Genomic DNA, 57671 nt, shown 5'->3' with positions numbered 1-57671 from the left:
GCTTCTTCTTATTGTATTTTATATTAGATTTTTTCTAATTTCGCTAAAGCGGCAATTAACCATTTTACCCCTTGATTTTGAAAGGCAATTTGTAAACGTGTGTTATTATCAGCCCCTTCTACATTAATAATCGTACCAAGACCAAATTTTTCATGTTTTACTTTCTGCCCCATTTTCCAAGGATTATCCTGATTTAAATCTGTAGAGCGAGCAATTTGATTTTCATTCACAGCATGAAAGGCTCGTGTAACTGTGCCACGCAAGCGAATTTCCTGAATACAATTTTGCGGTAATTCGCTAATAAAACGAGAAGGAATATGGCGTTCTTCCTGTCCATATTGACGGCGGCTTTCTGCATAACTAATGGTCAATTTTTGTTTCGCTCTGGTTATCCCCACATAGGCTAAACGGCGTTCTTCTTCCAAGCGTCCATTTTCCATTAAGGACATTTTGCTTGGAAAAATCCCCTCTTCAACACCGACCATAAACACACGAGGGAATTCTAATCCCTTGGCAGCGTGCAACGTCATCATTTCTACGCAAGACTGATAAGGATTGGCTTGCATTTCGCCTGCCTCTAAAGAAGCATGTGTTAAAAAGGCAGTAAGATCGGACATCTCTTCAGCCTCATCAGGTTTAATAAAACTTCTTGCTGCCGATACCAATTCTTGTAAATTTTCGATCCGCACTTCGCCTTTTTCGCCCTTTTCTTGTTGATACATATCATATAAACCAGAATGTTTAATAACAAAATCTGTTTGAGCAAATAACGGCATTTCTTCACTATCTTGTTGTAATGAATTAATTAATTCCACAAAACGTAATAATGCTGTCGCAGTGCGTGCAGGTAGTTTATTTTCTTGAATTGCTACTTGTGTTGCCTGCCAAAGCGTAATTTGGCGATCTCGTGTTAGATTACGCAAAATATCTAAGGTACGCTCGCCAATTCCACGAGCAGGCGTATTAATAATGCGTTCAAATGCCGCATCATCTTGACGATTGGCAATTAAACGTAAATAGGCAAGTGCGTCCTTAATTTCTTGCCGTTCAAAAAATCGCATTCCCCCATAGATTCGATAAGGAATATTGGCACGCAATAAGGCTTCTTCTAATACTCGAGATTGGCTATTACTACGGTACAAAATCGCACAATCCTCTAACTTTCCGCCGTCCTCTAGCCAAATTTTTATCTGTGAAGCCACAAATAATGCTTCATCAAGTTCATTAAATGCCGCATAAATCCCCACAGGATCGCCATCGCCTCCCTGCGTCCAAAGATTTTTACCTAAACGGTTTTGATTATTGGCGATTAATTGGTTAGCACTATTAAGAATATTATTGGTAGAACGATAATTTTGCTCTAAACGAATAGTGGTTACCTGAGGATAATCTCGCGAAAAACGTTGAATATTCTCAATTTTTGCCCCACGCCAGCCATAAATAGACTGATCATCATCACCAACAATCATTATCCGCCCGGTTTTACCCACTAATAAGCGAATCCAATCATACTGGATTTTGTTGGTATCTTGGAACTCATCGATTAAAATATGTTGAAAACGTTGCTGATAACGCTCAAGAATAAGCGGTTTTTTCTGCCATAATTCATAACTACGCAATAATAATTCGGCAAAATCAAGTAACCCTGCTCGATCACAAGCATCTTGATAAATCTGATAGATCCTCACCCATTCACGTTCTTTGGGATTTTCTTGCAAATTAATATGATGAGGACGCAATCCCTCATCTTTTTGGCTATTGATATACCACATCACTTGCTTAGGCGGAAACGCATTTTCATCAAGTTGATGAAGTTTAATTAAACGCTTGATCAAACGTAATTGATCTTCGCTATCCATAATTTGGAAATCCTGCGGTAACCCTACATCAAGATGATGAGAACGTAATAAACGATGAGCAATACTGTGAAAAGTCCCCACCCACATACCAAGTAAAGGCTGATCCGCAAGAGTAGCTTTAATACGATGCCTCATTTCATTGGCGGCTTTATTGGTAAAGGTTACCGCCATAATTTGGCTTTCAGGAATATTCTCAACCCCAATTAACCAAGCAATACGATGGGTCAACACCCTCGTTTTACCACTCCCCGCCCCCGCTAAGACCAAATAATTGCCTAACGGCGCTGCCACTGCTTCACGTTGTTTATCATTTAAACCATCAAGTAATTCTGCAAAATCCATACCATCTACCACTGTTTTTTTATACAGAGGAATTATAGCAAGATTTTCGCATTAGGGAATATTTTTCGACAAAATTGAGGAAAAGTGCGGTGCGTTTTTGTAAAATTTCCTTATGAATTATTAAGGTTTTAAAAATGATTAGAGATATTAATTATATTGAATTGAAACAAATTTAATGAGACTTTTATAGAAAGGATTGAATTTCATATTTTATCAAATTCAACCCTTCAATAAATATTTTACTTATTTTAAGTTCGTCTTGTATGTATTATAAATAAAACTTCTCAACAACTTTTAAGTTATCATCAAGTTTATAAACTAATGGTTGTCCTGTAGGAATTTCTAAATCCATAATATCTGCATCAGAAATACCTTCGATATGTTTTGCTAATGCACGCAATGAGTTACCATGTGCAGTAACTAATACACGTTTGCCAGATAATAATGCTGGTGCAATTTGATCTTCCCAGAATGGTAGTACACGTTCTAATGTTACTTTAAGATTTTCACCATCAGGGATAACATCTGCAGGTAAATGTGCATAACGGCGATCGTTATGGGCAGAATTAGGATCTTTTGGATCAAGTAATGGTGGTAATGTATCGTATGAACGACGCCAAATATGAACTTGTTCATCACCATATTTTTCTGCGGTGGCTTTTTTATCTAAACCTTGTAATTCGCCATAATGACGTTCATTTAAACGCCAGTTTTTCACTTGAGGAATCCAAAGTTGGTTAGATTCTTCCAATACGATATTACAAGTTTTAATCGCTCGTGTAAGCACTGAAGTAAAGGCGATATCAAATTCATAGCCTGCTTCTAATAATTTTTTACCTGCGGCTTTTGCTTCTTCAACACCACGTTCGGTTAAATTCACATCACGCCAGCCAGTAAATAGATTTTTAGCGTTCCATTCGCTAAAACCATGACGGATAAAAACTAATTCCATACTATTTCTCCTATGAGTTAAAAATAAAAAATCTGGGCTCTTTATAACAAAAATTATCGAATTTTAAAAGTAAAATATGGCATCTAAGGGAAGAGTATGAGGTTATTTAAGCTCATACTTCATTTATTATTTCCCTTATTTTAAATTGAGATGACTATACTTTACTCTTTGGTTTGGCGTAAATTGTTAATAACATTACGCAGATCATAACCACTTGGTGCTTGGTAAATATGTAAGCCAAATTGAGCAACCACAGCAAAAATATGATCAAATATATCCGCTTGAATTGCTTCATATTCTCCCCATAATACGGTATTGGTAAAACAATAAACTTCTAATGGGATGCCTTGTTCTTTAGGATCGAGCTGACGTACCATAAGGGTCATATCTTTACGGATATGAGGATTATTTTCTAAGTAACGTTGCAAATAGGCACGAAAGGTCCCTAAATTGGTTAAGTGGCGTCCGTTTAGTGGGCTATTGCCTTGAATGTTATGTTGGCGATTAAATTCTTGAATTTCATTTGAGCGGGTCGCCAAATAATCAGTTAATAATTGGCTTTCGCTGAGTTTTTGTACCTCTTCTGGACTTAAAAATTTGACACTACTTGAGTCAATATATACGGCACGTTTAATTCGGCGTCCGCCCGATTCACTCATAGCTCGCCAGTTTTTAAAGGAATCGGAAATCAAGGCATAAGTAGGAATGGTTGTAACGGTATTATCCCAGTTTTGTACTTTTACAGTGGTTAAACCAATATCAATCACAGAACCATCAGCATTGTATTTACTCATTTCTAACCAATCGCCTACATTTAACATTCGATTAGCGGATAATTGGATACCAGCCACTAAGCCAAGGATAGGATCTTTAAACACCAACATTAAAACCGCGGTCATTGCCCCTAAACCACTTAATAAAATCACAGGGGATTTACCCAGCAAGATCGAGACTAATAGAATACCTATACCAATAGAAGCAATCAGTTTGACGGTTTGCACCAAGCCTTTTACTGGGAAATGCTGGGCAAGGTTACGTCTAAATAAGTAATTATGAATGGTATCTAATAAGGCAAATAGGGTTAATAATGCAAAAATTAATGACCAAATTTCAGTCAATGTCACTAATAATTCTTGCCAGCTGGTTTCTGGTAGCCAAACACGCAGTTGTATCCCCAGTACGATACCTTGTATGGTATAACCGATATTGGTAAATAAACGTTGTTCCGCAAGTACATTGAACAAAATGCTTTTTGAGTTTTTAAATTGATTACCTAACCAACGGAACAGCACCATATGCAATACAACGTGTATGATCAGTGCGGTGACCAAAATAAAACCGATCATAATTAATGTTACTAACCAGTCTTGATTATGCAGACTATGCTCTTGTAACCACGTTTGTAAGGTTTGAAACATAATTGTTTTCCTTTTTTAATTGAATGAATAAAACATAAGTGATTTATGCCAAAGGCAAGTTGCTATACTAACATATTGACTTTAATAGTGAAAAAGTACCGAGGCAAAACGTTTAACAATTAAACAAATTTAATAGATTTTCTTATTTTGTTTGATAGAATATTTTTTATCTTAGTTATTTACTCGGTTATTTATTGAGGTATTGTTATGAAAATCGCACTATATAGCACCAAAAGCTATGATCGCAAATATTTTGAGCTTGCTAATCAAAAATTTAATGATGAATTAGAATTTTTTGATTTTCCGTTATGTGAACGCACTGCCAAAATGGCGGAAGGGCATGATGCCGTCTGTATTTTTGTTAATGATGATGGTAGCGAAAAAGTTTTGCAAAAACTGGCCGCACTTGGCATAAAAATCGTTGCTTTGCGTTGTGCTGGCTTTAATAATGTGGATTTAGTTGCGGCAAAAGAACTTGGCATTCAAGTAGTGAGGGTGCCTGCTTATTCACCAGAATCTGTGGCAGAACATACCGTGGGCTTAATGCTTACCTTAAACCGCCGTATTCATCGTGCTTATCAGCGTACACGAGAAGCCAATTTTTCTTTAGAAGGGTTAATCGGCTTTAATATGCACGGACGAACTGTGGGGGTTATTGGGACAGGCAAAATTGGTATTGCCACAATGCGCATCTTAAAAGGTTTTGGTATGAATATATTAGCCTATGATCCTTTTAAAAACCCGTTAGCGGAGGAATTAGGGGCTACTTATGTCGAGCTTGATGAGCTTTATCATCGTTCTAAAATTATCACGTTGCATTGCCCTGCCACCCCCGAAAATTATCATTTATTAAATAAAACCGCCTTTGACAAAATGCAAGATGGCGTGATGATCATCAACACCAGCCGCGGCACATTAATTGATACGCAAGCTGCCATTGAAGCCTTAAAACAAGGAAAAATTGGGGCTTTGGGAATGGACGTATATGAAAATGAACGTGAGTTATTCTTTGAAGATAAATCCAATGAAGTGATTCAAGATGATGTTTTCCGCCGTCTTTCTGCTTGTCATAATGTGTTATTAACAGGGCATCAAGCCTTTTTAACAGAAGAAGCTCTAACCAGTATTGCCAATGTTACCTTGGCGAATATTCAAGATATAAAAGAAAAAGGGGGGAGTGGTAATCAGGTAACAGTGTAATTATAGATGGTAATAATATAGTCGTTCAATTTACATAATAAGGTGTAGTAACAGCATCTTATTTTAAAGCAGAACGACTATATTCCCTCATTAGTCTGCCAAGCCTGCTTATCTAGCATTTTGCCAAAATAACTTTCCACTAAACGGTGGGTAATTTCTGTGCTTGGCTGGGTAAAAAGCTGTTGCGGTGTGCCAAGTTCTACCATTTTTCCCTCTTCCATTACCAAAACCTGATCAGAAATATGTTTAATTAAGCCGAGATTTTGTCCCACATAAATATAGGCAATGCCTAAGCGTTGTTGTAAGTCGAGCATTAAATTCACTAATTGGGTTTTTACTGAGGCATCTAAGGCACTGATTGAGTCATCAATAATAATAATTTCTGGCTCTAAAATGACCGCTCTTGCTAGGGCGATACGTTGTTTTTGGCTTAATGATGTGGCAGTAATAGGAATGTTTGCGTGGTCAGGATAAAGCCCTACCATACGCAAGGTTTGCCCAATTTTTTCATTACGCTGTTGTTCATCTAATGCAGTGGCGAGACGTAAAGGAGAATCTAAGATTTGTCCCACATTGGAACGGGGATTAAAGGAACTATTGGTATCTTGGAAAAGCATACGAATATGTTTAGCCCGAAATCCATAATCTCCATAAACAAGGGGCTTTCCTTTGAATAAGATGTTGCCTGAGGAGGGCGGAATAATCCCTGCAATCATTTTGACCAAGGTGGATTTTCCCGAGCCATTGCGTCCAATAATGGATAAGGTTTGTTTTGCCGATAAACGAAAATTAATGTCCGCAACCGCTTGGAAATAACGGGAACCTAATAATTTAAACTGTTCATCTCGGAAAGATTTACTTAAATTTTCTACTTGTAATAATACCGACATTCTGTGATTTCCTCGTTACACCTTTCTTGGTACAACCTTTATAAGGGAAGATTATCATTATTCTCTAGCTTGCCTTGGTTTTCGCGTAAATTTAGTGGGAAATGGCAAGCAAATTCGTGTTGCTTTATTCGTCTTAATATGGGTTTATGAATACATTGCCGTTGTGCAAAAGGGCAACGAGGTCCTAAACGACAGCCTATGGGCATTTGAGCAAGCATAGGAACGGTGCCTGCAAGGGTATTTAATTGGCTTTTTAATACCAAAGGTTGGCTAAAATCTGGGATTGCGTGTAATAATGCCATAGTATAAGGGTGATATGGATTGGCTAAAATGCTTTCTGTGGGACCTGATTCGGCATTTTGTCCGCAATATAATACGCTAAAACTGTGACACCATTCGCTCACACTGATAATATCGTTGCTTGCCAATAATATGCTCATACCATGGTTTTGGTTCATACTGGACAATAAACGAAAAATTTGTTGTTGAGTAATGGATTCGACCGAGTTTGTGGGTTCATCCGCGATTAATAAACGTGGCTGATTTGCGATGGCAATGGCTATCATCACTTTTTGCCCTTCGCCTTCGGTAATTTCATTAGGGTAACTTTGCATTATATCCTGATGATCACGAATACCTACACGATGTAATAATTCAATGGCACGCCGTTTTTTCCAACCAAACCATTGCCACCATTTTCCTTTAAAGGTGCTAAAGGGAATGTTGTCAATAATTTGTTTACCTATTTTTTTACTCGGATCAAGGCAGGTTAGGGGATCTTGGAAGATCATTGAGATTTCTTTGCCCACGAGTTTACGCCGTTTATGGGGAGGTAGCTTAAGTAACTCAATATCATTAAAACGAAACCGATCCGCACGAATAAGCCAGTTGTCTTTTATGGAATTACAAATCACTTTAGCAATTAAACTTTTACCCGAACCGCTTTCACCGACTAATCCATAAATATCCGCTTCATTTAGGGTTAAATTCACATTATCCACCACACGCACATTGCCTGTTGCGGTTTTAATATCAATACAAAGATTACGAATATCTAATAAAGCCATAGCCTTTCCTATTCATCATACCGATTAATGGCTTTGCATAATCCATTACCTAGCATAATAACCACTAAGATACTGATAATAATAGCCACGCCCGGGAAAATCATTGTCCAAGGGGCGAGGTAGATTAATTCTAGGGCATCACGTGTCATAACGCCCCATTCTGGGGTTGGGCGTTGTGCCCCAAGGGCGATAAAGCTCAAGGCACTAATATCAAAAATGGCAATGGTAAAGGATCGAGAGGTTTCACGAATATAAGGAATGGCAATATTGGGTAAAATCGCCTCTTTGAGTAATACCCATTTGGAAGCACCGTCTAAACGCAAGGCAATCACATATTCTTTTTTCAGTTCTTTTTGGATAGCTTGGGCAATTTCGTGTACAAAGTGCGGTAGCAATGCGAAAAATATTGCTAACATTGCGTTAATGAGGCTCGCTTCCATTAAGGTGGCAATAATAATGGCAATAAGTAAAATTGGCACCGATAAAAACGCATCTAAAAAATGCCCGAGAATTCTTGATTTTAATCCACTGCTCATTCCTGCAAGAATGCCTAATATTCCCCCTAAAATGGCGGTGGCAATAATAACCAAAAATGCGGCACCAAAAGTATAGCTTGTGCCTGTAATAATACGGCTAAGTAAATCTCGCCCTAAATCATCAGTGCCAAGAAAATACGCCACTTTACCATTATCATGCCAAGAGGGCGGTAGTAATTCCTGTCCTACAAATTGCCAATCCGCAGAATAGGGGGCAATCCATTGCCCAAATAAGGCAAAGATAACTAACCCGATAAACAGGTAAAAGCTAAACACCGCCATGATATCTTGGCGAAATAAACGCCAGATGGCTCGCAAGGTCTCTCGTTCGCGAAATTCTTCAGGTTCTTTATCTTGCATACCAACCTTTCCTATGCAATGGATCCAGTAAAAATACCAAAAAATCAGTGAATTGGTTAATGATAATCACAATAAGCCCAATGGCGATAATGCCAGCGGAAATGGCATTATAATCCTGTTGTGCGACTGCACTGATAAGCCAACTTCCCACGCCCGGCCAGCCAAACACATTTTCCACTAACATACATTGTGCCAATACTAAGGTAAAAATACGGGTAAATTGTGGCATAATGAGGGGTAAGGTATTACGTAAAATTAATTTGCGTAGGATTTTCCATGTGGACCAGCCTTTAGTACTACTCACTTTCACATAATTTTGTTGAAATAAATATTCGGCACGTTGTTGTACTAAGCGTGTTACTTCCATGGTTGGCGAAATAGCCAAGACAATGGCGGGTAGTACAAGATGTTGAAACACATTTTGGATCACTTTTAAACGATAAGGGGCTTGTACAAACCACACATCAATCGCATTAAAACCAGTTATAGTTTTAATTTGATAAAGTAAATTATACTGCCCCATTGAAGCAATATCCCAATGATGAATAGCGGAAAGATATAACAATAAGGGGGCGATCCAGAATACTGGCACAGATAATCCCAGCGAAGATAAAGCACGAATACTTTTGCCACATAAATTATGGCGATTAAATGCGGCAACCAATCCAAAGGGAACGCCAAATAATAATGCCAATAACATCGCAAAGAAACATAATTCAATGGTGGGAGGAATAACCGCAAACAGTAATTGTAATAAGGATTCGCCGCCATTGTAACTAATGCCTAAATCGCCACGCAATAAACCTTGGAGATAATGAATATAACCTGAGTAGAAATAAGGTTCCGCTAATGCTGCATTGAGGGGATCACGCATTAAAATATGGTAGCTGACCAATGATAAGCAACAAAGGGTAATAAAAATTAGAAAAAGACGGCGTGCAAATGAAGCGATCATTATTGTTGCTCCTTGTGGCTTGGTTGTAACCAAAGTTCAGCAAAATTGATATTTGCAAAATGCCATTTTTCTATGCCTTGTATGCGTTTATTAAACACAAACACTTGTTTCACATTGGCTAAAGGAATAATGGGTAATTGATCGGCAACAATTTGCTCTGCTTGTTGATAATCTTGAATACGCTGTTGTTGATCCGAACGGGTTAAAGCCTGATTAATGACCTGATCAAAGGAGGGATAACACCAATTTGCCAGATTGGTAACATCCTCTTTACTGGCACAACTTAAAATCGGGCGTAAAAAGGTATCGGGATCAGAAGGGCTTGCTAACCAGCCTGTTAAAATCAAATCATAATCTGCCTGTTGATGTTTTAATTGTTGTACCAAATAATTACGGCTCACTTGTTGAATATGCACGTTAACCCCAGCTTGTGCCAAATCAAATTTAATCATCTCTGCCATTTTCATTGGGGCTGGATTATAAACTTGATCCTCGTTAATAACCCATAAATTTAACCGAATTTGCCGTTCAGCGAGCCAAGTGCGGTGGATTTTTGGCGAATATTTAAGGGTAAAATCCGTAAAGGCTGGGGCATTTGCCCAAGAGATATGTGGAATAATATTTTCCGCTAGTGTGGCTGTACCATAATAAATATGATCAATAATCCGTTGTCGATCAATACTTTGAGCAATGGCTCGGCGTAATGTAATATCATTCATCTGCGGTTTATTAAAATTAAAGGCTAAAAACGCCAAATTCATACCTTCATTTTCTTTAAGGCTAAATTGATGACTTTGGTCAATTTCTTTAAACAGCCCTAATTGACTCACTTCAGGAAACGCTACGATCTGACATTCCCCATTGAGCAATTTGGTTAAACGCCCAGTGCGATAAGTGGAAATATCCACCACAATGTTGTCAATTTTCGCCGCCTGTTGCCAATAATCTTGATGACGTTGTAAACGAATATATTGATTGCGAGCATATTCTTTTACCTTATAAGCCCCTGTGCCAATGGGCAATAAATCTAATTGAGCAAGGTTATTGTCAGCATTAAGTTGTAAAGCATATTCCCGTGAAAAAATCACCGCATATTGGCTTGCCAAATGAGAAAGAATAGAGGCATCAGGCTCAAATAAACGAATTTGCACTTGATAAGGGGCAGTAGCACGAACCTCCGCAATTTTGGCTTTTAAATTAATGCTATCAAAATAAGGAAAATGGGCTTTTTTTGCCAATTCATTAAAGATTTGATATTGGCGGTTATCAAATACCGCCACATTATCTAACGTTGGTAAATCATCATTTTTACCCAATACACGATTGAGGGAAAATACCACGTCTTCCGCATTAAAATCTCGTGTTGGCGTAAACCATTCCGTTTGGTGAAACTTTATCCCTTTACGCAAATTAATGGTGATTAACTTACCATCTGGCGAAATATGATAAGATTGTGCTAATTCTGGCGAAATTTGTGAGTGATTTTTTTGGCTAAATAACTTGTTATAGATTTGTTCTGTCACCACATTCATACTGACACCCGCATCAGCGGTCTGTGGATTAAAGGAAAAAACTGAGGCATAAGTACAATAAATTAAGCCATTATCCATCACTTGGGCAGGAATACGCGGTGCAGAATAAAGGCGAGTTCCATAGCATACTCCGAGCAGAGCAATGATAAAAAGGGTTTTAAATGTGGATTTAATTGATAACATAACAAGCTATTTTCCTGATTTTGTCCGAGAATTGTAAAATATATTGGCAAAATATGCTATTTTCTCTGCGGATAAATCACATTTTTTGCTTATGTTTCATTATTTTTCTTTTCTATGAAAAGGATAAGGGATATATGTTTCATCGATTACAAACAGAAATCAAAGAGATCGTCAATCGTGGGCTTGATCGCTCATTACGTTTAGCCGTAACGGGCTTAAGCCGTAGCGGTAAGACCGCTTTTATTACCAGTTTAATTAACCAATTATTACATATTAATCGGGAAGATAATGCCCATTTGCCATTATTTGAACCTGCTCGGCGTAAACAAATTATTGGCGTAAAACGGGTTTCACAGCTTGATATGCGTATTCCACGCTTTGATTATGAACAAAATCTCAGGGATCTAAGCCAAACACCGCCTATTTGGCCGCAATCAACACGTGGAGTAAGTGAAACAAGACTTGCAATCCGTTATTTACATCAAGATAGCCTTGTTCGTCATATTAAGCATACTGGCACATTATATTTAGATATTTTTGATTACCCCGGCGAATGGTTATTGGATTTGCCCTTGCTCAGTTTAAGTTTTGAGCAATGGTCGCAACAACTGGCACAACATCATCAAGGTAAACGCATAGAACTGGCTAAATCTTGGTGGCAACAATTACAAAAACTGGATCTTATGGAAAATGCCAATGATGATGTTTTAGCCCAAATCGCAAACCAATACACCGATTATCTTCATCAATGTAAAGCACAGGGATTACATTTTATCCAACCCGGGCGTTTTGTCTTACCTGGAGAGCTAGCAGGCGCCCCAGCTTTACAATTTTTCCCTTTACTGCATCTCAATGAAACACAATGGCAAACCTTAAAAAGCCAAAGTCATAGTAAAAGCTATTTTGCCGTATTGCAAAAAAGATATGATTATTATCGTCAACATATTGTGAAACATTTTTATCAACATTATTTCTCGCAATTTGATCGCCAAATTATTTTGGCGGATTGTTTAACACCGCTTAATCATAGTTATCAAGCCTTTCAAGATATGCGAGAAGGCTTACAGCAATTATTTAGCAATTTTCATTATGGTAAACGCACCTTATTGCACCGCTTATTTTCGCCCCAAATTGATAAATTAATGTTTGTTGCCAGTAAAGCGGATCATATTACCACCGATCAATTACCCAATTTAATTAGCCTAATGCGGCAATTAGTGCAAGAGGGCGGACGGCACGCCGAATTTGAGGGGATAAGCACCGAATATTCTGCTATCGCCGCTATTCGTGCGACTCAACAAGTGCTTGTCAATCAACAAGGGCAACAGTTCAAAGCCCTGCAAGGCATACGCTCACAGGATAAACAACCCGTTACCCTTTATCCAGGCACAGTGCCAAATAAACTGCCACAAGCGGATTTTTGGCAACAACAGGGCTTTGAATTTGATCAATTTGAGCCACAACCTTTAATAACGGGCGAACCGATCCCACATTTGCGTATGGACGCCGTATTACAATTTTTATTAGCAGACAAATTCCACTAAGCGGAATATTTTTCAATTAGAGTAATGGAGCTTATGAGCAAACAAATTTTTTCCCAAGTTGAACAATCTCCTCAACACAATGAGGAAACTGAAAATATTCAACAAAAACAAATTTTTACCACAGAGGATATTCAAATCGATCCCTCTGCCTTAAATAGTGCGACCCTTGAGGGCGAAAGGGTAGAGGACAAATTTGAGCAAATGCTCCAACCTAAACCAAGATGGTGGAAAAAATTACTTGCTACGGGGCTAATCCTATTTATTGGGGCAGTCATTGCTCAAACTATCCAATGGTTAATAGATAGTTGGCAACAAAATCAATGGATTTATCTGGTTTTTGCCATAGCGAGCCTTGCTCTTATTGTGGTGGGATTAAATGCCATTGTACAAGAATGGCGAACTCTCGTGCGTTTAAAACGGCGAATGCGTTATCAACAACAAGGGGAAACATTATTACAACAATCCTCACAACAAGATGATAGTGAAAAAGGCAAAGCCTTTTGTTTTGGCTTAGTGGAAAATATGGGGCTTGATAAGCAAGATCCTCGTTTAATCCAATGGCAACAGCAAATTAACGAAGCCCATTCCGCCCAAGAAGTCAGCTATTTATTTAGCCAAAATGTGTTAGCGGATTTAGATCGTCAAGCGAAAAAAGCCATTAGCCAAAGTGCCACCGAGGCGACGTTAATCGTTGCCATTAGCCCCTTGGCATTGGTGGATATGTTTTTTGTGGCGTGGCGTAATTTAGGTTTAATCAATAAGATTGCCAAAATTTATGGCATTGAACTAGGCTATTTTAGCCGTATCCGCCTATTGCGTATGGTACTTGTTAATATTGCCTTTGCTGGGGCAACGGAATTGGTACAAGAAATGGGCATGGATTGGTTATCACAAGATATTACCGCCAAATTATCCGCCCGAATGGCACAGGGTATTGGCGTGGGTTTATTAACCGCACGTCTAGGGATCAAAGCGATGGCGTTTTGCCGCCCAATGCCATTCCAATCAGGGGAAAAACCACGTTTAAGTTTGGTGCATAAACAATTATTAACCACCTTAAAAGATAACCTATTAAAAACCAAACAACATCAACCTAAACAATCAGAATATCGTTAATAAATTATGAACTATTTTAATCTTCATCTTCCAAGCCAAAAAGCCGATCATAAACGACTTGGTAACGTCTTAGCAGGTGCAGACAGTTTTGCCATTGCTGAAATTGCTCAACAACATCAAGGTTTAACATTGGTTGTTAGCCCTGATACCAGAAGTGCGGTGCGTTTAGAAAAAATTTTATCAGAATTGACCGCACTTCCTGTGCGTTTCTTCCCTGATTGGGAAACCTTGCCTTATGATAATTTTTCGCCTCATCAAGACATTATTTCCACGCGTTTACGCACCTTATTTGAATTGCAACATTATCAACAACCAAGCATTGTGGTCTTACCCATTACCACTTTAATGCAACGGCTATGCCCACCAGAATTTTTACAACACAATGTTCTTTTGATTAAAAAAGGGGATCGTTTTAATCTTGATAAATTACGTTTACAGCTAGAAAACGCAGGCTATCGTGCGGTTGAACAAGTTTTAGAACATGGCGAATATGCAGTGCGAGGAGCATTGCTCGATTTATTTCCAATGGGAAGTGCGGTGCCTTTTCGCTTAGATTTTTTTGATGATGAAATTGACTCCATTCGCACCTTCAATCTGGATAATCAACGCAGTTTAACGGAAATTGAGCAAGTTAATTTATTACCCGCTCACGAATTTCCCACAGATAGCAAAGGTATTGAGCATTTTCGCACCAAATTCCGCGAAACCTTTGCGGAAATTCGTCGCGATCCTGAACATATTTATCAACAAGTTAGCAAAGGCACCTTGGCGGCTGGTATCGAATATTGGCAACCTCTCTTTTTTGACGAAATGGCGACTCTATTTGACTATTTGCCTGAGCAAACTTTGTTAATTGATTTTATGGATAATGCCTCGCAAGCAGAACGTTTTTACCAAGATGCACAAGGGCGATTTGACAATTATTCCGTCGATCCTATGCGTCCCTTATTGCCCCCCTCACAGCTTTGGTTAAAAATTGATGAAATTCATCATCAATTTAAACAATATCCACGTTTAACCTTAACAGAACAAACATTATCCAGCTCAGCGAAACAACAAAATTTACCGATCCGAGCTTTACCTGAGTTAAGGATTCAAGTACAGCACAAAGAGCCATTACAACCATTACGCCAATTTATTGAACAAATTCATTTGCCCATTTTGTTCAGCGTAGAAACGGAAGGACGGCGTGAAACCTTATTGGATTTACTTAAGCCTTTAAAGCTCAAGCCACAACAAATTCAACAGGTAACAGAAAGCCTGCAACATTCGCAAAGCCTATGGGTAAGCTCCCTTGAACGGGGTTTTATTATTGATGAACAACTGGCGATTATCAGCGAACAAGAATTATTAGGCGAACGTGTCCAACAACGCCAGCGTCAAAAACAAAAAAATCTTAACCCCGATACCCTTATTCGCAATCTCGCCGAATTAAAAATAGGGCAACCTGTTGTCCATTTAGATCATGGGGTAGGGCGTTATGGCGGACTAGTCAGCTTAGAAAATGGGGGGATTCAAGCAGAGTTTTTATTATTAAGCTATGCCAATGAGGCGAAATTATATGTGCCAGTTTCTTCCTTGCACGTCATTAGCCGTTATGTGGGTGGCGATGAAGATACGGCACCCTTGCATAAATTGGGCAGTGATGCTTGGGTTAAAGCAAGACAAAAAGCTGCGGAAAAAATTCGTGATGTTGCCGCGGAATTACTTGATGTTTATGCCAAACGTGAAGCACATCAAGGCTTCGCCTTTCATTATGATCGAGAAGAATATCAAAAATTTGCTGCCACCTTCCCTTTTGAAGAAACCTATGATCAGGAAATGGCAATTAATGCCGTGATTTCTGATATGTGCCAAGCTAAAGCTATGGATCGTTTGGTTTGTGGTGATGTGGGGTTTGGAAAAACTGAAGTGGCAATGCGAGCCGCCTTTTTAGCCATTATGAACAGTAAACAAGTGGCTGTGTTAGTGCCTACCACGTTATTAGCACAACAACATTATGATAACTTCAAAGATCGTTTCGCCAATTTACCTGTGAATGTTGAAATGCTATCGCGTTTTAAAACCGCGAAACAACAAAAACAAGTACTACAAGATTTAGCGGAAGGAAAAATTGATGTGCTTATTGGTACCCACAAATTAATTCAGCCTGACGTCAAATTTAGCGATCTCGGTTTATTAATTATTGATGAAGAACATCGTTTTGGAGTACGTCAAAAAGAGCAAATTAAACAATTACGCAGTAATATTGATATTCTTACCTTGACCGCCACACCAATCCCACGCACCCTCAATATGGCAATGAATGGTATTCGTGATCTTTCCATTATTTCCACGCCACCCGCTCGCCGTTTAACCATTAAAACCTTTGTACGTCAGCATAATGATAGCCTTATCCGAGAAGCGATTTTGCGTGAAATCTTGCGGGGCGGACAGGTATATTATTTACATAATGATGTAGCCAGCATTGAAAAATGTGCCGAAAAACTGACCGCACTTGTGCCAGAGGCTCGCATTACCATTGGGCATGGGCAAATGCGTGAACGTGAGCTAGAAAAAGTGATGTCTGATTTCTATCATCAACGCTTTAACCTACTAGTCTGTTCAACCATTATTGAAACAGGTATTGATGTTCCTACCGCTAACACTATTATTATTGAACGAGCGGATCATTTTGGTTTAGCACAATTACACCAATTACGTGGGCGAGTAGGACGATCACATCATCAAGCCTATGCTTATTTATTAACGCCACCGCCAAAATTGATGACCAAAGATGCACAAAAACGCTTAGAAGCACTAGAAAACCTCGACAACCTCGGAGCAGGTTTTATCTTGGCGACTCACGATTTAGAAATTCGAGGCGCAGGGGAATTGCTCGGCTCAGAACAAAGCGGACAAATAGAAAGTATCGGTTTTTCTCTTTATATGGAATTACTTGAAAAAGCGGTCAACAGCCTAAAAGAAGGAAAAGAACCAAGCCTAGAAGAACTCACCCAAAGTCATCAACTGGATATTGATCTTCATATTCCAGCTCTACTGCCCGAAGATTATCTCGGCGATGTTAATATGCGTTTATCTTTTTATAAACGTATTGCAGGCGCAGAAAATCAACAAATACTTGATGAACTCAAAGTGGAATTAATCGACCGCTTTGGACAATTACCACCAGCCACCGCAAATTTATTACGCATTGCGAGTTTACGCCTAAAAGCGAAACCTCTACATATCGTACGCATAGAAACAAGCGAACAAGGCGGATTTATTGAATTTGCCCCTAATGCAGAACTGGATCCATCAAAATTGATCGCATTAATCCAACAACAGCCACAGGTTTATAAATTTGACGGCCCAACAAAATTCAAATTCCAACAAAAATTTGACAATCATCAAGCCAGAATAGATTTTGTCTGGGAGTTAGTGGGGGAGTTGGTGTCTAAATAAGGTAAAGTGATAAGTGTAAAACGTAAGTTCATGTTTATAAAGGTTTTTTAAATAAAAAGAGCTGCTAATAATTTGAGAAAATTATTATTAGCAACTCTTTTGTCCATTACACCTTATTTTTTTTCTGCGGGCGTTGCCAGTTTTTAATATGACGTTGTGGCACCCTTGTGATGACTAATTCATTGGCGTTAATCTTTTTAGTGATTGTTGAGCCTGCGCCTATGGTTGCGCCGTTTTCTATTTCAACAGGGGCGACTAATTGGCTATCTGAGCCTACAAAAACATTATCGCCAATAATGGTTTTAAATTTGTTTGCACCATCATAATTGCAAGTAATTACGCCTGCTCCAATATTGCATTGACGCCCAATTTCACTATCGCCAATATAGGCAAGGTGATTGACTTTTGAGCCTTGTGCAATCGAGGATTTTTTAATTTCTACAAAGTTACCCACATGAGTTTCTGCGCCTAATTCTGCGCCGGGACGTAAACGTGAGAATGGTCCGATAATGGCGTGGTGATCCACTTTAGCTTGTTCAATCACGGAATAAGGTTTTATTTCTACGCCATCGGCAATGTCGCAATCTTTTAAAACGCAACCTGCTCCAATTTTTACGTGATTTCCTAACCGCACTTTGCCTTCGATAATAACATTGGCATCGATTTCTACATCTTTACCATGATATAGCTCACCACGTAAATCAAAGCGTTCAGGATCCCGTAACATGACGCCAGCAAGTAATAAATTTTGTGCTTGTTTGCGTTGGTAATAGCGTTCTAATTTCGCTAATTGTAAACGGTTGTTAGCCCCTTCTACTTCTAAAATATCTTCTGCTTGTACTGCAACGATTGGGCAACCCTCTTGATGAGCTAAACCAATAACATCGGTCATATAATATTCGCCTTGAGCATTATTGTTTTCTAATTTGGCAAGCCATTTTTTGAAGCTAGCTCCGTCAGACACCATCACGCCGGTATTGACTTCTTGAATTTGGCGTTGTTCATCGTTGGCATCTTTTTGTTCGACAATACCAATGACTTTTTCATTTTGGCGTAAAATACGTCCGTAGCCAGTAGGATCAGCCAGTTTAACAGTTAATAATGCAATACCCTTTTCAGGTTTTGCCTCAATCAATCGGGTTAAGGTGTGTTGACTAATAAGAGGGGTATCGCCATAAAGCATTAAAATATTTTCATTATCTTGGAAAAAAGGTGAGGCTTGTTGCATAGCATGCCCTGTACCTAATTGCTCCGCTTGATAAACCCAATTCACAGGCTGGTCTTGTAAATGCTTTTGCATTACTTCGCCACCATGCCCATAAATGAGATGAATATTTTGTGCATTCAGTTTTTTCGCCGTATCGATAACGTGTTGAACCATTGCTTTACCAGCAATAGTATGTAATACCTTAGGGAGATCGGAGTACATTCTTGTTCCTTTTCCCGCCGCTAAGATAACGACACTAAGGGGAGAGTGAAATTGTGTGTTTGTCATTATGATTCCTCACTTAATTCGTTGCTTTAAGCTGGTCAATGGTGGTTTTATTGAAAAGATAATGTGTGCCGCAACATTCGCATTGCATATCAATGGTACCTTGATGCTCGGCTAAAATTTCTTCGATTTCTTGTTCTGATAAGAGCAATAATGCGGCCCCAGAACGTTGTTGAGAACAGCCACAATGGAAATGTAAGGTTTGTGCAGGAAAAATTTCAACGGTTTCTTCATGGTACAAGCAATATAGTAATTGCTCGGCAGATAATGTAAATAATTCTTCTTCTTTGACCGTTGCAGTTAATGTTGCAAGGTGTTCAAAATCTTGTTCATGCCCCAAACCATCAGGCATAATTTGTAATAACATTCCTGCTGCTACAGCTTGACCTTCTATTTCCCCCGAACGAATAATCAGTTGAGTTTGTAATTGTTCTGAGCGAATAAAATAATCCTCAATACATTCAGTTAAGGTTGGCTTATCAAGGCTAATAATACCTTGATAACGCTCGCCCTCCGTAGGAATAATTGAAATAACTAATACCGCTTTTCCTACCATTTCTGCGAGAGTCATATCATGAGTGATTTCACCTTCTACTCTGGCTAAAGCTCGTAATTGTTGTTGATCGGTACCATTGACAACTGCCAGTTTTAGCGGCCCTTCGCCTTGAATTTGTACTGTAATGGCGCCTTTAAATTTTAAGGTTGCCGTTAATAAACTGGTGGCAACCATCATCTCGCCGAGTAAATGTTGTACGGGCTTTGGATACTGATGGGTGTTTAATGTGTCTGTAAAGGTTTGATTTAAACGCACCCATTCACCACGTACGGCACGATCTTTAAAGAGGTATCGATATAATTTGTCGTTATCTTGTTGATATTGTTCTTCTTTCATTCTTTTTTCCTAAATCATTAAATATTCAATGCTTCATCGGTTTCAATAAAATATTGATTCATTTCAAATGCGGGTTTTTCCGCTTGATTATGGCTAATAATACGTGCAGGCACGCCAGCTGCGGTTGCAGACTCTGGCACAGCTTGTAAAACAACAGAATTTGCCCCAATTTTGGCATAACGCCCAACCTCAATGTTACCTAAGATTTTTGCGCCTGCACCAATCATTACCCCCTCACGGATTTTAGGGTGACGATCGCCACATTCTTTGCCTGTACCGCCTAGGGTTACGCCTTGTAAAATAGAGACGTCATTTTCTATTACAGAGGTTTCCCCTACCACAATCCCTGTGGCATGGTCGAACATAATACCATGCCCAATTTGGGCTGCGGGGTGAATATCTACATCAAAAGCCACGGATATTTCATTTTGCAAGTAAAGGGCAAGGGCTTTACGTCCTTGCTTCCATAAGTAATGGGTAACACGATAGCTTTGCAAAGCGTGAAAACCTTTTAAGTAAAGTAAAGGGGTTGACCAAAGTTCAACCGCTGGATCTCTTGAACGTACTGCATTTATATCATAAGCAGCACTTTCAATAATATTAGGTTCGGCGAAATAGGCCTCCTCAATAATCTCTTTTAAGGCAATGGCAGGCATAATGGCATTAGACAATTTATTAGCAAGAATATAACTTAATGCTCCACCTAAACATTGATGTTTTAAAATGGTGGCATGGAAAAAGCTGGCTAACATAGGTTCATTTTCTGCCAGAATTTTTGCTTCTTGATGAATATTTTGCCAAACAGTTTCTCGTTGTACCGATGTCATTAAGTTATTCTCCCTTTTTCTCACGCCCTAATAAAGTCATCGCCGCCTCTTTTGCATTTTTACCACAAAATAATACCTGGTATATTTGTTCAGTGATAGGCATTTCAACCCCTTGCTGTTGTGCCAACAAATAAGCCTCTTTGGTATTGTGATAACCTTCTACCACTTGTCCAATATTTTCCATTGCTGCTTGAGCAGATAAACCTTGCCCTAGCATTAAACCAAAGCGGCGATTACGCGATTGATTATCGGTACAGGTTAAAACTAAATCTCCAAGACCTGACATACCCATAAATGTACTTGGGCTTGCACCGAGAGATACGCCTAAACGGCTAATCTCAGCGATGCCTCGCGTAATCAGTGCTGTTCTTGCATTGGCACCAAAGCCTATACCATCGGACATTCCTGCACCAATCGCAATCACATTTTTAATGGCACCCCCTAATTGTACACCCACCATATCAGAATTAAGGTAAACACGAAAATGCTTGCTACAATGAATTCTTGCTTGAAATTCTCGGGCGAATTGCTCGTTATTAGCCGCTAAAGTAATCGCCGTAGGAAGTCCCTCCGCTAATTCTTTAGCAAACGTTGGGCCTGAAAGTACCGCAAGAGGATATTGCTCACCTAAATGTTCCACAACGACATCTTGTAGCAACCGCCCTGTATTTGATTCCAACCCTTTCGTTGCCCAAACAATACGATGTTCTGCTGTTAAATAAGGTTGAATACGTTGAATCACTTCGCCAAAAACATGACTAGGTACAACAATCAATAAATCACGCGAAACTTGAATCGCTTTTGCTAAATCTGCCTCAATATGTAACGCATCAGGAAACGTAATATTAGGCAAAAATTGGCTATTTTCACGCTGTTGTACCAGTTGCTGACAATGCTGAAGATTATGCCCCCATAAATAGGTTGGATAACCATTGCGAGAAAAGGTAATTGCCAAGGCTGTACCATAAGAGCCAGCACCTAAAACCGTAATGGGGGACGTGGTGAGATAAGTGTTCGACATTCATTCACCTCATTGAAGAAAAGAAGTCCGTTTTTGACAAAACGGACGAGGTATTTGGGATTAATGGACTTCGCTATTTTCTTGATTAGCTTGCGCTTGTTCTTGACGTTGTAAATAATCAACAAACAGCGCATCAAAATTGACTGGAGAAAGGTTAAGTGCTGGGAAAGTACCACGATTTACCAAGCTAGACACTAACTCACGCGCATAAGGGAACAACATTTCAGGGCATTTTGCTGTTAAACAATGTGCCATTTGCATTTGATCCAAACCACTAATTGTAAAGACACCCGCTTGTTTTACTTCACAAATAAACGCCACATCTTGTGAATCTTCCATTGTGGTTTCAAGGGAAATATTTAAACAAACTTCATATAAATCTTCTGCTAAGTTATTGGTTTCTGTGCTTAAATCAAATTTAAGATGAGGTTTCCATTCTTGCTGAAAAATTTGTGGTAAATTTGGGGCTTCAAAAGAAACATCTTTCACATAAATACGTTGAATTTGTAATACAGGCTGAGCTTGTTCAGTTTCCGCTGCTACATTTTGATTTTCTTCTGTCATTGTTTGCTCCTTAACGAATATAAATAAGATAACGTGATTATTTTTCTAATGGTAAATTTGCACTACGCCAGCCTGTAATCCCCTCTTTGAGGACATAAACACGACGAAACCCTTGCTTAACCAATTCTTTCGCAGAGGCTGTGGCAGTAAAACCGCTTGTATCTACTAATACCACAGGCACATCTTTATGCTGTTCAATTTTGCCAATATTCTGTTTTTTAATATCGCTTGGGGTAAGTTGTAAACTATGAATAATATGACCACGTTTAAACTCATCAATCGTGCGTAAGTCAACCACTTTCGCATTGTCTTTATTGATTAACATCGTCATTTCTGTATTAGAAACCATCTTAAATTTCGCTGTTGCCGCATTTAAGAAAGTATAGATCACCATAAAAAATACCGTAAACCAAGCAACTACCATTAGGGTATGATTCTTGGCAAATTCAATCGCCATTGTGACAAAGTCTAAATTTTCCATATTTTTCTCAAAAGTAATATCATAAAGTGCTAAGTATAGCTTTAGTTATGTTGTTGAGCAATGTTATATTTTGAGAATATCGTTATAGATCTATAAATAGTAATAATGTAGATTAATCATATTAATAATTAAAGTACAATAACTTCGTTTATAATGATAAAGTGAGGATTAACTTAAAACTGTACAATTAGAGGGAAAAATGAAAATAAATAATTACCGTGATCAAATTAAAATTGTTTTTTTTGATATTGACGACACATTATATTTAAAACATCAAGATTATTTACCTGACAGTATTCGCCCTGCGATTAAACAATTAAAAGCTAATGGTATTATTCCTGCTATTGCCACAGGGCGAACTTACTGTGCTTTCCCACCAGTATTACAACAATTAATTAAAGAAGAAAATATTGATGCACTTGTAACCATGAATGGGCAATATGTATGCTACCAAAATAAAATCATCAAAAAATATCCGATTGATAAAGCTGAACTATTACGCTTAACCAAGTTTTTTCAGCAACATCAAATAGAATATGCTTTTATTACTCAACAAGAAATTCTTGTATCTAATATTAATTCAGCACTAGAAAATGCCCTTAATCCTATTACGAAAAGTTATCGATTAAATCAAGATCCCGATTATTTATTACATCACGATATTTTTCAGTTGCTTGCTTTTTATCCACAACAACAGGATCAATTTATTGAAGAGAGTCAGATTTTGCAAAATGTTAAAACAGTACGCTGGCATGAGGATTCTGTTGATATTTTTGATGCTTCTGGTTCAAAAGCAAGGGGAATTCGTGCGATGTTAGATTATCTAGGTTTGGATATGCAACAAGCAATGGCATTTGGCGATGGTTTGAATGATATAGAAATGCTAGCAGAAGTTGGCGTTGGCGTTGCCATGGGCAATGCACATGAAAAATTAAAGCAACAAGCTGATTATATTACTGAGAGTGTGGCTGAACATGGTATTGCGAACTTTTTATATAAAGCTGGGCTACTTTAATTTTTAAATCATTTATAGTCGTTTCCAATTTAAAATAAGACAAAGTGATATGCTGAAGATTCCAACTTGTTATTATTTTAAAGTAGGACGACTATAAAACAAAAAAATAATAAATTTTGACCGCACTTCTTACGATTCAATATTACCTACCCCAACATCAAGGCTTGTCGGATAAGCTGTTGTTTTAAGGGTGGCAGTTTTTCTACACTACTTAAGCCTATGCCTCTGACAAGTTTTTTAATGGGATTGTTACCGTTGAACAGATCTTTTAAGCCTTGCATAGCGATTAACATTTTTATCGCTTCCGTTTTACGTTTTTGTTCGTAATGGCGGAGGTGGCGGTATAAGCCGATATCCTGTTGTTTTTGTGCTAAAGCCAGTAATTCTTGGGCAAGAGTCATTGCGTCTTGGAAGCCTAAATTGACACCTAAACCTGCTAAGGGGTGAATGGTATGGGCGGCATCGCCGACTAAAGCGATACGCGGTTGAGCGAATTGGCGGGCATATCTTGCGGTAAGTGGGTAGCTTTGTCGTTCACTTACCACTTCACATAAGCCTAATTGATGATCAAAAGCCACTGTGAGGGCTTTATTGAAGGCGGTTTGATCGCAATGTGTGAGTTGTTTTGCCTGTTCTGGTGGTAATGACCACACGATAGAACAGAGGTTATCTTGATGTAGTGGTAAAAAGGCGAGAATGCTTTGTGGGGAGAAAATTTGTCTCGCACAATGTTGATGGGGTTCACTGGTTTTGACGTTGCAAACCAGTGCGTGATGGGCATAATCGCGAAAAATGAGTGGGATATGTGCTTGTTGGCGTAACCAAGAATTGGCACCATCCGCCCCGACCACTAATTTGGTTGATAACATTTCGCCATTGGCTAGTGAGAGAATAGCATTGTCTTCGGTAATGCCTAAGTGCTGTGGAAGTGCGGTCAATATTTCACAATTTTTTTGTTGTTCAACCTGTTGCCATAATAGGCGTTGCAATAAGGCATTTTCTACAATATGCCCTAAGTGGGTTACGCCTAATCCTTCTGTGCTGAGATTAAGCTGAGCAAAGCTATCTTTTTCCCATATATACATTTGTTGGTAAGCTGTTGCTCGCTGTTGCAATAATAATTGCCAAACCCCAAATTGTTCGAGCATTTGTTCACTGCTAAGATTTAATGCACTGACACGATGGGATATGCTTTGTTCGGTTAAATCAGGGGGGCAAGTTTCAATAACGGCGAGACGGAGTTGACTTTGGCGTAAAGCAAGGGCGAGCGCTAATCCTACCATGCCGCCACCAATAATAACGAGATCAAAATGTTTCATAATTAGACCCACCCTAAGGTTAATTTTGCAAAATGTTGACGTAATAAGCGAGATTGTGCCAAGGTAAATAATCCAAGATTACGCCCGATTTTCATTGGCAATAATTCGTTAGCGAAAATGGATACTAAACTATCCGTAAGGTTGATGATATTGCCTTGATCCTGTTGGCGTTGTTGTTGGTAATGCAGTAACTGAGCATATTCGCCAATATCTTTGCCTTGTTTTTCGTTGTGTTGGATAGCGTCGCTTAATGCTAAAACATCTCTTATGGCTAAGTTAAAGCCCTGCCCAGCAATGGGGTGTAAGGTTTGAGCGGCATTTCCCACTAAAACCACTCTTGGTTGAATAGATTGTTCCGCTTTAACCAGTTTTAATGGGTAGGCAAAGCGTTGTCCGCATTGTTCTAATTTGCCTAATCGCCAGCCAAAGGCTTGTTGTAATTTGGCTAAAAAGGTTTGTTCAGGCAAGGATAATAAATCATCAATATGTTTTACACACCAAACTAAAGTCATTCGTTTCTGGTCTAAAGGCAATAATGCAATAGGTCCTTGCGAAGTAAAACGTTCAAAAGCCCGATATTGATGATCCTGTTGCGTTTGAATATTGGTGATGATTGCCGTTTGTTGATAATCTCGCAGGATAGTTTGAGGGATATGATTAAGCTGTGCCACTTTAGAAGGTACACCATCAGCCCCCACCAATAATTTTGCGGCTAAATGCTGATTTGATTTTAGGGTAACTTGAATCTGTTGCGGTAAATGGGTTACTTCAATAATTTCATCAGGACAAAAATAATCAATATTCCCTTGTTGTTGGATTTGCTCGAGTAGTAATTTGCCCACTTGATGTAAGGCTACCACTGCACCAAGTTGCTCTAAATGAAATTCTTTGGCATTAAATTGTAATATGCCTGCATTACCTTGATCGGAAACATGAATTTGTTTAATGGGGGTTGCAAAGGCTTGTATGGCTTGCCATAAGTTTGTATTGTGATCCTTTGTTTGACTTAAAGGGATTTGAGCAAAACGTTGGCAAGTACCTTGAGAAAGGGCAATACAACGTGCATCAAAACCTTGTTGCTGATGAAAATTCGGCACTTGCCGTTCAATCACCGCAATCTTTAATGGGCGTTGTGAATGATTAGCTAAGGCTAACGCTAAGGTTGCCCCTGTCATGGCTCCGCCATGGATAATCACATCATACACAGCTATGACTCCCTGTTCATTAATGCTTCAATATCTTCAATCTCTTTAGGGACTGCACTGGTTAGCACTTTATTACCATATTCCGTAATCACAATATTATCTTCAATACGCACACCTATACCACGATATTGTGCGGGAACATCCGCTTGTGCCGAAATATAAAGCCCCGGCTCAACGGTAAGCACCATACCCACTTCCAATGGGCGATCTCGATTGTCGCCATAATTGCCAACATCATGAACATCAAGCCCTAACCAATGCCCTAAACCGTGCATATAAAATTGACGATGGGCATTATTAGCAATGAGTTCATCAATATCGCCCTGCAAAATGCCTAATTCAATTAAGCCCGCAACTTTAATCCGAATAACTTCATCATTTGCCATTTTGATGGAATTTCCTGCCACTAATAATTCTATAGCACGTTTTTGTGCTTTTAACACCAAGTTATAAATGGCTTTTTGGGGTTCAGTAAAACGCCCATTAACCGGAAAAGTACGGGTAATATCCCCAGCATACATGGCAAACTCACAGCCGGCATCAATGAGTACAAGATTACCTTGTTTGAGCAGGCAATCATTTTCGCTGTAATGCAAAATACAAGCGTTATCACCACCCGCCACAATGGGATTATAGGAGGGAAAACGCGCCCCATGGCGGCTAAATTCGTGTAATAATTCACTTTCTATTTCATATTCAAAGCGATTAGGGCGAGTTTCTTGCATTGCCCGTAAATGTGCTAAGGCTGAAATTTGCCCAGCTTGTTGAATAAGGGCAATTTCTGCTTTGGATTTAATCACACGCATTTCATCTAACCAAGTTTGCCAACTTGATTGTTGGCTTGGTAATGATAAGGTTGCCAATAATTGATCCGCCCAAGAATGTAGCCCTTGATAATGATAAAGTGCGGTGGCTTTTGCCAAAATTTTAGGTAATTCGTTGGTAATATCCTCAATGGAAAAGGCTTGATCCATAGCGAGCTGTTCGGTTGCTCGTGCAACCCCTAATCGCCGTCCATGCCAAATTTCTAGTAGGGGATCGGAAGGACGTAAAAATAAAATTTGTTGGCTTTTTCCCGCTGATTTTTGTAACACCAACAATGCGTTAGGCTCATTAAAGCCAGTTAAATACCAGAAATAGCTGTCTTGACGAAAAGGATAACAGCAATCATTATTACGCCGTTTTTCTACTTCCGAGAACACCAATAAAACGCTATCATCAGGCATTTTTTCTAACAAGGTCATTCGGCGTTGAACAAATTCTTGTGGTGGTAACTGTGCTAAATAAGCCAAATCCATACTTCCCCCTTTATTTAATGTAATAATGGCTTCGCTTGGGATTGACGAGGGCGAAACTCAGCAAAAAATAAATTGGCTAAGGTACGCACATATTCACTAACCTCATCTAATGCTAAATTTAATTCTTCGGGATCATCATCTTCATCATAGGTTAAACGACAAATATCATTTAAATCTTGCAACGCCTCTTGAATATCTTGATTTTGATGTTGTTCTAAACGAGGTTGTGCTAATCCTAAGCCCAATAAAAAATGGTTTGCCCATTCTGATAAACTGTCCGCTTGTGCAAATACCGAATCACTCTCCACTAGCCAAAGTTGGAAATTAAAACCATCAATATCTGCCAAAAGGGCATAGGTTGTTTGATAAAGCGTATTGACTTCTTGTAATAACGTCTGTGGATAAGCCTGTCCGTCATTGGTAAATTGATATAATAAAGGTTGCCAACTTTGATCCGCCACACCGCCACAAATTAGCCCTGTCAAAAAACCTTGTAATTCCGTAGGAGAAAGGGGAACTCCTGCTTGTTTTAATGCTGTCGCAAATTGTTGATAGCTATTTTCTTTAGACATATTCTGTTCCTCAATAAAGGTTGGCGGATATTTTAGCACTCTTACCCCATTGCAACCAATAAATCTAGATTAAATAGTCCAAAAAATGGCATAATAGAGCAAAATCGTTGCTAGCGAGAAAATATTTATGTCATCAAAAAGCATTGAAATTACCATTTTTGGGCAAGCATTACGCCTAAGTTGTCCCGAAGAACAACACGAAGAATTACGTAGTGCTTCGCAATTTTTAGAAAATAAAGTTGCAGAATTAAAAGAACGTACAGGTATTGTACAACTCGAACGGCTACTTGCTATTGTTGGGTTAAACCTTAGTTTTGAACTTGCTCAAGAAAAACAAAAAAATCTTGCCATTGAAAATGTGTTACAAACACGTATTCAGCAACTGGATCATTCTTTGGATCATATTCTGACCCAACAAAATGCAAAATTGCACAATTAATATGATCTTAACCAAGATTTACGTCATTAAGACTAGATCCCTCGTTTAAATTGGGGTAGTATTGAGAACAAAGATTACCTAGGGTGTTCGTCAGTGGATTATGTCCCTGAGCCGATACTTAAAACATAATGAATCGGTTCTCTATTATTGGTGTGCAGGCTTAGCTAGACTAAGAAGCCTAAAAATAATAATAACTGATTCTCCTTGGACCATAGGGTTCAAGGACTGCTGTCCACAACGGCACTCTGGGGCCTTAATGGTTAAACCGCCTCGCTAAATTATGCAAACTCGCCAACAAATTCGTAACCAAATAAAAAAAACGCGTGAAAAACTGACCGCACTTCAACAAGCTCAGGCAGAAAAAAACATTACTCAGCAAGCCTTACAATTTATCACACAACAACAAGCCCATCATATTGCCCTTTATTTAAGCCATAAAGGCGAAATTTCCACCGCATTATTAATCCAAACCTTATGGCAACAACAAAAAAAGGTCTATTTGCCTGTACTTCACCCTTTTTGCCCTGGTCATTTATTGTTTCAACAATATTTGCCTAATACCCCTATGAACCGCAATAAATTTGGAATCCCCGAGCCTCAATTAGATTGTTCAACCCTGATCCCTTTTCAGCAACTTGATCTGATTTTTACTCCGCTTGTGGCTTTTGATTCGCAGGGAAATCGCTTAGGTATGGGCGGTGGGTTTTACGATCGCACCTTGGCAAATTGGCAACAAAAAAAAGTGCTCCCCATAGGATTGGCACACGCTTGTCAGCAGGTTTCCCATATTCCTATGCAAGACTGGGATATTCCCTTGTATAAAATTCTTGTGGCTTAACCGCAAGATTTATCATAAATAAGCAAAATTTCCCTTATTATTTCGCCTAACAATGTTAAGATAGGCGAGTTTTTACCAATAATGAATTTACAATATGAGAATACCACGCATTTATCAACCAACGCCCTTAATCAATCAAACCTCTTGCCTTCTCAATGACGATGCAGCCAATCACGTTGGACGCGTTTTGCGTATGCAAGTGGGAGAGAAACTTGAATTATTTGATGGCAGTAACCATATTTATCCAGCGGTTATTCAAGCAATAAACAAAAAGCAAGTTGAAGTGGCTATTTTGGAACAGCAATATGTTGATCGAGAATCTCATTTACCTATTCATCTTGGGCAAGTGATTTCACGAGGGGAACGCATGGAGTTTACCATTCAAAAATCCGTTGAATTAGGGGTAAAAGTCATTACGCCCTTATTGTCAGAACGTTGTGGAGTAAAGCTGCAAGCGGAAAGAATGGAAAAGAAAATCCAACAATGGCAAAAAATTGCCATAAGTGCTTGTGAACAATGTGGACGTAATTTCATCCCTGAAATTCGCCCCTTAATGAGCTTGCAAGATTGGTGTAAAGAGCAAGATGGCAGTTTAAAATTAAATTTGCACCCAAGAGCAACCTATTCCATTAAAACCTTACCAAGGATTCCCTGCCAAGGCATACGCCTGCTCATTGGCCCAGAGGGAGGATTATCAGAACAGGAAATCGCCTATACTGAGCAGCAACAATTTGCTCAAATTTTACTCGGTAAACGGGTATTACGCACCGAAACAACCGCATTAGTTGCTATTACCGCCTTACAAGTTTATTTTGGCGATTTAGGCTAAGCCATTCGCCTTAACCATTTAGGAAAGCAAATGAAATTAGATGATCATTTTTTAATCGCAATGCCACAAATAAACGATGAATATTTTTATCGTTCCGTCATTTATATGTGTGAACATAACGATCAAGGGAGTATGGGCTTAGTCTTAACCCAGCCTACCGATCTTAGCATTGCCGAATTAGTGGCAAAAATGAATTTTATGATGGCAAATCAGCGTCAATTTTCGCAAGATATGGTATTAGCAGGCGGCCCTGTCAATATTGAACATGGCTTTATTTTGCATACCAAAACCCATCAAGCCTTTCAACATAGCTATAAAATTACTGATCGCTTACAACTGACGACCTCAGGGGATATTATTGATACCTTTGGCACGCCGTTACAACCTGAAAAATATTTAGTAGCATTAGGTTGTGCCAGCTGGTCGCCAAATCAGTTAGAGCAAGAAATTGCTGAGGAGGCTTGGCTAGTTGTCCCAGCGAATGAACATATTTTATTTGATGTACCCTATGATCGGCGTTGGGTAGAAGCCATGCAAATATTGGGTATTCAACAAGGAAGCCTTTCCTATCAAGCAGGGCACGCCTAATGGGAAAAACAGTTATCGCCTTTGATTTTGGCACAAAAAGTATTGGCTGTGCGGTAGGGCAAAGTATTACCGGCACCGCTCAAGCCTTGCCAGCCTTTAAAGCCCAAGATGGGATTCCAAATTGGCAACAAATTGAACAATGCCTACAACAATGGCAACCTGATTTTGTGGTAGTTGGCTTACCTTTAAATATGGACGGCACAGAGCAAGACCTTACCTTACGAGCCAAAAAATTTGCCAATCGCCTGCATGGACGTTTTGGCATACAAGTAAAACTTCAAGATGAAAGGCTTACCACCACCCAAGCACGCAGTGAAATCTTTGAACGAGGCGGGTTTAAATCTCTCAAAAAAGGCAAAGTTGATGGCATTTCTGCTTGCCTTATTTTAGAAAGTTGGTTTAGTGAAAATTCAATCTAATCCTAATTTTATTCCTAAAAAATACAAAAAACCACCGCACTTTTGGTACGGTGGTTGATTGTTGTGATTAATCCATTCTTTAGATTAAGCTTGACCTTTCACTTCTTTTAAACCGTTGAAAGGGGCTTTATCGCCTAATGCTTCTTCAATACGAATTAATTGGTTATATTTTGCAACACGATCAGAACGGCTCATTGAACCAGTTTTGATTTGACCTGCCGCTGTACCTACTGCTAAATCAGCAATAGTGGCATCTTCTGTTTCACCTGAACGGTGAGAGATTACCGCAGTGTAACCTGCATCTTTTGCCATTTTGATTGCCGCTAAGGTTTCAGTTAATGAACCAATTTGGTTGAATTTAATCAAGATTGAGTTCGCAATACCTTTTTCAATCCCTTCTTTTAAGATTTTGGTATTAGTTACAAATAAATCATCGCCCACTAATTGGATTTTGTCGCCTAATACTTTAGTTTGATAAGCGAAGCCGTCCCAGTCAGATTCGTCTTGACCGTCTTCAATGGATTTAATTGGGTATTCTTCACATAATTTCTCTAAATAATGGGTAAATTCTTGTGATGTGAAAGATTTACCTTCGCCTTTTAATTCATATAAACCATTTTCTTTGTTATAGAATTCAGATGAGGCACAGTCCATCGCAAGGGTAACATCTTTACCTAAGACATAACCTGCTTTTTCTACCGCTTCTTTAATGCAAGCTAAGGCTTCTGCATTAGAAGATAAGTTCGGTGCAAAACCACCTTCATCACCAACAGCGGTGTTATAACCTTTAGATTTTAAAACTTTTGCAAGGTTATGGAATACTTCTGCACCAATGCGTACTGCTTCTTTTAATGTGCTTGCACCCACTGGTTGGATCATAAATTCTTGAATATCAACGTTGTTATCTGCGTGCTCACCACCATTGATAATGTTCATCATTGGTAATGGCATAGAATAAACACTCGGTGTGCCATTTAATTCTGCAATATAAGCATATAATGGTAAACCTTTTGAGGCTGCTGCCGCTTTTGCTGTCGCTAAAGACACTGCAAGGATTGCGTTAGCACCAAATTTTGATTTGTTATCTGTACCATCAAGATCAATCATAATTTGATCGATTTCAGCTTGTGCGGTACCCTCTTTACCCACTAAAGCATTGGCAATTTCATTATTGACAGCAGAAACCGCTTTTAATACCCCTTTACCTAAGAAACGTGCTTTATCGCCATCACGCAATTCTAAGGCTTCACGAGAACCTGTTGATGCACCAGATGGAGCAGCGGCTAAACCAACAAAGCCACCTTCTAAATGCACTTCTGCTTCCACTGTTGGGTTACCACGAGAATCGATAATTTCACGACCAATTACTTTAACGATTTTTGCCATTTTGTTTTCCTCTATGAGTTTAAAGTTAAAATAAATTCAGCATATACTAAATGGATTTTATCAAATTGTCTTGTAAAAAATCAGTTTTCTTGATCAAGATCGGGATTTTTTACTTCTTTTGATATTCTTTCGCCGCCTTTACAAACCCTGTGAATAATGGGTGTCCATCACGAGGGGTTGAGGTAAATTCTGGGTGGAATTGGCAAGCCACAAACCAAGGATGATTTGGCACTTCAATAATTTCCACCAATTTTTTATCCGCCGATAAACCTGTGACTTTTAATCCCGCTTTTTCAATTTGTGGGCGTAACACATTATTGACCTCGTAACGATGACGATGACGCTCTTCAATAGTTTCCGCACCATATAATTGACGGGCTAAACTGCCTTCGGCTAGATGACATACTTGTGCCCCCAATCGCATAGTACCGCCTAAATCAGACTCGGTAGAACGTGTTTCTACTTTGCCTTCGGCATCTTGCCATTCAGTAATTAAACCGATCACAGGTTGCGAACAAGTGCGGTCGAATTCTGAAGAATTTGCTTCGCTTAGCCCAGCTACATTGCGTGCGTATTCAATAAAAGCTACTTGCATACCTAAACAAATGCCTAAATAAGGAATATGATTTTCCCTTGCATATTGAGCGGTTTTAATCTTGCCCTCAACTCCACGATAACCAAAGCCACCTGGAACTAAAATACCGTCAAGATCTTTTAATAACTCGGTACCTTTTTTCTCTACGTCTTCTGAATCAATATATTTGATTGTTACCGCTAAACGGTTTTTCAGACCTGCGTGTTTTAAGGCTTCATTGACAGACTTATAGGCATCAGGCAATTCGGTATATTTTCCCACCATACCAATGGTTACTTCGCCTGTTGGGTTGGCTTCTTGATAAAGCACTTGTTCCCATTCTGATAAATCTGCCTCAGGGCAAGTTAAATGGAAACGATCACAAATAAACTGATCTAAGCCTTGCGATTTTAATAATGCTGGAATTTGATAGATAGAGCTGACATCTTTTAATGAAATCACTGCTCGCTCAGGCACATTACAAAATAAGGCGATTTTCGCTCGTTCATTTGGTGGGATCATACGATCGGAACGGCAAACTAAGACATCAGGTTGAATACCGATGGATAATAATTCTTTTACCGAATGTTGCGTTGGTTTGGTTTTCACTTCGCCTGCGGTTGGGATATATGGCACAAGGGTTAAGTGCATAAATAAGGTGCGTTCACGCCCGACTTGCACCGCTAATTGGCGTAAGGCTTCTAAGAAAGGTAAAGATTCTATATCGCCAACGGTGCCGCCCACTTCAACAATGGCGACATCATGCCCAGCGGCACCCTCGATCACTCTAGCTTTAATTTCATTAGTAATATGAGGAATAACTTGAATAGTTGCCCCTAAATAATCGCCACGACGCTCTTTACGCAATACCTCAGAGTAAATTTTACCTGTGGTAAAATTATTGCGTTTAGTCATTTTAGTGCGAATAAAACGTTCATAATGCCCTAAATCTAGATCGGTTTCCGCACCGTCTTGGGTAACAAAAACTTCACCATGTTGAGTTGGGCTCATTGTGCCTGGATCCACATTAATATAAGGATCAAGTTTCATCATGGTTACATTTAAACCACGTGCTTCTAAAATTGCTGCAAGAGAGGCTGCTGCAATGCCTTTACCAAGGGAAGATACGACACCGCCCGTCACAAAAATATAATTCGTTGCCATGTTGAAACCTAAATTTTATTGTGTTGATTTGAAGAAAAGTGAGATACCTAAGTATCAGGACGGGACAGTAGTTTACAGCAAAGCCAATATTATCTCAATCATTGAATGTGGATTTTCATAAAAAATTACCCCGATAAGCCAATGCTTAACGGGGCAAAAAATTAAAGAATATCCAGTAATTCTACTTCAAAAATCAAGGTACTAAACGGTGGAATGGAAGCACCAGCACCACGTTCGCCATAAGCTAATTGATGAGGAATGGTTAATTTCCATTTTGATCCCACTGGCATCATAGATAACGCCTCAATCCAACCAGCAATCACACCATTCACAGGAAACTCCGCAGGTTGTCCACGTTGCACAGAACTATCAAACACCGTACCATCAATTAATGAGCCTGTATAATGTACACGCACTTTATCTTGACGAGCAGGCACTTTTCCCTCGCCTGCCACTAACACCTCATATTGCAAGCCAGAATCCGTTTCTACCACATTCGCATTTTGCTTATTTTTCGCTAAATAATCTTTGCCTGCTTGCTCAATTTGGGCGAACTGTGCTTGACGTTGTTGCTCCGCCTCTTGATGTAACTGCTGTAAGGCTTGGGTGACGACATTAAAATCTAATGCAGGTGGATTTTGTTGTAAAGTATCAAAAACCCCTTTCGCTAATGCTGCCACATCAATTTGCAAACCGCTCTCCATTAACTGTGAGCCAATTTGTAAGCCGACACCATAACTGCCTTGTGCCTTAATATCCTCTAATTTGACTTGAGATAAAAATTGTTCTGTCATTTTGTTTTCCTTCTATTTTTCATCAAGTTATTGTTGATAAGCCATAATCTCGCCTACTTTTACAAAGCTATCTACCTGTAAATAGTCAGCTAACTGTACTGCCCCAGCAGGGAACAAATTGATAACGGTTGAACCTAACTGAAACGCCCCCATTTCTTGCCCTTTCTTCAATTCAATGGCTTGTTCGCCCTCATAATGCCAAGTTTTCACTTCTTTACTGCGTGGCGGATTGACCACACCACTCCAAACCGTGCTCATACTTGCGGTAATGGTTGCCCCCACCAAAATTTGCACCATCGTGCCAAAAGCGGTATCAAATACACAAATTAATCGCTCATTGCGTGCTAATAAGTTAGGAATATGCGTATTTAAAAAAGGATTGACCGAAAATAACTCCCCCGGTACATAAATCATCTTACGCAATTTACCATCACAAGGCATATGCACTCGATGATAATCTCTTGGCGATAAATAAGTTGTCACAAAATTGCCCTGTTTAAAGGTTTCCACTAAATCCTCATCTTCTGCCAATAAATCCTTTAATTGAAAGAAATGCCCTTTGGCTTGCAACAAAAGTCCCTCATCAATCTGCCCACATTGACTAATACGCCCATCAGCAGGCAAACAAAGTGCTTGAGGATCTTGATTAATTGGACGCGCATTGTCCGCTAAAGGACGAATAAAAAAGGCATTAAAGTTCTCATAATGATTAACCTGAGGAAATTTCGCCTCATTCATATTGATCTGATATTTCTTGATAAATGCTTTTATTCCCCATTGGGTCACAATGCCCCATTTTTGCTTGGCTAACCAACCGGCAAATTGGGTCAAATAAAGCTGCGGCATCACATATTGAAACGCAATTTTTACACGTTGCCAATAAGATAATTCGTTTTGTTTTGTCATATTATTTACCTTAACTTTTCTATCGGACTAAACGGCGGATTATAACAATTTCTTACTATTGTGAAAAATGCTAAATGTTTAGCTTATTCCTTGCGATAAAGTAAAAATGGTTATAACATAGACAGAAAATAGTTAATTATAGACAAAATCTTTCAAAAAAAAGGATTTTTAAAGTTATAACCTATCGTTATAATTGATTGCAAATAGAAGAGGACTTTCTATAATAAACCCACAAATTTAATAGGTATTCACTCACTTTAAATCATTTTGGAGGAGATAATTATGTCTAAAATCACAAAATTAAGAGAATTACACGCGTCCATTAAATCATTCACTTTTGAAATGCAAAAATACCATTGGACAATCAAAGGAAAAGGTTTTTATACCTTACATAAAGCCTTTGAAGAGCTTTATGATTGGGGCTTTGAGCAAGAAGATGAAATCGCTGAGCGTTTATTAATTATTGGCGAAAAACCTGTCCTTGCTTTACCACAAATCATCGAATTAAATAAAATTCGCGTATTAGAGGAAGCTGATTTGGTAGAAAGCAAAATGATCGATAATTTACGCGATGCTTTCGCCACATTATTAACCTTAGCAAGAGAAGCCCTTGTCTTATGCGAAGAGGAAGATGTCGGCACAGACGGCTTACTTTCTGACTTTATCGCCGATGTTGAAAAACGTGCTTGGATGTTGCGAGCTTACTTAGCCTAATTCAACCTTTGTTTCATTATTTGGTACCTTAAAAAGTGCGGTCGAAATATTTTTATTTTTGACCGCACTTTTCATTATCTATAGTCGTTTCAATTTATTTTCTTAACTGTGCCAAAACCTGCTTCATCTGTGAATCCAAAGGGGCTTGTAAATATAAAGTCTGCTCAGTTTTTGGGTGAGTTAAACGGATGGCTACCGCGTGTAAAAACAAACGTTTTAAACCAAGTGCGGTCAGTTTTTCATCAAAATTTTTATCCCCATATTTATCATCAAGAGCGATAGGATGCCCTGCATATTGGGTATGAACACGAATTTGATGAGTTCTCCCCGTAATTGGCGAGGCTTTGACTAAGGTGGCAAACTCGCCATAACGTTCTTCTATACTAAATCGAGTTTCTGAGGGTTTTCCTTGCTCGCTTACACGCACAATTCGCTCGCCACTGGCAAGCTCATTTTTCTTTAAAGGTGCATTGATCACTTTACAATGAGATTGCCATTGCCCACGCACTAAAGCAAGATAGTCTTTTTGAATATGTTTATCCCGTAATTGTTGATGTAAATGCCGTAATGCTGAGCGTTTTTTGGCGATCAACAAAATGCCCGAAGTATCACGATCTAAACGATGCACTAATTCTAAGTAACGCGATTCTGGACGTAAGGCTCGTAATGCCTCAATAACACCAAAATCTAAGCCACTACCGCCATGCACCGCCATACCTGAGGGCTTATTTAACACCAATAAACAATCATCTTCAAACACAATATGTTGCTCTAATTGAGCCACCTTACTGAGTTTATTAGAAATAGGAAGTGTATTTTTCTCAGGCATCTTGACAGGAGGGATACGGACTTCATCTCCTGCTTGTAACTTATATTCTGGTTTAATTCTTCCCTTATTTACCCGTACTTCCCCTTTACGCACAATCCGATAAATCAAACTTTTCGGCACGCCTTTCAGCTTTGCCAATAAATAGTTATCAATACGCTGCCCCGCTTCATCATCGTTAATTTTTAACAATTTGACGCTTTGGTTAATCCATTGAGGGTGAGAATTTGACATAGTTATCCTATTTTTACGCTGTATTTAAAAGCACTCATAATAGCATTGTTAAGGGGAAAAATCAGGAAATTGTGATTCTTTAGTCGTTCCATCTTGGCTTATTTAAACTGAAATGAGTATAAATAAGGCAATAACAACATTATTTCTGATTTAAAAAACTTACCTTGCCAAATCAGGCAAATAAGTGTGATAATAACGAGCATTTTTTAGAAATTTTCTAAAATTTTTGCTTAATGAATAGTCTATTTGACTATTTTTGTTTTGGACGCTGTATTGACGTAAGACGTCTAAATAAATCCTATAACTGACCGAGTAAGTTATAACCTTACTTCTTGCAAAATAAATAAACAAATATTTTGTTTATTAAAACTGATTATTAACGAGTTTTAATAGGCTATCAATGCGCCCAGCAACTGACAGTCGAGAGATTGGCATAGCGACAGACACGAGGTCGATAGCGAAGAAGTGCGGTTATAAATCGGTTTATTTTTTAGATAATAATGAGAATTTATAATGAAAAGAATGTTAATTAATGCAACTCAAAAAGAAGAGTTGCGAGTTGCCCTTGTTGATGGGCAACGCTTATTTGACTTAGATATTGAAAGTCCGGGTCATGAACAAAAGAAAGCTAATATCTACAAAGGTAAAATTACACGCATTGAGCCAAGCCTAGAAGCGGCATTTGTGGATTATGGGGCAGAGCGTCATGGTTTCCTCCCCTTAAAAGAAATTGCTCGTGAATATTTCCCCGAAGGTTATGTTTATCAAGGTCGTCCAAATATTCGTGATATTTTATCCGAGGGGCAAGAATTAATTGTTCAAGTAAACAAGGAAGAACGAGGAAACAAAGGCGCGGCTTTAACCACCTTTATTTCTTTAGCGGGCAGTTATTTAGTCATTATGCCAAACAATCCTCGAGCCGGCGGTATTTCTCGCCGTATTGAAGGAGACGAACGCTTAGAACTGAAAGAGGCATTAAGCTGTTTAGATGTGCCTGAGGGAGTGGGGTTAATTGTACGTACTGCTGGAGTAGGTAAATCGCCCGAAGAATTACAATGGGACTTAAAAGTTTTGTTACATCATTGGGAAGCCATTAAACAAGCCTCACAAAGCCGACCTGCTCCTTTTCTTATCCATCAAGAAAGTGATGTGATTGTACGAGCAATTCGTGATTATTTACGTCGGGATATTGGCGAAATTCTTATTGATAGTCCAAAAATTTATGAAAAAGCCAAAGCACATATCAAACTTGTCCGCCCTGACTTTATTCATCGTGTAAAACTTTATCAAGGGGAAGCCCCTTTATTTAGCCATTATCAAATTGAATCACAAATTGAATCCGCTTTCCAACGAGAAGTCCGTTTACCTTCTGGGGGTTCTATTGTGATTGATGTCACAGAGGCATTAACTGCCATTGATATTAACTCTGCACGTTCTACTCGTGGCGGAGATATTGAGGAAACAGCCCTGAATACAAATCTTGAGGCTGCCGATGAAATTGCACGCCAATTACGCTTGCGAGATTTAGGTGGTTTAATTGTCATTGACTTTATTGATATGACCCCTATTCGTCATCAACGTGAAGTGGAAAATCGTATTCGTGATGCGGTACGTCAAGATCGTGCAAGAATTCAAATTAGCCGAATTTCACGTTTTGGCTTATTAGAAATGTCTCGCCAACGCCTCAGCCCATCATTAGGTGAATCGTCTCATCATGTTTGCCCTCGTTGTCAAGGAACAGGCAAAATTCGTGATAATGAATCCCTTTCTCTTTCCATTTTACGCTTACTTGAGGAAGAGGCATTAAAAGAAAATACAAAACAAGTACGTACGATTGTGCCTGTAGAAATCGCCTCTTATTTACTCAACGAGAAACGTAAAGCCATACGGGATATTGAACATCGTCATAATGTTGATGTGATTGTTGTGCCAAATGAATCCATGGAAACCCCGCATTTTAATGTTTATCGTGTGAGAGAGGGAGAGGATATTAGCGTATTAAGCTATAATCTCGCCAAACTTTATGATGATCATCACGAACATTCTTCTGCCGAAGAATGTTTAATCTCACGTTCGAGTGAACCCGCAGTGAGCACTGAAACTGTTGCGGAAAATGCAGTTGTGGCATTAACCATTTCGTCACCAGCCCCAACACCAAGCAAAGCGAAAAAAGCGAAGAAACCTTCCTTGCTTAGCCGTTTAATCCAAAAATTAAAAGGCTTATTTGCGGAGGAACCTCAAGGGCAGAAAAAGCAAAATAACAACCGCAATAACCGCCGTAACGATCGCCGTACAACAAGCAATCGCAATCGTCAACGCAATGATAATGTTGAGCGCAATCGTTATGATGATAATCCTGTTAGTGCAGAAAAAGTAGATAATCGTAAACTTGAACGTAACACTAAGCGTAATAATCGTAAGAATACTTTTAACGAGGTATCAACAACAGAGGTGACCAATACATTCTCTAATGTTGCCAAAGAGGAACATATTGTTGAAGAACAAGTGGCAGCTCGCCGCCCTCGTCGTGAATTACGCAAAAAAGTTCGTGTGGAAAATCAGCATATTGAGGAAAACAATGTTGCCTCAATCACAGAGCCTCAAACACAACAAAAGGTCTCTCCAGAGGAAAATTTACCAACAACCTCAAAAGTGAATGTTACTGACAAGGCTTATACGGATAGCCCATCAATAAATATTAATCCAAATAATGATATGGCGCCTACCAACAATACGGAAGACAATGCTGACAAAGAACGCCGTACACGCCGTATGCCTCGTCATTTACGAATTAATAACCAACGCCGCTCACGTCAAACACAACCAGAAAAAGCACCGATGCCATTATTTATGGCGGTGGCTTCTCCTGAGTTAGCGAGTGGCAAAGTTTGGGTAGAAACGAGCAATACACATAACACAACGCAAGCTCACTTTATGTCCGTTGATGAATTATTACAACATCAAGAACAACAAAAGCAAAATGCGGATCTTATTGTACCGGCAACAACTTGGTTAGCGACACAATCAGAACGCTCAGAGCCTTTTAATGCCTTTGTAACACAGCCTGCTAATGAATCTGTAGAAAAGAAAATTCAAGGATCATTAGAAAAGTTGGAGCAACAAACCCCAGCCTCTTCGCTTGCTCGTCCAACAGATGAACAGCAAAATCCACAACCCCCTGTTGAATTCCAACGCCAATATGAGTTCACAGGACGTTTAGGCACGATCTCAGCGATTACTCATACTAAAGCAGAAATGACCGTAGCCAAAGCAAGCGATAGCATTGCCCCAGCCTTTGAAATACAACAATGGCAAGAGTCACGTTACTATTTCTATGGTAAAGGCGCAGCAGGCCATCATAGTGCGATTAGTCATGTTTATTCTGAACCTACTCAAGCGAAAACCATTGAAAAAGAATAGATTTCAATAGGTCATAAAAAAGTGCGGTGATTTTGACCGCACTTTTAAAATAAAAAGTGGCTTGAAGTTTTATCGCCAGTATTATGTAGCAGTTGAGCAAAGACCAATTAGCCAAATTCTACTATAATTCTCGTGAGTTTTTAACCACGAGAATTTTTATTTATGGCAAAGGTAAATGGTGCAACTGCTATTCGGCAGAAAATTATTGAATTTAACTAGCAGATCACACATTTTGAACAATGTATTCGTCTAACTAAATTCAGTATTGATACATTACAGAATGCTTTAGCAGTACTATAAGTAGAACAACTTAGTTTTATAAATAAGATATTATCTGCACCCAAAGGTGCAGATTTTTTAACTGGCTTTTTCCGTTTCCAAACGTTCAAAGGAGAGGACTTTACGTTCTAATTGACGTAATAATAAGGTGGCAATGCCTGTAATGACTAAATATATTACGCCAGCAAGTCCATAAATGGTTAATGCGTCATATTCCGTACCATATAATTGGCGAGCATAGCCCATAATATCCATAATGGTAATCGTAGAGGCTAACGAGGTACCTTTAAAGACTAAAATAATTTCATTGCTATAAGATGGCAAAGCACGTTTTAATGCATAAGGAATAAGGATTTTTAATGTTTGTAAAGGTGTCAATCCTAACGCCGCACAACTTTCCCATTGTCCTCGAGGAATGGCTTTTATTGCGCCATAAAATAATAGGGTAGAATAAGCCGCACTATTTAAGGCAAGCGCTAACATTGCACAAAACCAAGCATTAGAAAATAAACTCCACGCAATACTATTGGTTATCCATTCAAACTGTCCTGGTCCACTATAAATTAAGAAAAATTGCACCAGTAAAGGGGTTCCTGTAAATAATGTTAAATAGCCGTTGACCAAAGATTTTAGCCATTTATTCCCCAATGCCAGTATAAAGGTTAAAGCAATGGCAATAAAAAAGGCGATAACTAATGAAACAAGGGTCAATAATAAGCTGGTTGGAATACCTTGTGCGATGACATTAAAATATTCTGCTATCATTATTTTACTCCTCGCTCAAAACGGGTAAAACGCATTTCCAATTTGCGAATGCCTACTTGGCTAATTAAGGTGATTAATAAATAAATCAAGGCGGCAATGCCAAACCAAGTGAACGGCTGATGTGTGTTGGTATTGACTAACTCCGCTTGGCGTAATAAATCATCAACACCAATTAACGAAACTAATGCGGTATCTTTTAATAATACCAACCATTGATTAGCCAGCCCCGGCAAAGCGTGTCGCCATACTTGAGGCAATATAATGCGAACAAATGTTTGTGCTCGGCTTAATCCTAATGCCGCCCCTGATTCCCATTGCCCGATAGAAATAGCTTGAATAGCACCACGCAATGATTGCGAGGCGTAAGCTGCGAAAATAAGGGATAATGCCAATACGCCACAACTAAATGCGCTAAATTCTATGTATTCCCCTGTTATTGCTTCAAGTAATTCCGTTGAGCCGAAATAAATGAGGAAAACCACCAAAATTTCAGGTAAACCACGAATTAACGCAATAAGCACACTGATAGGTTGGCGAATACAACGGAGTTTATTTGTTTCTAATACCACAAAGAGCATAGAAAGCAATAACCCCACAATTAAAGAACAAACCGCTAACCCTAGCGTAATCAGAGTAGCGGTGTACATTAAAGATAAATAATCAAAAAACATAATCAATTACGCAATATTACTCGCCAGACATCCATTTATCATAAATTTTTTGATATTCGCCATTTGACTTAATGGTGGCTAAACCTTGGTTTAATTGCTCTAATAAGGCTTTATTCCCTTTATTTACCGCAATGCCAAGACCGTTACCAAAATATTTTGGATTAGTGACTTTTTCGCCAATAAAGGCAAGGCTATCGTCCGTTTTAACCCATTCTGCTAAAACCGCGGTATCACCAAAAATAATATCAATACGCCCATTTTTAAGATCTAATACAGCATTTTGTAATGAAGCATAAGGTTTTGGACTATATTGTTTTGCTTCGGCAACCACATATTGTTGAAAAGTGGTACCATTTTGTACCCCTACATTTTTAGCACTGGCTAAATCCACTTTATCCTTAACCGCAACAAAACTGGCTGAACTATCATAATAAGGATCACTAAAACTCACTTGCTTAGCACGAGCTTCTGTAATATCAATAGCCGAAATCGCGGCATCAATACGCTTAGAACGCACAGCTTGAATTAAGCTATCAAAAGATAAAGACTCAAATTTACAATTTGCCTCAATTTGTTGGCAAATAGCTTTCGCAATATCCACATCAAAGCCCACAATTTCGCCTTTTTCATTAGTATTTTCAAATGGTGGATAGCTTGGCTCCATGGCAAAAGTAATATCTTGTGCTTGAACAGCAAATGTTGATCCTGCTAATAATGCAGCTACCAATAATTTTTTCATATTTTTCTCTCCTAATTAGAATGTTGTGTTAATTAATGGGATAAGTATTGTTTAAATTGTTCTGTTTTCGGTTGTTCAAAGCAGTTTGCATCGCCCATTTCAATAATATGCCCTTGTTCCATATAAACCACTTTTGTTGCCACTTTTTTAGCCACATTGACCTCATGAGTAACAATAACTTGAGTAATACCTGTTTGTTGCAATTCCTGAATAATTGACACAATTTGTGCGGTAATCTCAGGATCTAAGGCAGCAGTAGGCTCATCAAAGAGCAATACCTGCGGTTGCATCATCAATGCGCGTGCGATAGCTACCCGTTGTTGCTGCCCACCCGATAAATGTAATGGAAAACGCTCAGCAAAATCTTCTAAACGTAATCGTTGTAATAATCCTTCCGCACGTTGTTTTGCCTCCTGTTCGGCCATGCCTAATACTTTCATCGGAGCTTCAATAAGATTTTGCATAATGGTTAAGTGTGGCCAAAGATTATATTGCTGAAATACCATTCCCACATCCTGCCGTAATTGACGAATTTTTTTAGGATCCATTTTCGTCGCCAAATCAAATTGATTATTCGCAATAGACAAAATCCCCGAACGAGGCACTTCTAAAAGATTGAGGGTACGAATTAACGTACTTTTCCCCGCCCCACTTGGCCCCAAAAGTACAACCGTATCTCCTTGCTCAGCACTCAGGTTAATATCAAACAACGCCTGTGAGTTTCCATAAAAAAAATTGAGATTTTTTACATCAATAGTCATGATTAAGAGTCTTTTCTATTATCAGGTGAAATTGCGTTAAATATTAATATTAAATGAATAATTATGCAAATTGTTTTAACGGCCTAATATGGAATAATCTGTAAGTGTATATAAATAAACTATAAAATGTAGTAATAACTGCATAAGAAAAGGTATGGATTTTAAAAAGTATTATGGTCAGTCTTTTATTTGTTGCTAAAATTGAATATGTACAATAACTTATACCAAGTATATTAATTAATTAAGGATAGTTAATGTTAAGTTTTAGTATTGAACGAGATATATTTTGGGATAATGTGATTTCAGCATTATCTGAAATCGATCCAAAACAAAAAGTATGTTTAGTTAATCAGCTCTATGATCAGTTATTACCCTCTATTTCTTTACAACAGCTTGATGATTTTCCTGAGGTTACTCCCTCACAAGAAATAGCAGGTTTTCCTAACAAACCAACGCTGGTTGCCCCTAAAGATGTGCCTAAACGTTCTTTTGCAACCCAAGAAGGCTATGCCGTCACATTACATGCCATAGCCCATATTGAATTTAATGCCATTAATCTTGGTTTAGATGCCGCTTGGCGTTTTGGGCGTGTAGCACAGCAAGAACTCAATCAAGGACAAGCCTTTGTGAAAGATTGGTTGAGAGTCGCAAAAGAAGAAGCATTACATTTTACTTTAATCAATGAGCATTTAAAAACATTAGGTTATCAATATGGTGATTTTGAAGCTCATGCAGGGTTATGGGAAATGGCACAAGCGACGGCTTTTGATATTTGGCGACGTATGGCGTTAGTTCCTAGGGTGTTAGAGGCCAGAGGTTTAGATGCCACGCCTATATTGCAAGAAAAAATCGCTCAACGTAAAGATTTTGCCGCAGTAGACATTTTAGATATTATTTTGCGTGATGAAATTGGACACGTTGCTATCGGTAATCATTGGTATCATACTCTATCTAAAAAACGTGGGTTAGATCCGATGAAATCTTTTAGTGATTTATTACATCAGTATCGTATTGTCATTTTTAAAGGGGTGATCAATACAGATGCACGTATTCAAGCAGGATTTAGTCAATATGAATTGGATTGGATCAAAGAAATTGAAGATTCATTTAAAATTCAGCAGTTGAAATAGAAAAATACTTTTACTGATAATAAGTTATATTTCTTTTTACTACTATAAATTACAATCTGATATGGTTTTATGGTATCTAATTTGTAAAATGTTCTTTTAGTTGATAAGTTCTAGCCTTATTAAGAAATTTTCAGTAGAATTGCTAACTATTGTATTTATGTAGATTTAGGATTTATTTTGTGGCTCAGCGTGATTATGTATCTCGTCGTAATGGATCACGACAAAAGAAAAAATCATCAGGAATGAATAAAATTTTATTAGTGGTTATTGGAGGATTGATTATATTAGGTTTTATGATGGGACTATTTTGGTTAAAACAAAAGGCACCAGAAGCTAAACAGAATACTAATTCAGTGGAAACGCCACTTAAAAGTGTTTTACCAAGTCGACCTGAAGAAGTTTGGAGTTATATCCAAGATTTGGAAACTCGAGAAATACCTATTGATAGCAGTCCAAGTACATTAGAAAAAAATGCGCAATTAACAGCAGAGCAAAAAAGAATCTTAGCTATGTTAGAGCAAGATCAACAAAAAGCTCAAAAAGCAAAAGCTAGTGAAAGTGTTAAATCAGAAGAAAACTCTCCTATAGCAACTAGTACCCAGCATACAAATAGAGGTACCAATGTTGTAGAAACAAAATCAGAGACTACTAAACCTATTGCGTCTCAGCAGCCAACATTGAAAGTAAATACTGAGACGAAAGTAATAAATAATAGTATAGAAAATAAAAAAAGTTTTGGTTTACAATGTGGAGCATTTAAAAATAAACAACAAGCGGAAAATTTGCAAGCACGTCTTGCAATGGCAGGGTTTAACAGTAGAGTAAGCTCAAGTGCAGATTGGAATCGTGTTTTTATTGGGCCTGTTGGAGATAGAAATGCAGCGAATGACGCTCAAGCTAGGGCAAAAAGTATTACGAATTGTGTGGTTATTAATATGTAATAATATGTATAATATTTGACCTTATTTATAATATAGTTAAGTAAAACGAGATCGCTAATACCATATTTCTTTTGGGGTGAGACAACCATATTAGTTTACCATTTTGTAAATCTATAAATCACCTGATTCGCCGATCCTCGCCAAGCAAGGCTGGGATCGGCTTGTTGTTGAATAAATTTGCCATCAATGAGGACATCAATATAAGGCAGCATTTGGCGTTGATAATCATTGAGTTCGGCAAGTGTATAGCCTGTCCAACACCAAATATCTTTATCGGGACATTCTTTTTTTACCCGTTGCACAAAAGGCAGTAAGGTTTCCACATTACGAGGATGTAGCGGGTCGCCACCAGAGAGGCTTAAGCCTTGCCGTTTAATACGAGTATCTTGTAAATCCCGAATGATTTGTTGTTCCATTTGCCAATCAAAGGGAATACCTGCACGAAATGACCAACTTTTTTGATTGTAACAACCTTTGCAAGCATGGGTACAACCAGCCACAAATAAGGTGCAACGTGTTCCTTCGCCATTGACAATATCAACGGGATAGTATTGTAAGTAGTTCATATATTAAGGTTATAAGTGTTTTACTCGGCGTTTTACTTCTTCCTGCTTACCTGCATTAAATGGGCGAGCATCAGGGCTACCGAGATAGCCACAAACACGGCGTGTAACTGAGACTTTTTCACTATCGTGATTACCACATTTTGGGCAAACAAAACCTTTGCTGGTGCAATGAAATTCCCCTGTAAAGCCACATTCATAGCACTCATCAATAGGAGTATTGGTGCCATAATAAGGCACGCGGTCGTAGCTATAATCCCAAACATCTTCTAAGGCTTTGAGATTATGTTGTACATTGGGATATTCGCCATAACAAATAAAACCACCGCTGGCTAACGCAGGATAAGGCTGTTCAAAATCTAATTTGTCGTAAGGATTGACTTTTTTCTCAACATCTAAATGATAACTATTGGTGTAATAGCCTTTATCGGTTACGCCTTTAATCACGCCAAATTGTTTACTGTCCAAACGGCAAAAGCGATCGCATAGGTTTTCGCTTGGGGTAGAATAAAGGCTAAAGGCATAGCCTGTCTCGGCTTTCCATTGTTTAGCACATTCGCTTAAATAGCGTACAATATCAATGCCCTTTTGGCGTAACTGTTGATCGTCATAAATATGTTTATCGCCAAATAAGGCGTTGATGGTTTCGTGGATACCAATATAGCCAAGGGAAATAGAGGCTCGTCCATTTTTGAAAATTTGTGCAATATTGTCATCGGCTTTTAATCTTACACCGCAAGCTCCCTCCATATATAAAATAGGCGCAACGCGTGCTTTAGTTTGTTCCAGACGAGCAATTCTTGTCATTAAGGCTTTTTTGGCAATTTGCAAACGTTGGGCTAATAATTGATAAAAAAGTGCTTCTCGTTGTTGGCTTGTACTTGCTTGTGTTCTTGCTTCAAGGGCAATACGCGGTAAATTAAGGCTAACCACGCCTAAATTATTCCGCCCATCGTGAATTTCTTCCCCTTGTTGATGATAAGCATTAAGAAAACTACGACAACCCATAGGGGCTTTAAAAGAACCCGTTACTTTGACCACCTGTTCATAATTTAAAATATCAGGGTACATTCGTTTTGAGGCACATTCTAAAGCGAGTTGTTTAATATCATAATTCGGATCGATAGGTTGTTGATTAATGCCTTTTTTAAGGGTAAAAACTAATTTCGGAAAAACAGGGGTTTTATGATTTTTGCCCAAGCCACGAATACGATTTTGCAAAATAGATTTTTGAATTAATTTAGCTTGCCAACTTGTCCCTAAACCAAAACCAAAGGTAACAAAGGGCGTTTGTCCGTTGGAGGTGTGCAAGGTATTGACTTCATATTCTAAGGATTGAAAAGCATCAAAACATTCTTTTTCAATTTGAGCTTGTGCATAACCTTGTTTATCGGCAATTTGCCATTGTTCTGCGATACGCAAATGCTTTTCATAGCTTTGTTGCACAAAAGGGGCTAAGACTTCATCAATCCGATTAATGGTTGTGCCACCATAAATATGGCTTGCTACCTGAGCAATAATTTGTGCTGTAACAGCGGTTGCTGTACCAATGGATTTTGGCGGTTCAATTTCAGCATTGCCCATTTTAAAGCCTTGATTCAGCATTCCCTTTAAATCCACTAACATACAATTAAACATAGGAAAGAAAGGGGCATAATCAAGATCGTGATAATGAATTTCGCCTTTTTCATGTGCCTCAACCACATCTTTCGGCAAAATATGACGCTTAGCATAATGCTTCGCCACAATGCCCGCTAATAAATCTCGTTGGGTTGGAATCACTTTTGCATCTTTATTGGCATTTTCATTGAGCAACTGTACATTACTTTGTTCAATCAATCCCTCAATTTCTTGGGTTAATTGGCTACGTTTTTCTCGTGCCAAATCACGATCATGACGATATTCAATATAAGCACGTGCAATTTGTGGGTATTGGCTTGACATTAAATGATTTTCAACAATTTGTTGAATTTGGTGAATATCAATTTCTTCGGCATGGTGAGTAAAAATATCCTGACAAATTTGTTGCCCCATTTGATGGCAAAAAAAATCATCATAAATTTCGACCGCACTTGAGGCTTTTTTAATCGCATTAATAATACGTTGAAGCTCAAAACTTGCTCGTCCCCCATCCCGCTTAATAACCCACATAATCTTTTATCCTCTTAGTTTGAATTTATTGGCGAGATACTATATATAGATTTTAAAGTCAAAACAACCACAATATATTGTGCTTTTGTAACGTATTTGTTAATAAATTCAAATTAGTCTTTGGTTTTATTCATATTTTTCTTGTCGTAAAAAATATCAGAAAAAGATAAAAATGTGATTTAGATCACAAAGTGAAAATAAATGTTGGAAATGTATAGGCTATTATCATTAACTGCATATAACACATGAATAATGTTATTGCATTTTCCAACAACTATACATCCTGTAAAAAATAAACTACAATCTCGTACACTTTTAATTACAACCAATTTACAGGTGATTTATGAATAAAACCCTCGGCACCACCTTATTAGTGGCAGGCACAATGATTGGCGGCGGTATGCTGGCTATGCCTCTGACCTCTGCTGGGATAGGCTTTGGCTTTACCTTAATCTTACTTATCGCTTTATGGGCATTACTCACGTTTAGCGCCTTACTTTTCGTGGAAATTTATCAAACCGCAGAACCTGATGCGGGTATTGGCACTCTTGCGGCACAATATTTTGGTAAAGCAGGAAGAATTATCGCCACCACTGTGCTAATGGTCTTTCTATATGCCTTATTATCTGCCTATGTAACTGGCGGCGGTGGACTGATTGCTGGAGTAATGCCAACAATCATAAGCAGTGATTTTACCAACCAACTAACCATTGTTATTTTTACCCTTGTATTTGGTTGTGCGGTGGTGATTGGCACCAAAAGTACCGATGGATTAAACCGTATTTTATTTTTTATTATGCTTGCCGCATTTATTTTGGTGTTATTACTCTTAATGCCAAAAATTAAATTGGGCAATCTTATGGCAATGCCCATTGATAAAGCCTTAATTATTTCCGCCAGCCCCGTTTTTTTTACCGCTTTTGGCTTCCACGGCTCAATACCAAGTTTGAATAATTACCTTGGTGGCAATGTAAAAGCATTACGCTTTGCTATTATTTGTGGCGGATTAATTACCCTCAGTGCTTATATTTTATGGCAGCTTTCTACTCATGGTGTCCTAAGCCAAACAGAATTTCTACGCATATTACAAACTGAACCCACTTTAAATGGTTTAGTTAATGCCACCTTACAGATTACAGGCAGCCCAATGATTGCATGGATTGTGCGAATATTCTCAGCTTTAGCCTTAATCACCTCTTTCTTAGGCGTAGCCCTCGGTTTACTTGAAAGCATTGACGATCTATTAAAACGTGTATTCCACCAGCAAGCTAGCCGTTTAACCTTAGGATTACTTACCTTTTTACCACCAATGCTGTTCGCGTTATTCTATCCTGAAGGCTTTATCCTCGCCTTAGGCTATGCTGGGCAAATGTTTGCATTTTACGCGGTGGTACTGCCTGTGGCATTAGTTTGGAAAGTCCGCCAACAGCACCCAACTCTGCCTTATCGTGTCCTTGGCGGTAAACCAATGTTAATCATTGTATTATTATTAGGCATTGCCATTACCTCTATTCCATTTGTGATTAAAGCTGGCTACTTGCCGTTTGTGGTGGGGTAAAGAGATAATAAAAAAATATCGCGAACCAGAAAAATAAAGATTATTTATCTTTATTTTTCTGGTTTAAATTTGTGATGTAATGGACAAAATGGCACGCCGAATAAGTACAAAAAGTACAGAGAGGCGTGCCAATACTATATTGTTTTTAAAGTAGAGGAATTATAATCACAAAACCTACCGCACTTTTTCTACCAATCTTATCACCGCAAAAACTCAGGGATTTTGGCTTCGTAGTCGGCGATGGCTTGTTCGTGTTGTAGGGTTAAGCCGATATTGTCTAAGCCATTAAGCAGGCAATGGCGGCGGAAAGGATCGAGGTCAAAATGATAGATCTTGTCGCCAACATAAACTTGCTGTTGTTCTAGGTCAACGGAGATGGGCGTACCGTGATTTTGGGCAACCCAGTGGAAAATTTCGTCCACTTCTTGTTCCGTTAATTTAATGGGTAATAAGTGATTATTTAAACTGTTGCTGTAAAAAATGTCCGCAAAACTTGGGGCGATCATTACTTTAATACCGTAATCTGCCAATGCCCAAGGGGCGTGTTCTCTTGATGAGCCACAACCTAAGTTTTCACGAGCAAGTAAAATGGTTGCCCCTTGATATTGTGGGTAATTTAACACAAATTCAGGGTTAGGTTGGGTTCCCTCAGGATCAAGGTAACGCCATTCGTGAAACAAATGTTTACCAAATCCCACTCGGGTTACCGCTTGTAAAAATTGTTTTGGGATAATCGCATCGGTATCCACATTGGCTACGTCTAAAGGAATGACTAACCCTGTATGCTGTTTAAAACCTGCCATTTTATCCTCCTAATAATTCAACTTGGCGAATGTCAGTAAACTTACCAAATACCGCTGCGGCGGCTGCCATTGCGGGGCTAACTAAATGGGTACGTCCATTACGTCCTTGTCGACTTTCAAAATTGCGGTTGCTGGTGGAGGCACAACGTTCCCATTCGCCTAAGCGGTCATCATTCATCGCCAAGCACATTGAACAGCCCGGCAATCGCCATTCAAAACCTGCCTCAATAAAGATTTTATCTAATCCCTCTTGCTCTGCCTGTTCACGTACCAAACCTGATCCTGGCACAACTAACGCTTGTACCCCTTGTGCCACTTTGCGTCCTTTGGCAACAGCGGCGGCGGCACGCAAATCTTCAATGCGTGAATTGGTGCAAGAGCCGATAAACACTTTATCCACTGCAATATCGGTTAAATTCACTTCTGGGTTTAATCCCATATAGGCTAAGGCTTTTTCAGCAGATTGTTTTTCAATGGGATCTTGCATGGTTTGTGGATTAGGCACTTGTTGATCGATAGCGATCACTTGCCCTGGGTTTGTTCCCCAAGTAACCTGTGGGGCAATCTCTTTGGCGTCCAATACCACCACCGTATCAAATTGTGCATCATCATCGCTTTTTAAGGTTTTCCAATAGGCGACCGCTTGTTCCCATTGTTCACCTTTTGGTGCAAAAGGGCGATCTTTTAGATAATCAAAGGTAGTTTGATCAGGGGCAATTAATCCTGCTTTTGCCCCCAATTCAATCGCCATATTGCATACGGTCATACGCCCTTCCATAGACAAATCTTCAATAGCTTGCCCACAAAACTCAACAACGTGCCCTGTTCCCCCAGCCATAGTGGTTTTACCGATAATGGCTAAGATAATATCTTTGGCGGTAATACCCGGTGCAACTTTACCTCGCACTTCAATTTTCATTTTCTTAGCACGCGCCTGTTTTAAGGTTTGGGTGGCTAATACGTGTTCTACTTCCGATGTCCCAATCCCAAATGCCAAAGCACCAAAAGCCCCATGGGTCGCCGTATGTGAGTCGCCACATACAATCGTCATACCGGGTAAGGTTAAACCTTGTTCTGGACCGACTACATGAACAATCCCTTGCTTTTTATTATTCAAATCATACAACGAAATATTGTTGTTATGACAATTTTTATCTAATTCAAGCACTTGGATTCTAGCTTGCTCACCACAAGCCGCTGGATCTCGGCTTTGGGTGGAAATACTATGATCCATCGTCGCAAAGGTTTTGCTTGGCTGGCGAACTTGACGCCCTGCCACTCGCAAGCCGTCAAAGGCTTGTGGCGAGGTAACTTCGTGCATTAAATGGCGATTAATGTACAAAATTGGTGTTTCGCCCTCCGCTTCATACACAATATGTGCATCAAAAAGTTTTTCGTATAATGTTTTTCCCATAATAATCACTCTTTATCTCATTAAATTCTGGCGGCAATTAAATCGCCCATTGCACTGGTAGAAATCGCTGGCGTTTGATCGGCTAAATCTGCAGTACGATAGCCCTCAGCTAACACCTGTTGCACCGCTTTTTCAATGGCTTGTGCCGCTTGTTCTAATTGGAAACTATAACGCAACATCATTGCCGCTGATAAAATTTGGGCAATCGGATTGGCGATATTTTTACCCGCAATATCAGGGGCAGAACCGCCAGCAGGTTCATATAAACCAAAACCTTTTTCATTCATACTTGATGACGGCAACATCCCCATTGAGCCTGTAATCATTGCACATTCGTCAGAAATAATGTCACCAAAAATATTGGAACAAAGCAACACATCAAAATGTTCAGGCTGTTTAATTAATTGCATGGTTGCGTTATCAATATAGATATGCTCAAGGCTAACATCAGGGTATTGCTCTGCCACTTGATTAACCACTTCTCGCCATAACATTGAGCTAATTAGCACATTGGCTTTATCCACCGAAGTCACTTTTTTACGGCGTTTTTGTGCCGCTTGAAAGGCTAAATGAGCAATACGCTCAATTTCATAGCGATAATAGACTTCAGTATCAAAGGCTTTCTCATTAGCACCTTCGCCCTCACGCCCTTTTGGTTGCCCAAAATAGATACCACCAGTTAATTCACGAATGACCACAATATCAAAGCCTTTTGCTGCAATATCCGCACGCAATGGGCAAAATTGCTCTAAACCTTTGTATAAGGTGGCTGGACGCATATTGCAAAATAAACCAAAATGTTTGCGTAACGGCAATAATGCTCCCCGCTCTGGTTGTTCATTTGGCGGTAAATGCTCCCATTTTGGTCCGCCCACTGAACCAAATAAAATGGCTTGAGCTTGCTCACAACCTTGCAAGGTGCTTTCAGGCAAGGCTTTTCCTTGTTTATCAATGGCCACGCCACCAATATCATAATGTTGATAATTTAATTGAAAATTAAATTTTTTTTCCACCGCACTTAATACTTTTAAGGCTTGCTCCATGACCTCTGGGCCGATACCATCACCAGCTAAAACCGCGACATGATTATTTTGCATTAGTGTTTCTCCGTATTTTTCTTTAATTCTGATACTTTTTGTGAACGATAAATGGCATTAATGGCGTGGATTAAGGCTAACGCCGAAGACTCAATAATATCGGTGGCTAATCCTACACCGTGGAATTTACGCCCTTGATATTCCACCACAATATCCACTTGCCCCAACGCCTCTGCGCCCTCGCCTTTAGCGGTTAAATTATAGTGGGACATACGAATATCCATACCTGTCAAAGACAAAATAGCATTATAGGTCGCATCAACAGGCCCATTGCCTCCCGTTGATACGGTACTTAATTTCTCGCCGTCCAACACCAATTCCACAAAGGAGGTGGCTGGAAACTCGCTCACAGAATGAGCAGAAATTTTTGCCAAACTTAAGCGATCGCCGTCCCCTTGTTGCATATCTATAAAGGCTAATGCCTCTAAATCATAATCAAAGACTTGCCCTTTCTTATCCGCCAATTTTAAGAACGCTTCATACAATTTATCTAAATCATAATCTTGCTCAGTGTAACCCATATCGCTCATATGATTTTTTACCGCTGCTCGCCCTGAACGTGCGGTTAAATTCAATTTTTCCTTTTTCAAACCAATGCTTTCTGGCGACAAAATTTCATAGGTATTTTTATTTTTCAACATACCATCTTGATGAATCCCTGAAGAATGGGCAAAGGCATTTGATCCCACAATGGCTTTATTCGGCTGAATAGGCATATTGCAAAGTTGACTCACCATTTGGCTCACACGATAGATCTCTTTGGTATTAATATTGGTTTGCACATTGAATAAATCTTGGCGAGTATGAATCGCCATTACCACTTCCTCTAATGCGGTATTACCTGCTCGTTCGCCAATGCCATTAATGGTACATTCAATTTGTCTCGCACCATATTGCACCGCCGTCAAAGAATTCGCAGTTGCCATACCTAAATCATTATGGCAATGCACCGAAATAATGGCTTTATCAATATTCGGCACACGATTCATCACATTATCAATAATCGAACCAAATTGGGTTGGCAAGGTATAACCCACCGTATCAGGGATATTAATAGTAGTCGCTCCAGCTTTAATCGCCGCCTCAACCACACGACAAATATTATCCACGCCAGTACGCCCTGCGTCCTCGCAAGAAAATTCCACATCATCAGTATAATTTCTGGCACGAGTTACGGCGGCAACCGCCATTTCCACCACATCATCAAAAGAACGCTTTAATTTTTGCTCCACGTGCAAGGCTGAAGTGGCAATAAAAGTATGAATACGAAATGCCTCTGCCACTTTCAAGGCTTCATAAGCGGCATCAATATCTTTGGCAACCGCACGAGATAAGGCACAAACTCGGCTATTTTTAATATGACGGGCAATGGTCTGCACCGATTCAAAATCGCCACTAGAGGATACAGGAAAGCCCACTTCCATCACATCAACCCCTAAGCGTTCCAACGCCAAAGCGATTTGTAATTTTTCTTTTACTGTCAAACTGGCTTTTAACGCCTGCTCGCCATCACGCAATGTCGTATCAAAAATAATCACGTTATTGTTCATCATTTCCCCTTAAAATATTGCTAAAGTGCGGTCAAAAATAAAATAATTTTTTACTGGGTACAAAAAAACCCGCCTAAGATGTGCGGGTTTCATTTATAGGATAATTGTCTCACTGATTTTTATCCACCACCAAACCGCACAACAGTGTTGCGAGTAGGAGGTTGAGAAGTAAAACAGTACGAGAGAACATTTTATTATCCTAGTAAAAAATGAAAGTGGTTCTATATTACTCAATAAAAATAGACTGTCAAATGCCATACCACTCAAAAACCATAAGATAAACAAAATAATTATCTAAAAAATGCAAAAATTGAAAAATATCACTCTAAACTTATTGACGAAATTATCACAAAACACCCAATAAGCAGAATTTTATAAAATAACAATTTTTTTTACTTTTCTACTTAGTTTTCCCTGTTTAGCCAATAGGCTTATGTTAGAATAAGCTCACTTATTTTTGATAAAGACAAGCTATGTTGCACAATATCAATCAATTAGAACTGCATAACCTCAGTTGCCAACGTGGTGAAAAAACCTTATTTAAACAATTAAACCTGAGTTTAAAAAGCGGTGATTTTGTCCAAATTGAAGGGCATAATGGCATCGGAAAAACCAGCTTATTGCGTGTCATTGCCGGTTTAGCTTTGGCTAAAACAGGGAAAGTGCGGTGGAATCAACAAGATATTTTACAAAATCGAGAAATATTTTACGCCAATCTCCTCTACCTTGGTCATCAAGCAGGGATAAAACCTGAATTAACTGCTTGGGAAAATTTACAGTTTTACCAAAAAATACACCAACAAACCTTAGAGGAAGAGCGCCTATGGCAAGTTTTACAACAAGTGGGTTTACTCGGTAAAGAAGATATTGTGGCTGGACAATTATCCGCAGGACAACAAAAACGCATCGCCTTAGCCCGACTATGGCTATCCAAAGCCCCTTTATGGTTACTTGATGAACCCTTTAATGCCATTGATAAACATGGTGTACAAGTGCTAACAAAATTATTTGAACAACATAGCCAACAAGGGGGGATTGTAATATTAACAAGCCATCAAGAAATCCCAAGCACCCTGCTACAAAAAATTAATTTGGAACAATATCAATGATCTTTTTTGCCATTATTAAACGAGAATTACAAATCGCCATGCGTAAACAAGCGGAAATTCTTAATCCCTTGTGGTTTTTTTTAATTATTATCACCTTATTTCCCTTAGTTATCGGTCCAGATCCGCAGCTATTAAGCCGAATTGCAACAGGTATTGCTTGGGTTTCTGCTATCTTATCCGCGTTATTATCCTTTGAGCGATTATTTCGTGATGATTTTATTGATGGTTCATTAGAGCAATTAATGCTTACCCCTCAGCCTTTGCCACTTACCGCACTTGCCAAAGTTATCGCCCATTGGCTATTAACTGGCTTTCCTCTTATCTTACTTTCACCCATTGCCGCCTTATTACTTTCGTTAGATATTCATATCTGGTGGGCATTAGTATTAACCTTATTATTTGGCACACCAATATTAAGCTGTTTAGGGGCGATTGGCGTGGCATTAACCGTAGGATTACGTAAAGGCGGAGTCTTGTTAAGTTTATTAGTACTGCCACTTTTTATCCCCGTATTAATTTTTGCCTCAGCGGTTTTAGAATCCGCCAGTTTAAGTCTCCCTTATCAAGGACAACTTGCCATTCTCGCCGCCATGTTCACCGCAAGCCTAACCTTATCGCCTTTCGCCATTGCGATGGCGTTGAGGGTGAGTGTGGAATAGTGAAATCTATAAATAGTAAAAAAATCTGCACATTAATTTGTTTGTTTCAAATTTGGTGCAGATAATTCTTTATGTTTCTGAAGGTTGATTAAATTCAGTTTTTAATAAATCCCAAACAAATTATACAAAATAATGACTACGATAGTTGCGATAATTGGCATAATAAATGAAGTTACCGCAATTTCTAGATAGGAATCTTTATGAGTCATTTGAGTATTGCTAAGTAAGGTTAAGACTGCGCCATTATGTGGCATAGTATCTAAGCC

51 protein-coding genes and 1 other RNA gene (1 of these 52 only partly in view) are annotated in these 57671 nt (G+C 38.9%); 18 read left to right on the top strand and 34 right to left on the bottom strand.

Annotated features, from left to right (window positions below):
* Positions 1–23: 23 nt before the first annotated feature.
* The 3 genes from uvrD to EV694_RS05315 all read right to left on the bottom strand — a co-directional run bounded on the left by uvrD (position 24) and on the right by EV694_RS05315 (position 4571).
* Positions 24–2201, bottom strand: a complete 2178-nt coding sequence (uvrD, locus tag EV694_RS05325; protein WP_132690282.1) for a DNA helicase II — start codon at positions 2199–2201, stop codon at positions 24–26.
* 268 nt (positions 2202–2469) lie between these two features.
* On the bottom strand, positions 2470–3153 hold the full coding sequence (locus EV694_RS05320; protein ID WP_132690280.1) for a 2,3-diphosphoglycerate-dependent phosphoglycerate mutase: 684 nt from the start codon (positions 3151–3153) through the stop codon (positions 2470–2472).
* A gap of 161 nt (positions 3154–3314) precedes the next feature.
* On the bottom strand, positions 3315–4571 hold the full coding sequence (locus EV694_RS05315; RefSeq protein WP_132690278.1) for a mechanosensitive ion channel family protein: 1257 nt from the start codon (positions 4569–4571) through the stop codon (positions 3315–3317).
* Between the two features lie 207 nt (positions 4572–4778).
* Here EV694_RS05315 and EV694_RS05310 point away from each other — a divergent pair, with 207 nt between their 5' ends.
* Entirely contained in the window at positions 4779–5771 is a 993-nt protein-coding gene (locus EV694_RS05310; protein WP_132690276.1) for a 2-hydroxyacid dehydrogenase, read from the top strand.
* Positions 5772–5848: 77 nt separating this feature from the next.
* On the opposite strand, the gene EV694_RS05305 is transcribed toward EV694_RS05310, so the two are convergent.
* Genes EV694_RS05305 through EV694_RS05285 form a run of 5 tightly spaced genes read right to left on the bottom strand, consistent with a single transcriptional unit; the run spans position 5849 to position 11294 of the window.
* Positions 5849–6661 carry a peptide ABC transporter ATP-binding protein gene (locus EV694_RS05305; protein WP_132690274.1) on the bottom strand — a complete coding sequence of 271 codons (813 nt, stop codon included), beginning with the start codon at positions 6659–6661 and terminating at the stop codon, positions 5849–5851.
* 38 nt (positions 6662–6699) lie between these two features.
* Positions 6700–7728 carry a peptide ABC transporter ATP-binding protein gene (locus tag EV694_RS05300; RefSeq protein WP_132690272.1) on the bottom strand — a complete coding sequence of 343 codons (1029 nt, stop codon included), beginning with the start codon at positions 7726–7728 and terminating at the stop codon, positions 6700–6702.
* An 8-nt stretch (positions 7729–7736) separates the two neighbouring features.
* Positions 7737–8624: an ABC transporter permease subunit gene (locus EV694_RS05295; RefSeq protein ID WP_132690270.1), complete on the bottom strand. Its 888-nt coding sequence runs from the start codon at positions 8622–8624 to the stop codon at positions 7737–7739.
* Positions 8614–9579 carry an ABC transporter permease gene (locus tag EV694_RS05290; RefSeq protein ID WP_132690268.1) on the bottom strand — a complete coding sequence of 322 codons (966 nt, stop codon included), beginning with the start codon at positions 9577–9579 and terminating at the stop codon, positions 8614–8616. The genes EV694_RS05295 and EV694_RS05290 overlap by 11 nt, the downstream gene beginning before the upstream one ends.
* Positions 9579–11294, bottom strand: coding sequence for an ABC transporter substrate-binding protein (locus EV694_RS05285; RefSeq protein WP_132690266.1), 1716 nt, complete (start codon positions 11292–11294; stop codon positions 9579–9581). Before EV694_RS05285 ends, EV694_RS05290 begins: the two co-directional genes overlap by 1 nt.
* A 134-nt stretch (positions 11295–11428) precedes the next feature.
* On the opposite strand from EV694_RS05285, the gene EV694_RS05280 reads away from it, so the two are divergent.
* The 3 genes from EV694_RS05280 to mfd are packed head-to-tail and all read left to right on the top strand — an operon-like array spanning position 11429 to position 17398.
* Positions 11429–12838, top strand: coding sequence for a YcjX family GTP-binding protein (locus EV694_RS05280; protein WP_132690264.1), 1410 nt, complete (start codon positions 11429–11431; stop codon positions 12836–12838).
* Between the two features lie 33 nt (positions 12839–12871).
* Positions 12872–13954, top strand: a complete 1083-nt coding sequence (locus tag EV694_RS05275) for a YcjF family protein (RefSeq protein ID WP_132690262.1) — start codon at positions 12872–12874, stop codon at positions 13952–13954.
* A 6-nt stretch (positions 13955–13960) separates the two neighbouring features.
* Positions 13961–17398, top strand: coding sequence for a transcription-repair coupling factor (gene mfd / locus EV694_RS05270; RefSeq protein WP_132690260.1), 3438 nt, complete (start codon positions 13961–13963; stop codon positions 17396–17398).
* A 106-nt stretch (positions 17399–17504) separates the two neighbouring features.
* Here the strand turns inward: mfd and glmU are convergent, their stop codons facing one another.
* From glmU to EV694_RS05240, 6 genes are read right to left on the bottom strand one after another with little or no spacing between them, the layout of a single operon-like run.
* Positions 17505–18893: a bifunctional UDP-N-acetylglucosamine diphosphorylase/glucosamine-1-phosphate N-acetyltransferase GlmU gene (gene glmU, locus EV694_RS05265; protein WP_132690258.1), complete on the bottom strand. Its 1389-nt coding sequence runs from the start codon at positions 18891–18893 to the stop codon at positions 17505–17507.
* A gap of 13 nt (positions 18894–18906) precedes the next feature.
* Entirely contained in the window at positions 18907–19782 is an 876-nt protein-coding gene (hslO, locus tag EV694_RS05260; RefSeq protein ID WP_132690256.1) for an Hsp33 family molecular chaperone HslO, read from the bottom strand.
* Between the two features lie 17 nt (positions 19783–19799).
* Positions 19800–20609, bottom strand: coding sequence for a serine O-acetyltransferase (gene cysE, locus EV694_RS05255; RefSeq protein WP_132690254.1), 810 nt, complete (start codon positions 20607–20609; stop codon positions 19800–19802).
* Positions 20610–20613: 4 nt separating this feature from the next.
* Positions 20614–21630 carry an NAD(P)H-dependent glycerol-3-phosphate dehydrogenase gene (gpsA, locus tag EV694_RS05250; RefSeq protein ID WP_132690252.1) on the bottom strand — a complete coding sequence of 339 codons (1017 nt, stop codon included), beginning with the start codon at positions 21628–21630 and terminating at the stop codon, positions 20614–20616.
* A 60-nt stretch (positions 21631–21690) separates the two neighbouring features.
* The gene (gene secB, locus EV694_RS05245; protein ID WP_132690250.1) at positions 21691–22194 is read right to left on the bottom strand and encodes a protein-export chaperone SecB; all 504 of its coding nucleotides are present in this window, start codon (positions 22192–22194) and stop codon (positions 21691–21693) included.
* Between the two features lie 37 nt (positions 22195–22231).
* Complete coding sequence (locus EV694_RS05240; protein ID WP_132690248.1) at positions 22232–22675, bottom strand: rhodanese-like domain-containing protein; 444 nt, start codon at positions 22673–22675, stop codon at positions 22232–22234.
* 199 nt (positions 22676–22874) lie between these two features.
* Between EV694_RS05240 and EV694_RS05235 the strand changes: the two genes are divergently transcribed.
* Entirely contained in the window at positions 22875–23690 is an 816-nt protein-coding gene (locus EV694_RS05235) for a Cof-type HAD-IIB family hydrolase (RefSeq protein ID WP_132690246.1), read from the top strand.
* Between the two features lie 146 nt (positions 23691–23836).
* On the opposite strand, the gene EV694_RS05230 is transcribed toward EV694_RS05235, so the two are convergent.
* From EV694_RS05230 to EV694_RS05215, 4 genes are read right to left on the bottom strand one after another with little or no spacing between them, the layout of a single operon-like run.
* Complete coding sequence (locus EV694_RS05230; RefSeq protein WP_132690244.1) at positions 23837–25009, bottom strand: FAD-dependent monooxygenase; 1173 nt, start codon at positions 25007–25009, stop codon at positions 23837–23839.
* Positions 25010–25011: 2 nt separating this feature from the next.
* Positions 25012–26220, bottom strand: coding sequence for a 2-octaprenyl-6-methoxyphenyl hydroxylase (gene ubiH, locus EV694_RS05225; RefSeq protein ID WP_279386851.1), 1209 nt, complete (start codon positions 26218–26220; stop codon positions 25012–25014).
* Entirely contained in the window at positions 26217–27512 is a 1296-nt protein-coding gene (gene pepP / locus EV694_RS05220) for a Xaa-Pro aminopeptidase (RefSeq protein ID WP_132690242.1), read from the bottom strand. Before pepP ends, ubiH begins: the two co-directional genes overlap by 4 nt.
* A gap of 14 nt (positions 27513–27526) precedes the next feature.
* Positions 27527–28084: a YecA/YgfB family protein gene (locus EV694_RS05215; RefSeq protein ID WP_132690239.1), complete on the bottom strand. Its 558-nt coding sequence runs from the start codon at positions 28082–28084 to the stop codon at positions 27527–27529.
* 127 nt (positions 28085–28211) lie between these two features.
* On the opposite strand from EV694_RS05215, the gene EV694_RS05210 reads away from it, so the two are divergent.
* The 6 genes from EV694_RS05210 (at position 28212) to ruvX (ending at position 31197) form a co-directional block, all read left to right on the top strand.
* Positions 28212–28523 (top strand): cell division protein ZapA, encoded by a 312-nt coding sequence (locus EV694_RS05210; RefSeq protein ID WP_132690237.1) that lies wholly within the window; start codon positions 28212–28214, stop codon positions 28521–28523.
* A 72-nt stretch (positions 28524–28595) separates the two neighbouring features.
* Positions 28596–28779: non-coding RNA, 6S RNA (gene ssrS / locus EV694_RS05205), on the top strand.
* 24 nt (positions 28780–28803) lie between these two features.
* Positions 28804–29361, top strand: a complete 558-nt coding sequence (locus EV694_RS05200; protein WP_132690234.1) for a 5-formyltetrahydrofolate cyclo-ligase — start codon at positions 28804–28806, stop codon at positions 29359–29361.
* A gap of 94 nt (positions 29362–29455) precedes the next feature.
* Positions 29456–30190 carry a 16S rRNA (uracil(1498)-N(3))-methyltransferase gene (gene rsmE / locus EV694_RS05195; protein ID WP_132690231.1) on the top strand — a complete coding sequence of 245 codons (735 nt, stop codon included), beginning with the start codon at positions 29456–29458 and terminating at the stop codon, positions 30188–30190.
* Between the two features lie 30 nt (positions 30191–30220).
* Positions 30221–30778 carry a YqgE/AlgH family protein gene (locus EV694_RS05190; RefSeq protein WP_132690228.1) on the top strand — a complete coding sequence of 186 codons (558 nt, stop codon included), beginning with the start codon at positions 30221–30223 and terminating at the stop codon, positions 30776–30778.
* Positions 30778–31197, top strand: a complete 420-nt coding sequence (gene ruvX / locus EV694_RS05185; RefSeq protein WP_132690225.1) for a Holliday junction resolvase RuvX — start codon at positions 30778–30780, stop codon at positions 31195–31197. Before EV694_RS05190 ends, ruvX begins: the two co-directional genes overlap by 1 nt.
* A gap of 84 nt (positions 31198–31281) precedes the next feature.
* Here the strand turns inward: ruvX and eno are convergent, their stop codons facing one another.
* The 4 genes from eno to asd form a co-directional block, all read right to left on the bottom strand.
* The gene (eno, locus tag EV694_RS05180; RefSeq protein WP_132690222.1) at positions 31282–32583 is read right to left on the bottom strand and encodes a phosphopyruvate hydratase; all 1302 of its coding nucleotides are present in this window, start codon (positions 32581–32583) and stop codon (positions 31282–31284) included.
* Positions 32584–32692: 109 nt separating this feature from the next.
* Complete coding sequence (gene pyrG, locus EV694_RS05175; protein WP_132690219.1) at positions 32693–34321, bottom strand: glutamine hydrolyzing CTP synthase; 1629 nt, start codon at positions 34319–34321, stop codon at positions 32693–32695.
* Between the two features lie 161 nt (positions 34322–34482).
* A complete protein-coding gene (gene bamJ, locus EV694_RS05170) occupies positions 34483–35115 on the bottom strand; it encodes a BamJ family beta-barrel-assembly machinery protein (protein WP_132690216.1) in 633 nt (210 codons plus the stop codon).
* 27 nt (positions 35116–35142) lie between these two features.
* Positions 35143–36021, bottom strand: coding sequence for an archaetidylserine decarboxylase (asd, locus tag EV694_RS05165; protein WP_132690213.1), 879 nt, complete (start codon positions 36019–36021; stop codon positions 35143–35145).
* Positions 36022–36303: 282 nt separating this feature from the next.
* Between asd and EV694_RS05160 the strand changes: the two genes are divergently transcribed.
* Positions 36304–36735 (top strand): Dps family protein, encoded by a 432-nt coding sequence (locus tag EV694_RS05160; protein WP_132690210.1) that lies wholly within the window; start codon positions 36304–36306, stop codon positions 36733–36735.
* A gap of 94 nt (positions 36736–36829) precedes the next feature.
* Here the strand turns inward: EV694_RS05160 and rluC are convergent, their stop codons facing one another.
* On the bottom strand, positions 36830–37795 hold the full coding sequence (gene rluC / locus EV694_RS05155; RefSeq protein WP_132690207.1) for a 23S rRNA pseudouridine(955/2504/2580) synthase RluC: 966 nt from the start codon (positions 37793–37795) through the stop codon (positions 36830–36832).
* A gap of 513 nt (positions 37796–38308) precedes the next feature.
* Here rluC and rne point away from each other — a divergent pair.
* Entirely contained in the window at positions 38309–41215 is a 2907-nt protein-coding gene (gene rne, locus EV694_RS05150) for a ribonuclease E (RefSeq protein ID WP_132690204.1), read from the top strand.
* A 357-nt stretch (positions 41216–41572) separates the two neighbouring features.
* Here the strand turns inward: rne and artM are convergent, their stop codons facing one another.
* Genes artM through artP form a run of 4 tightly spaced genes read right to left on the bottom strand, consistent with a single transcriptional unit; the run spans position 41573 to position 44430 of the window.
* Positions 41573–42259, bottom strand: a complete 687-nt coding sequence (gene artM, locus EV694_RS05145; RefSeq protein WP_132690201.1) for an arginine ABC transporter permease ArtM — start codon at positions 42257–42259, stop codon at positions 41573–41575.
* Complete coding sequence (artQ, locus tag EV694_RS05140) at positions 42259–42930, bottom strand: arginine ABC transporter permease ArtQ (protein WP_132690198.1); 672 nt, start codon at positions 42928–42930, stop codon at positions 42259–42261. Before artQ ends, artM begins: the two co-directional genes overlap by 1 nt.
* 16 nt (positions 42931–42946) lie before the next feature.
* Positions 42947–43669: an arginine ABC transporter substrate-binding protein gene (locus tag EV694_RS05135; RefSeq protein ID WP_132690195.1), complete on the bottom strand. Its 723-nt coding sequence runs from the start codon at positions 43667–43669 to the stop codon at positions 42947–42949.
* A gap of 32 nt (positions 43670–43701) precedes the next feature.
* On the bottom strand, positions 43702–44430 hold the full coding sequence (gene artP, locus EV694_RS05130) for an arginine ABC transporter ATP-binding protein ArtP (protein ID WP_132690192.1): 729 nt from the start codon (positions 44428–44430) through the stop codon (positions 43702–43704).
* A 254-nt stretch (positions 44431–44684) separates the two neighbouring features.
* On the opposite strand from artP, the gene EV694_RS05125 reads away from it, so the two are divergent.
* Both EV694_RS05125 and ftsN read left to right on the top strand, forming a co-directional pair.
* Entirely contained in the window at positions 44685–45560 is an 876-nt protein-coding gene (locus EV694_RS05125; RefSeq protein ID WP_132690189.1) for a ferritin-like domain-containing protein, read from the top strand.
* Positions 45561–45739: 179 nt separating this feature from the next.
* Positions 45740–46501, top strand: coding sequence for a cell division protein FtsN (gene ftsN / locus EV694_RS05120; protein ID WP_132690186.1), 762 nt, complete (start codon positions 45740–45742; stop codon positions 46499–46501).
* 95 nt (positions 46502–46596) lie between these two features.
* Here the strand turns inward: ftsN and nrdG are convergent, their stop codons facing one another.
* Positions 46597–47067, bottom strand: a complete 471-nt coding sequence (gene nrdG / locus EV694_RS05115) for an anaerobic ribonucleoside-triphosphate reductase-activating protein (RefSeq protein ID WP_132690183.1) — start codon at positions 47065–47067, stop codon at positions 46597–46599.
* A gap of 9 nt (positions 47068–47076) precedes the next feature.
* Positions 47077–49215, bottom strand: coding sequence for an anaerobic ribonucleoside-triphosphate reductase (gene nrdD, locus EV694_RS05110; RefSeq protein ID WP_132690180.1), 2139 nt, complete (start codon positions 49213–49215; stop codon positions 47077–47079).
* Between the two features lie 343 nt (positions 49216–49558).
* Between nrdD and EV694_RS05105 the strand changes: the two genes are divergently transcribed.
* Entirely contained in the window at positions 49559–50773 is a 1215-nt protein-coding gene (locus EV694_RS05105) for an aromatic amino acid transport family protein (RefSeq protein ID WP_132690177.1), read from the top strand.
* A 200-nt stretch (positions 50774–50973) separates the two neighbouring features.
* On the opposite strand, the gene leuD is transcribed toward EV694_RS05105, so the two are convergent.
* Genes leuD through leuA form a run of 4 tightly spaced genes read right to left on the bottom strand, consistent with a single transcriptional unit; the run spans position 50974 to position 55637 of the window.
* On the bottom strand, positions 50974–51576 hold the full coding sequence (gene leuD, locus EV694_RS05100; protein ID WP_132690174.1) for a 3-isopropylmalate dehydratase small subunit: 603 nt from the start codon (positions 51574–51576) through the stop codon (positions 50974–50976).
* A gap of 1 nt (position 51577) precedes the next feature.
* Positions 51578–52990 (bottom strand): 3-isopropylmalate dehydratase large subunit, encoded by a 1413-nt coding sequence (gene leuC / locus EV694_RS05095; protein WP_132690171.1) that lies wholly within the window; start codon positions 52988–52990, stop codon positions 51578–51580.
* 20 nt (positions 52991–53010) lie between these two features.
* Positions 53011–54087, bottom strand: coding sequence for a 3-isopropylmalate dehydrogenase (gene leuB, locus EV694_RS05090; protein ID WP_132690168.1), 1077 nt, complete (start codon positions 54085–54087; stop codon positions 53011–53013).
* Positions 54087–55637, bottom strand: coding sequence for a 2-isopropylmalate synthase (gene leuA / locus EV694_RS05085; protein ID WP_132690846.1), 1551 nt, complete (start codon positions 55635–55637; stop codon positions 54087–54089). The genes leuB and leuA overlap by 1 nt, the downstream gene beginning before the upstream one ends.
* 473 nt (positions 55638–56110) lie before the next feature.
* Between leuA and ccmA the strand changes: the two genes are divergently transcribed.
* Together ccmA and ccmB are read left to right on the top strand one after the other, a co-directional pair.
* Positions 56111–56746, top strand: coding sequence for a cytochrome c biogenesis heme-transporting ATPase CcmA (gene ccmA / locus EV694_RS05080; RefSeq protein WP_424580045.1), 636 nt, complete (start codon positions 56111–56113; stop codon positions 56744–56746).
* Positions 56743–57405, top strand: coding sequence for a heme exporter protein CcmB (ccmB, locus tag EV694_RS05075; RefSeq protein WP_132690165.1), 663 nt, complete (start codon positions 56743–56745; stop codon positions 57403–57405). The genes ccmA and ccmB overlap by 4 nt, the downstream gene beginning before the upstream one ends.
* Before the next feature lie 101 nt (positions 57406–57506).
* Here the strand turns inward: ccmB and EV694_RS05070 are convergent, their stop codons facing one another.
* Positions 57507–57671: the 3' end of a GntP family permease gene (locus EV694_RS05070; protein ID WP_132690162.1), read on the bottom strand. It continues 1167 nt past the right edge of the window; only the last 165 of its 1332 coding nucleotides appear in the window; the start codon falls outside the window, past its right edge — the gene reads right to left on this strand; the stop codon is at positions 57507–57509.

The organism is Volucribacter psittacicida, assembly GCF_004339025.1.
Classification (GTDB): Bacteria; Pseudomonadota; Gammaproteobacteria; order Enterobacterales; family Pasteurellaceae; genus Volucribacter; species Volucribacter psittacicida.
Note: the sequence above shows the minus strand (reverse complement) of the source record. Positions and strands in the feature narration are given on the sequence as shown.

Coding starts and splice junctions, on each gene's coding strand:
- leuB (WP_132690168.1), bottom strand. CDS start 54,087: ATGCAAAATAATCATGTCGCGGTTTTAGCTGGTGATGGTATCGGCCCA.
- rne (WP_132690204.1), top strand. CDS start 38,309: ATGAAAAGAATGTTAATTAATGCAACTCAAAAAGAAGAGTTGCGAGTT.
- ccmA (WP_424580045.1), top strand. CDS start 56,111: ATGTTGCACAATATCAATCAATTAGAACTGCATAACCTCAGTTGCCAA.
- leuA (WP_132690846.1), bottom strand. CDS start 55,637: ATGAACAATAACGTGATTATTTTTGATACGACATTGCGTGATGGCGAG.
- nrdG (WP_132690183.1), bottom strand. CDS start 47,067: ATGAACTACTTACAATACTATCCCGTTGATATTGTCAATGGCGAAGGA.
- EV694_RS05190 (WP_132690228.1), top strand. CDS start 30,221: ATGAAATTAGATGATCATTTTTTAATCGCAATGCCACAAATAAACGAT.
- EV694_RS05125 (WP_132690189.1), top strand. CDS start 44,685: ATGTTAAGTTTTAGTATTGAACGAGATATATTTTGGGATAATGTGATT.
- EV694_RS05320 (WP_132690280.1), bottom strand. CDS start 3,153: ATGGAATTAGTTTTTATCCGTCATGGTTTTAGCGAATGGAACGCTAAA.
- EV694_RS05310 (WP_132690276.1), top strand. CDS start 4,779: ATGAAAATCGCACTATATAGCACCAAAAGCTATGATCGCAAATATTTT.
- leuD (WP_132690174.1), bottom strand. CDS start 51,576: ATGGCAGGTTTTAAACAGCATACAGGGTTAGTCATTCCTTTAGACGTA.
- pyrG (WP_132690219.1), bottom strand. CDS start 34,321: ATGGCAACGAATTATATTTTTGTGACGGGCGGTGTCGTATCTTCCCTT.
- EV694_RS05160 (WP_132690210.1), top strand. CDS start 36,304: ATGTCTAAAATCACAAAATTAAGAGAATTACACGCGTCCATTAAATCA.
- nrdD (WP_132690180.1), bottom strand. CDS start 49,215: ATGTGGGTTATTAAGCGGGATGGGGGACGAGCAAGTTTTGAGCTTCAA.
- EV694_RS05290 (WP_132690268.1), bottom strand. CDS start 9,579: ATGATCGCTTCATTTGCACGCCGTCTTTTTCTAATTTTTATTACCCTT.
- EV694_RS05105 (WP_132690177.1), top strand. CDS start 49,559: ATGAATAAAACCCTCGGCACCACCTTATTAGTGGCAGGCACAATGATT.
- EV694_RS05215 (WP_132690239.1), bottom strand. CDS start 28,084: ATGTCTAAAGAAAATAGCTATCAACAATTTGCGACAGCATTAAAACAA.
- EV694_RS05285 (WP_132690266.1), bottom strand. CDS start 11,294: ATGTTATCAATTAAATCCACATTTAAAACCCTTTTTATCATTGCTCTG.
- EV694_RS05315 (WP_132690278.1), bottom strand. CDS start 4,571: ATGTTTCAAACCTTACAAACGTGGTTACAAGAGCATAGTCTGCATAAT.
- EV694_RS05230 (WP_132690244.1), bottom strand. CDS start 25,009: ATGAAACATTTTGATCTCGTTATTATTGGTGGCGGCATGGTAGGATTA.
- ccmB (WP_132690165.1), top strand. CDS start 56,743: ATGATCTTTTTTGCCATTATTAAACGAGAATTACAAATCGCCATGCGT.
- EV694_RS05305 (WP_132690274.1), bottom strand. CDS start 6,661: ATGTCGGTATTATTACAAGTAGAAAATTTAAGTAAATCTTTCCGAGAT.
- EV694_RS05275 (WP_132690262.1), top strand. CDS start 12,872: ATGAGCAAACAAATTTTTTCCCAAGTTGAACAATCTCCTCAACACAAT.
- glmU (WP_132690258.1), bottom strand. CDS start 18,893: ATGACAAACACACAATTTCACTCTCCCCTTAGTGTCGTTATCTTAGCG.
- rsmE (WP_132690231.1), top strand. CDS start 29,456: ATGAGAATACCACGCATTTATCAACCAACGCCCTTAATCAATCAAACC.
- mfd (WP_132690260.1), top strand. CDS start 13,961: ATGAACTATTTTAATCTTCATCTTCCAAGCCAAAAAGCCGATCATAAA.
- bamJ (WP_132690216.1), bottom strand. CDS start 35,115: ATGACAGAACAATTTTTATCTCAAGTCAAATTAGAGGATATTAAGGCA.
- EV694_RS05200 (WP_132690234.1), top strand. CDS start 28,804: ATGCAAACTCGCCAACAAATTCGTAACCAAATAAAAAAAACGCGTGAA.
- EV694_RS05280 (WP_132690264.1), top strand. CDS start 11,429: ATGTTTCATCGATTACAAACAGAAATCAAAGAGATCGTCAATCGTGGG.
- EV694_RS05135 (WP_132690195.1), bottom strand. CDS start 43,669: ATGAAAAAATTATTGGTAGCTGCATTATTAGCAGGATCAACATTTGCT.
- artM (WP_132690201.1), bottom strand. CDS start 42,259: ATGATAGCAGAATATTTTAATGTCATCGCACAAGGTATTCCAACCAGC.
- EV694_RS05300 (WP_132690272.1), bottom strand. CDS start 7,728: ATGGCTTTATTAGATATTCGTAATCTTTGTATTGATATTAAAACCGCA.
- EV694_RS05295 (WP_132690270.1), bottom strand. CDS start 8,624: ATGCAAGATAAAGAACCTGAAGAATTTCGCGAACGAGAGACCTTGCGA.
- gpsA (WP_132690252.1), bottom strand. CDS start 21,630: ATGTCGAACACTTATCTCACCACGTCCCCCATTACGGTTTTAGGTGCT.
- rluC (WP_132690207.1), bottom strand. CDS start 37,795: ATGTCAAATTCTCACCCTCAATGGATTAACCAAAGCGTCAAATTGTTA.
- EV694_RS05235 (WP_132690246.1), top strand. CDS start 22,875: ATGAAAATAAATAATTACCGTGATCAAATTAAAATTGTTTTTTTTGAT.
- asd (WP_132690213.1), bottom strand. CDS start 36,021: ATGACAAAACAAAACGAATTATCTTATTGGCAACGTGTAAAAATTGCG.
- secB (WP_132690250.1), bottom strand. CDS start 22,194: ATGACAGAAGAAAATCAAAATGTAGCAGCGGAAACTGAACAAGCTCAG.
- EV694_RS05210 (WP_132690237.1), top strand. CDS start 28,212: ATGTCATCAAAAAGCATTGAAATTACCATTTTTGGGCAAGCATTACGC.
- cysE (WP_132690254.1), bottom strand. CDS start 20,609: ATGACATCGGTACAACGAGAAACTGTTTGGCAAAATATTCATCAAGAA.
- eno (WP_132690222.1), bottom strand. CDS start 32,583: ATGGCAAAAATCGTTAAAGTAATTGGTCGTGAAATTATCGATTCTCGT.
- EV694_RS05240 (WP_132690248.1), bottom strand. CDS start 22,675: ATGGAAAATTTAGACTTTGTCACAATGGCGATTGAATTTGCCAAGAAT.
- leuC (WP_132690171.1), bottom strand. CDS start 52,990: ATGGGAAAAACATTATACGAAAAACTTTTTGATGCACATATTGTGTAT.
- artP (WP_132690192.1), bottom strand. CDS start 44,430: ATGACTATTGATGTAAAAAATCTCAATTTTTTTTATGGAAACTCACAG.
- pepP (WP_132690242.1), bottom strand. CDS start 27,512: ATGGATTTGGCTTATTTAGCACAGTTACCACCACAAGAATTTGTTCAA.
- uvrD (WP_132690282.1), bottom strand. CDS start 2,201: ATGGATTTTGCAGAATTACTTGATGGTTTAAATGATAAACAACGTGAA.
- hslO (WP_132690256.1), bottom strand. CDS start 19,782: ATGAAAGAAGAACAATATCAACAAGATAACGACAAATTATATCGATAC.
- artQ (WP_132690198.1), bottom strand. CDS start 42,930: ATGTTTTTTGATTATTTATCTTTAATGTACACCGCTACTCTGATTACG.
- ruvX (WP_132690225.1), top strand. CDS start 30,778: ATGGGAAAAACAGTTATCGCCTTTGATTTTGGCACAAAAAGTATTGGC.